Source organism: Streptomyces sp. SN-593, from assembly GCF_016756395.1.
Lineage (GTDB): Bacteria > Actinomycetota > Actinomycetes > Streptomycetales > Streptomycetaceae > Actinacidiphila > Actinacidiphila reveromycinica.
In genome coordinates, this window is record NZ_AP018365.1 from 7,753,170 (window position 1) to 7,808,125 (window position 54,956).

Annotated in this window: 52 protein-coding genes (2 of these 52 cut by a window edge); 29 read left to right on the forward strand and 23 right to left on the reverse strand. The window is 74.8% G+C overall.

Features of this window, described 5'->3' with window-relative positions; translation table 11 throughout:
* The 4 genes in view from RVR_RS32960 to RVR_RS32975 are tightly spaced (at most 59 nt apart) and all read left to right on the forward strand, a layout consistent with a single transcriptional unit that may run on beyond the window.
* On the forward strand, positions 1-699 hold the end of the coding sequence (locus tag RVR_RS32960; RefSeq protein WP_202237579.1) for a DUF6421 family protein. It extends 699 nt beyond the left edge of the window; only the last 699 of its 1,398 coding nucleotides appear in the window; the start codon falls outside the window, past its left edge; it ends in the stop codon at positions 697-699.
* A gap of 23 nt (positions 700-722) precedes the next feature.
* On the forward strand, positions 723-1,478 hold the full coding sequence (locus tag RVR_RS32965) for an SDR family oxidoreductase (RefSeq protein WP_202237580.1): 756 nt from the start codon (positions 723-725) through the stop codon (positions 1,476-1,478).
* Positions 1,475-2,596 (forward strand): threonine aldolase family protein, encoded by a 1,122-nt coding sequence (locus tag RVR_RS32970; protein ID WP_202237581.1) that lies wholly within the window; start codon positions 1,475-1,477, stop codon positions 2,594-2,596. Before RVR_RS32965 ends, RVR_RS32970 begins: the two co-directional genes overlap by 4 nt.
* 59 nt (positions 2,597-2,655) lie before the next feature.
* Positions 2,656-3,252: a transglutaminase-like domain-containing protein gene (locus RVR_RS32975; RefSeq protein WP_202237582.1), complete on the forward strand. Its 597-nt coding sequence runs from the start codon at positions 2,656-2,658 to the stop codon at positions 3,250-3,252.
* A 34-nt stretch (positions 3,253-3,286) separates the two neighbouring features.
* On the opposite strand, the gene RVR_RS32980 is transcribed toward RVR_RS32975, so the two are convergent.
* Positions 3,287-3,697 (reverse strand): DUF4395 domain-containing protein, encoded by a 411-nt coding sequence (locus tag RVR_RS32980; RefSeq protein WP_202237583.1) that lies wholly within the window; start codon positions 3,695-3,697, stop codon positions 3,287-3,289.
* 182 nt (positions 3,698-3,879) lie between these two features.
* Here RVR_RS32980 and RVR_RS32985 point away from each other — a divergent pair, with 182 nt between their 5' ends.
* From RVR_RS32985 to RVR_RS33005, 5 genes are all read left to right on the forward strand, one after another.
* Entirely contained in the window at positions 3,880-4,293 is a 414-nt protein-coding gene (locus RVR_RS32985) for a thioredoxin family protein (RefSeq protein WP_202237584.1), read from the forward strand.
* A gap of 438 nt (positions 4,294-4,731) precedes the next feature.
* Positions 4,732-5,265, forward strand: a complete 534-nt coding sequence (locus tag RVR_RS32990) for a flavin reductase family protein (protein WP_202237585.1) — start codon at positions 4,732-4,734, stop codon at positions 5,263-5,265.
* Between the two features lie 203 nt (positions 5,266-5,468).
* The gene (locus tag RVR_RS32995) at positions 5,469-6,254 is read left to right on the forward strand and encodes an electron transfer flavoprotein subunit beta/FixA family protein (RefSeq protein WP_202237586.1); all 786 of its coding nucleotides are present in this window, start codon (positions 5,469-5,471) and stop codon (positions 6,252-6,254) included.
* Positions 6,255-6,315: 61 nt separating this feature from the next.
* Positions 6,316-7,278, forward strand: coding sequence for an electron transfer flavoprotein subunit alpha/FixB family protein (locus tag RVR_RS33000; RefSeq protein WP_202237587.1), 963 nt, complete (start codon positions 6,316-6,318; stop codon positions 7,276-7,278).
* A 200-nt stretch (positions 7,279-7,478) separates the two neighbouring features.
* The gene (locus RVR_RS33005) at positions 7,479-8,729 is read left to right on the forward strand and encodes a DUF6986 family protein (RefSeq protein ID WP_202237588.1); all 1,251 of its coding nucleotides are present in this window, start codon (positions 7,479-7,481) and stop codon (positions 8,727-8,729) included.
* A gap of 102 nt (positions 8,730-8,831) precedes the next feature.
* Here the strand turns inward: RVR_RS33005 and RVR_RS33010 are convergent, their stop codons facing one another.
* Positions 8,832-9,821, reverse strand: coding sequence for a LacI family DNA-binding transcriptional regulator (locus RVR_RS33010; protein WP_202237589.1), 990 nt, complete (start codon positions 9,819-9,821; stop codon positions 8,832-8,834).
* 467 nt (positions 9,822-10,288) lie between these two features.
* Between RVR_RS33010 and RVR_RS33015 the strand changes: the two genes are divergently transcribed.
* On the forward strand, positions 10,289-11,254 hold the full coding sequence (locus RVR_RS33015; protein WP_202237590.1) for an ROK family protein: 966 nt from the start codon (positions 10,289-10,291) through the stop codon (positions 11,252-11,254).
* Between the two features lie 194 nt (positions 11,255-11,448).
* On the opposite strand, the gene RVR_RS33020 is transcribed toward RVR_RS33015, so the two are convergent.
* Positions 11,449-12,576 carry an FAD-dependent oxidoreductase gene (locus RVR_RS33020; protein WP_202237591.1) on the reverse strand — a complete coding sequence of 376 codons (1,128 nt, stop codon included), beginning with the start codon at positions 12,574-12,576 and terminating at the stop codon, positions 11,449-11,451.
* Positions 12,577-12,680: 104 nt separating this feature from the next.
* On the opposite strand from RVR_RS33020, the gene RVR_RS33025 reads away from it, so the two are divergent.
* Positions 12,681-13,400 carry a TetR/AcrR family transcriptional regulator gene (locus RVR_RS33025; RefSeq protein ID WP_202237592.1) on the forward strand — a complete coding sequence of 240 codons (720 nt, stop codon included), beginning with the start codon at positions 12,681-12,683 and terminating at the stop codon, positions 13,398-13,400.
* A gap of 73 nt (positions 13,401-13,473) precedes the next feature.
* Here RVR_RS33025 and RVR_RS33030 read toward each other — a convergent pair whose 3' ends face one another.
* Entirely contained in the window at positions 13,474-14,697 is a 1,224-nt protein-coding gene (locus RVR_RS33030) for an ROK family protein (protein ID WP_237405109.1), read from the reverse strand.
* Between the two features lie 17 nt (positions 14,698-14,714).
* Here RVR_RS33030 and RVR_RS33035 point away from each other — a divergent pair, with 17 nt between their 5' ends.
* Both RVR_RS33035 and RVR_RS33040 read left to right on the forward strand, forming a co-directional pair.
* Positions 14,715-16,091 (forward strand): MFS transporter, encoded by a 1,377-nt coding sequence (locus RVR_RS33035; RefSeq protein WP_202237594.1) that lies wholly within the window; start codon positions 14,715-14,717, stop codon positions 16,089-16,091.
* A gap of 560 nt (positions 16,092-16,651) precedes the next feature.
* Positions 16,652-17,182: a DUF3291 domain-containing protein gene (locus RVR_RS33040; protein WP_202237595.1), complete on the forward strand. Its 531-nt coding sequence runs from the start codon at positions 16,652-16,654 to the stop codon at positions 17,180-17,182.
* Here RVR_RS33040 and RVR_RS33045 read toward each other — a convergent pair.
* Positions 17,172-17,564: a MarR family winged helix-turn-helix transcriptional regulator gene (locus tag RVR_RS33045; RefSeq protein ID WP_202237596.1), complete on the reverse strand. Its 393-nt coding sequence runs from the start codon at positions 17,562-17,564 to the stop codon at positions 17,172-17,174. The genes RVR_RS33040 and RVR_RS33045 overlap by 11 nt on opposite strands.
* Positions 17,565-17,649: 85 nt before the next feature.
* On the opposite strand from RVR_RS33045, the gene RVR_RS33050 reads away from it, so the two are divergent.
* Complete coding sequence (locus RVR_RS33050) at positions 17,650-19,185, forward strand: MFS transporter (protein WP_202237597.1); 1,536 nt, start codon at positions 17,650-17,652, stop codon at positions 19,183-19,185.
* A gap of 110 nt (positions 19,186-19,295) precedes the next feature.
* Here RVR_RS33050 and RVR_RS33055 read toward each other — a convergent pair whose 3' ends face one another.
* Positions 19,296-20,609 (reverse strand): geranylgeranyl reductase family protein, encoded by a 1,314-nt coding sequence (locus tag RVR_RS33055; protein ID WP_202237598.1) that lies wholly within the window; start codon positions 20,607-20,609, stop codon positions 19,296-19,298.
* 191 nt (positions 20,610-20,800) lie between these two features.
* Between RVR_RS33055 and RVR_RS33060 the strand changes: the two genes are divergently transcribed.
* Positions 20,801-22,174: a dipeptidase gene (locus RVR_RS33060; RefSeq protein WP_202237599.1), complete on the forward strand. Its 1,374-nt coding sequence runs from the start codon at positions 20,801-20,803 to the stop codon at positions 22,172-22,174.
* 72 nt (positions 22,175-22,246) lie between these two features.
* On the opposite strand, the gene RVR_RS33065 is transcribed toward RVR_RS33060, so the two are convergent.
* The 4 genes from RVR_RS33065 to RVR_RS33080 form a co-directional block, all read right to left on the reverse strand.
* On the reverse strand, positions 22,247-23,281 hold the full coding sequence (locus RVR_RS33065) for an NUDIX hydrolase (RefSeq protein ID WP_202237600.1): 1,035 nt from the start codon (positions 23,279-23,281) through the stop codon (positions 22,247-22,249).
* 132 nt (positions 23,282-23,413) lie between these two features.
* A complete protein-coding gene (locus RVR_RS33070) occupies positions 23,414-24,325 on the reverse strand; it encodes a DUF2797 domain-containing protein (RefSeq protein WP_202237601.1) in 912 nt (303 codons plus the stop codon).
* Between the two features lie 414 nt (positions 24,326-24,739).
* Positions 24,740-25,246, reverse strand: coding sequence for an ATP-binding protein (locus RVR_RS33075; RefSeq protein WP_202239534.1), 507 nt, complete (start codon positions 25,244-25,246; stop codon positions 24,740-24,742).
* 164 nt (positions 25,247-25,410) lie between these two features.
* Complete coding sequence (locus RVR_RS33080; RefSeq protein WP_237405110.1) at positions 25,411-26,451, reverse strand: LysR family transcriptional regulator; 1,041 nt, start codon at positions 26,449-26,451, stop codon at positions 25,411-25,413.
* A gap of 134 nt (positions 26,452-26,585) precedes the next feature.
* Here RVR_RS33080 and RVR_RS33085 point away from each other — a divergent pair, with 134 nt between their 5' ends.
* From RVR_RS33085 to RVR_RS33115, 7 genes are all read left to right on the forward strand, one after another.
* Complete coding sequence (locus RVR_RS33085) at positions 26,586-27,281, forward strand: type 1 glutamine amidotransferase domain-containing protein (protein ID WP_202237602.1); 696 nt, start codon at positions 26,586-26,588, stop codon at positions 27,279-27,281.
* A gap of 39 nt (positions 27,282-27,320) precedes the next feature.
* Positions 27,321-27,833: an SRPBCC family protein gene (locus RVR_RS33090; protein WP_202237603.1), complete on the forward strand. Its 513-nt coding sequence runs from the start codon at positions 27,321-27,323 to the stop codon at positions 27,831-27,833.
* 165 nt (positions 27,834-27,998) lie between these two features.
* Positions 27,999-28,835, forward strand: a complete 837-nt coding sequence (locus RVR_RS33095) for an alpha/beta fold hydrolase (RefSeq protein ID WP_202237604.1) — start codon at positions 27,999-28,001, stop codon at positions 28,833-28,835.
* Between the two features lie 176 nt (positions 28,836-29,011).
* A complete protein-coding gene (locus tag RVR_RS33100; protein WP_202237605.1) occupies positions 29,012-29,758 on the forward strand; it encodes a molybdopterin-dependent oxidoreductase in 747 nt (248 codons plus the stop codon).
* Complete coding sequence (locus RVR_RS33105; protein ID WP_237405111.1) at positions 29,739-30,419, forward strand: cytochrome b/b6 domain-containing protein; 681 nt, start codon at positions 29,739-29,741, stop codon at positions 30,417-30,419. Before RVR_RS33100 ends, RVR_RS33105 begins: the two co-directional genes overlap by 20 nt.
* Positions 30,420-30,541: 122 nt before the next feature.
* Positions 30,542-31,951, forward strand: a complete 1,410-nt coding sequence (locus tag RVR_RS33110; RefSeq protein WP_202237607.1) for a hypothetical protein — start codon at positions 30,542-30,544, stop codon at positions 31,949-31,951.
* A 154-nt stretch (positions 31,952-32,105) separates the two neighbouring features.
* On the forward strand, positions 32,106-32,498 hold the full coding sequence (locus RVR_RS33115; protein ID WP_202237608.1) for a hypothetical protein: 393 nt from the start codon (positions 32,106-32,108) through the stop codon (positions 32,496-32,498).
* Between the two features lie 94 nt (positions 32,499-32,592).
* On the opposite strand, the gene RVR_RS33120 is transcribed toward RVR_RS33115, so the two are convergent.
* The 6 genes from RVR_RS33120 to RVR_RS33145 all read right to left on the reverse strand — a co-directional run bounded on the left by RVR_RS33120 (position 32,593) and on the right by RVR_RS33145 (position 39,702).
* Positions 32,593-33,429 (reverse strand): DeoR/GlpR family DNA-binding transcription regulator, encoded by an 837-nt coding sequence (locus RVR_RS33120; RefSeq protein WP_202237609.1) that lies wholly within the window; start codon positions 33,427-33,429, stop codon positions 32,593-32,595.
* A gap of 177 nt (positions 33,430-33,606) precedes the next feature.
* Positions 33,607-36,066: a right-handed parallel beta-helix repeat-containing protein gene (locus RVR_RS33125; RefSeq protein WP_202237610.1), complete on the reverse strand. Its 2,460-nt coding sequence runs from the start codon at positions 36,064-36,066 to the stop codon at positions 33,607-33,609.
* Positions 36,067-36,183: 117 nt separating this feature from the next.
* Positions 36,184-36,762, reverse strand: coding sequence for an Rv1733c family protein (locus RVR_RS33130; protein WP_202237611.1), 579 nt, complete (start codon positions 36,760-36,762; stop codon positions 36,184-36,186).
* A gap of 95 nt (positions 36,763-36,857) precedes the next feature.
* Positions 36,858-37,685 carry an MOSC domain-containing protein gene (locus RVR_RS33135; RefSeq protein ID WP_202237612.1) on the reverse strand — a complete coding sequence of 276 codons (828 nt, stop codon included), beginning with the start codon at positions 37,683-37,685 and terminating at the stop codon, positions 36,858-36,860.
* Positions 37,686-37,723: 38 nt separating this feature from the next.
* Entirely contained in the window at positions 37,724-38,299 is a 576-nt protein-coding gene (locus RVR_RS33140) for a DUF6643 family protein (RefSeq protein ID WP_202237613.1), read from the reverse strand.
* Positions 38,300-38,535: 236 nt separating this feature from the next.
* Complete coding sequence (locus RVR_RS33145) at positions 38,536-39,702, reverse strand: glycosyltransferase (protein WP_202237614.1); 1,167 nt, start codon at positions 39,700-39,702, stop codon at positions 38,536-38,538.
* 316 nt (positions 39,703-40,018) lie between these two features.
* On the opposite strand from RVR_RS33145, the gene RVR_RS33150 reads away from it, so the two are divergent.
* Positions 40,019-40,774, forward strand: a complete 756-nt coding sequence (locus RVR_RS33150) for a glutamate racemase (protein WP_237405112.1) — start codon at positions 40,019-40,021, stop codon at positions 40,772-40,774.
* Between the two features lie 45 nt (positions 40,775-40,819).
* Positions 40,820-41,383 (forward strand): hypothetical protein, encoded by a 564-nt coding sequence (locus tag RVR_RS33155; RefSeq protein WP_202237615.1) that lies wholly within the window; start codon positions 40,820-40,822, stop codon positions 41,381-41,383.
* Positions 41,384-41,684: 301 nt separating this feature from the next.
* Here the strand turns inward: RVR_RS33155 and RVR_RS33160 are convergent, their stop codons facing one another.
* Positions 41,685-43,301: an O-antigen ligase family protein gene (locus tag RVR_RS33160; protein ID WP_237405113.1), complete on the reverse strand. Its 1,617-nt coding sequence runs from the start codon at positions 43,299-43,301 to the stop codon at positions 41,685-41,687.
* Positions 43,302-43,491: 190 nt separating this feature from the next.
* Here RVR_RS33160 and RVR_RS33165 point away from each other — a divergent pair, with 190 nt between their 5' ends.
* Together RVR_RS33165 and RVR_RS33170 are read left to right on the forward strand one after the other, a co-directional pair.
* Positions 43,492-44,013, forward strand: coding sequence for an NUDIX hydrolase (locus RVR_RS33165; protein WP_202237616.1), 522 nt, complete (start codon positions 43,492-43,494; stop codon positions 44,011-44,013).
* Positions 44,014-44,108: 95 nt separating this feature from the next.
* The gene (locus RVR_RS33170) at positions 44,109-44,396 is read left to right on the forward strand and encodes a hypothetical protein (RefSeq protein ID WP_202237617.1); all 288 of its coding nucleotides are present in this window, start codon (positions 44,109-44,111) and stop codon (positions 44,394-44,396) included.
* Positions 44,397-44,456: 60 nt separating this feature from the next.
* On the opposite strand, the gene RVR_RS33175 is transcribed toward RVR_RS33170, so the two are convergent.
* From RVR_RS33175 to dhaK, 3 genes are all read right to left on the reverse strand, one after another.
* Positions 44,457-44,912 carry a PTS-dependent dihydroxyacetone kinase phosphotransferase subunit DhaM gene (locus RVR_RS33175; RefSeq protein WP_202237618.1) on the reverse strand — a complete coding sequence of 152 codons (456 nt, stop codon included), beginning with the start codon at positions 44,910-44,912 and terminating at the stop codon, positions 44,457-44,459.
* Positions 44,909-45,586 carry a dihydroxyacetone kinase subunit DhaL gene (dhaL, locus tag RVR_RS33180; protein ID WP_202237619.1) on the reverse strand — a complete coding sequence of 226 codons (678 nt, stop codon included), beginning with the start codon at positions 45,584-45,586 and terminating at the stop codon, positions 44,909-44,911. Before dhaL ends, RVR_RS33175 begins: the two co-directional genes overlap by 4 nt.
* Before the next feature lie 82 nt (positions 45,587-45,668).
* Positions 45,669-46,661, reverse strand: a complete 993-nt coding sequence (gene dhaK / locus RVR_RS33185; protein ID WP_202237620.1) for a dihydroxyacetone kinase subunit DhaK — start codon at positions 46,659-46,661, stop codon at positions 45,669-45,671.
* Positions 46,662-47,114: 453 nt separating this feature from the next.
* On the opposite strand from dhaK, the gene RVR_RS33190 reads away from it, so the two are divergent.
* From RVR_RS33190 to RVR_RS33200, 3 genes are all read left to right on the forward strand, one after another.
* A complete protein-coding gene (locus RVR_RS33190; protein ID WP_202237621.1) occupies positions 47,115-47,684 on the forward strand; it encodes a hypothetical protein in 570 nt (189 codons plus the stop codon).
* A gap of 333 nt (positions 47,685-48,017) precedes the next feature.
* Complete coding sequence (locus RVR_RS33195) at positions 48,018-49,172, forward strand: sensor histidine kinase (RefSeq protein ID WP_202237622.1); 1,155 nt, start codon at positions 48,018-48,020, stop codon at positions 49,170-49,172.
* Positions 49,169-49,924 (forward strand): response regulator, encoded by a 756-nt coding sequence (locus RVR_RS33200; RefSeq protein WP_202237623.1) that lies wholly within the window; start codon positions 49,169-49,171, stop codon positions 49,922-49,924. The genes RVR_RS33195 and RVR_RS33200 overlap by 4 nt, the downstream gene beginning before the upstream one ends.
* Positions 49,925-50,014: 90 nt before the next feature.
* On the opposite strand, the gene RVR_RS33205 is transcribed toward RVR_RS33200, so the two are convergent.
* The 3 genes from RVR_RS33205 to RVR_RS33215 form a co-directional block, all read right to left on the reverse strand.
* Positions 50,015-52,639, reverse strand: coding sequence for an ABC transporter permease/substrate binding protein (locus tag RVR_RS33205; RefSeq protein WP_202237624.1), 2,625 nt, complete (start codon positions 52,637-52,639; stop codon positions 50,015-50,017).
* On the reverse strand, positions 52,632-53,993 hold the full coding sequence (locus RVR_RS33210; RefSeq protein ID WP_237405114.1) for a quaternary amine ABC transporter ATP-binding protein: 1,362 nt from the start codon (positions 53,991-53,993) through the stop codon (positions 52,632-52,634). Before RVR_RS33210 ends, RVR_RS33205 begins: the two co-directional genes overlap by 8 nt.
* 336 nt (positions 53,994-54,329) lie before the next feature.
* Positions 54,330-54,956, reverse strand: the 3' portion of a protein-coding gene (locus RVR_RS33215) for a bifunctional helix-turn-helix transcriptional regulator/GNAT family N-acetyltransferase (RefSeq protein ID WP_202237625.1). 273 nt of this gene lie beyond the right edge of the window; the window shows 627 of its 900 coding nt (coding positions 274-900); the start codon falls outside the window, past its right edge; its stop codon occupies positions 54,330-54,332.

A 54,956-nucleotide genomic window follows, 5' to 3' on the forward strand; every position in this document is an offset into this window, starting at 1 on the left:
CGCCTGGTCGAGGACCAGGAACTCGCCCAGCAGACCTACGTGCTGTGGGACATGATCCACGACCGCACCCACAGCCACGGCGACCTGCCGTTCGACCCGTTCATGATCAAGCAGCGCGCGCCCTTCTGGATGTACGGCCTGGAGGAGCTGCGCTGCGACCTGACCACCTTCAAGGAGGCGGTCAGGCTCCAGGCCGAGGGCCACCCGATGGGCCTGGGCGTGCAGTACGCGATCCTCTTCGACCGGCTCTTCCGTTTCCCGGTCACCGGCGCGCGGGTGCGCAACTACGACGGCCTCGGCGGCCAGCTCCTGTTCGCCTACCTCCACAAGCACGACGCCGTACGCTGGACGGACAACACCCTGCACATCGACTGGGAGCGCGCACCCCAGGTCACCAACCAGCTCTGCGGCGAGATCGAGACGCTCTACCGCGACGGCATCGACCGGCCCAAGCTCGTGCACTGGCTGGCCGCGTACGACCTGGTCGCGACCTACCTCTCGCCCCACCCCGGGTCGGTCTGGGCCAAGGGCGCGGACGCCCTGGACCTGTCGCTCCCGCCGCGCAAGCTGGTGGACGACGTGCTGCCGGACGAGTTCCCGCTCAGCATGTTCTACGAGGCCCTTGCGAAGAAGCTCCGCGAGGTGATCGCCTCGACCAAGGGCATCACCGGCGACAGCGCGCTGCGAGGCGCCGCGTGACCGGCGCCGGCGAGGAGGCGGAGATGAGGACCGACAGGTACACGGGAGGACTCGACGGCGCGGTGATCGCGGTCGCGGGCGCGGCGGGACCGGCCGGCCGGGCGGTGCTCCAGCGGCTGGCCAGGGCCGGCGGCCACGTGATCGCCGCCGACGCGGACGCCGAGCGGCTGGCCCAGGCGGTCGACGCCGCGCGGTACGACGCGGGCGGCGCGGACATCACCGGCGAGGTGGTGGACCTGCTGGACCTGGACGGGGCGCGGGAGTGGGCCGGGCGGATCGAGAAGGACCACGGCCGGGTCGACGGCCTGGTGCACCTGGTCGGCGGGTGGCGCGGCTCCGCGTCCTTCGCCGAGACCGACCTCGCCGACTGGGACGTGCTGCACGACCTGCTGGTGCGCACCGTCCAGCGCACCACCCTGGCGTTCCACGACGGCCTGCTGCGCAGCCCCGGCGGGCGGTACGTCCTGATCAGCGCGGCCGGCGCCAGCGCGCCCACGGCCGGCAACGCCGCGTACGCGGCGGCGAAGGCGGCGGCCGAGGCGTGGACGCTGGCGATGGGCGACTCCTTCCGCAAACTCGGCGGCGAGGCCCTCAGCGCGGCGGCCACCGTACTGGTGATCAAGGCCCTGGTGCACGATGAGATGCGGGCCCAGCGCCCGAACGCCAAATTCGCCGGCTTCACCGACGTGCGCGACCTGGCCGAGGCCATCGCGGACGTGTGGAACGCAAGCCCCCAGCAAGTGAACGGGACCCGACAGTGGCTGACGCCCCGACCGTGACCGAGTCCACGGCCCCCCACCCCCTCGACCCCTCCTCCGCGCCCTACCCCGCCGGCCCCACCGACGCGGTGCGCCGCCACGACCCGAACACGCGGGGCTTCGCCAGCGACAACTACGCGGGGGTCCACCCCGAGGTGCTGGCCGCCCTCGCCCTGGCCAACGGCGGCCACCAGGTGTCCTACGGCGCCGACGCGTACACCGACCACCTCCAGGAGCTGTTCCGCGGCCACTTCGGCCCGACCGCCGAGGTCTTCCCGGTCTTCAACGGCACCGGCGCCAACGTCACCTCCCTCCAGGCGGTCACCGAACGCTGGGGAGCGGTGGTCTGCGCCGAGTCCGCGCACATCAACGTGGACGAGTGCGGGGCCCCCGAGCGGGTCGGCGGCCTGAAGCTGCTCACCGTGCCCACCCCGGACGGCAAGCTCACCCCCGAGCTGATCGACCGGCAGGCGTACGGCTTCGACGACGAGCACCGCGCGCAGCCGCAGGTCGTCTCGATCACCCAGAGCACCGAACTGGGCACCTGCTACACACCCGAGGAGATCCGGGCGATCTGCGACCACGCCCACGGGCTGGGCATGGCCGTGCACGTGGACGGCGCCCGCCTCGCCAACGCCGCCGCCAGCCTGGGCGAGCCGCTGTCCCGCTTCACCACCGAGGCGGGCGCGGACATCCTGTCCGTCGGCGGCACCAAGAACGGCCTGCTGCTCGGCGAGTGCGTGGTCGTGCTCAACCCCGACCGGGTGCGGGCGCTGAAGCACCTGCGCAAGCTGTCCATGCAGCTCGCCTCCAAGATGCGCTTCGTCTCGGTGCAGTTCGAGGCGCTGTTCGCCGGCGACCTGTGGCTGCGCAGCGCCCGGCACGCCAACGCGATGGCCGGCCGGCTGGAGCGCGCGGTCCGCGACGTCGAGGGGGTGACGGTCACCCAGCCGGTGCAGGCCAACGCGGTGTTCGCGCTGCTGCCCCGTGAGGTCAGCGAGCGGCTGCAGAAGCGTTACCGCTTCTACTTCTGGGACGAGGCGACCGGCGAGGTGCGCTGGATGTGCTCCTTCGACACCACCGAGGAGGACGTGGACGGCTTCGCCGCCGCGCTCGCGGAGGAGATGCAGTCCGCATGAATATGCGGAAGCCTGTAAAATAATTTGTTCGTGGGTCGGCGGCTCCGTAGGCTCCCGGTATGGAGCCCGTTCCGGAGACCGCCGACCTTTCCGCCTACCTGCGCGCCGATGACGTCATCGACCACGGCCATCCGCAGGTCCGGCGGACCGCCGCGCTGCTGCGTTCCGGCGCGTCGAACCCGTATGAGTATGCGAAGGCGGCCTTCGTCCACGTGCGCGACGAGGTGCCGCACTCCTTCGACAGCGGCGACGACCGGGTGAGCTGGCGCGCCTCCGACGTGCTCTCCACCCGCAACGGCATCTGCTACGCCAAGTCCCACGCGCTGGCGGCCCTGCTGCGCGCCGAGGGCATCCCGGCCGGGCTCTGCTACCAGCGGCTCGCGGACGGCGGCGGCACCGTGCTGCACGGGCTCGTCGCGCTGCTGCTGCCCGGCTCCGGCCGCTGGAGCCGGCAGGACCCGCGCGGCAACAAACCCGGCGTTGACGCCCGTTTCCGCCTCGACCGGGAACAACTGGCCTTCGCCGTACGGCCCGAGTGCGGTGAGCTGGACTACCCGGCGGTGTACGCGGCCCCGCCCGCGCAGGTGCTCGCCGCGCTGCGCGGCTCCGCGGACCGCGCGGAACTGGCCGCGCGGCTGCCGGCCGGACTGGAGTGAGCACGCCGGGCCGCGGACCGGGGCGGGCGGCCGCTCAGGCGGTCGTGGCCCGCCTCAGCAGCAGGTACATCTCGCAACCCAGGCAGTACGCGAACGCCGCGTTGAGGAAGGCGGCGGCGAGCGCGCACGCGGTCGCCGCCATCCCCAGCCACTGCGGCCCCACGAGGTAGCCGACGGTGCCCAGCGCCGCGAAGAACAGCCCGACGGCCTGCGCGAAGCGCGGCGGCGCCGCGTCCTCCGTCCCGGGCGGCGGGCCGAGGCGCGGCCGGACCAGGGTGCGGAACACCCAGCCGTAGGGCGACCGGGCCACCCCGGCCGCCGCGCCGACCGCGAAGACCACCGCCTGCGCCGCCAGCAGCCGGCCGCTGCCGGTCACCAGCACCACCGCCAGGACCACCGTGGTCACCGCGGCGCCGAAGCGGGGCCCGCGTATGTCGATCTCCATGGCGGACATCATCGCCCGGCTCCGGCGCGCCGGGGCCGCGGGAATCATTGCGGTCCTGTGAACGCTTGCCCTGGCGGGCTTGCCGGCGGGGCCGGCGGGCCCGTAGGCACGTGGTGCGAAGGGACGTCCGCGGCGCGGACGCCGGCAGCGACCGGGACACGACCGAGGGAGGCGCGACCGCCATGACCGGACTGATCGTCTGCCTGGCCGTGCTCGCGGTGGCCGGGGGCTACGGACTCGTGCACCGGCGCAGGGACGGGAGGATCAGGGTGCGGGCCAAGGACGGCGGGCAGCGGCTGACGGCCGGCGACCTCGGGGCGCACCTGGGGGAGCGGGCCACCCTGGTGCAGTTCTCCAGCGCCTTCTGCGCGCCCTGCCGCGCCACCCGCCGGGTGCTGGGCGAGGTGGCGGCCCTGGTGGAGGGCGTGCGGCACGTGGAGATCGACGCCGAGGCGCACCTCGACCTGGTGCGGCGGCTTGACGTGGTGAAGACCCCGACGGTCCTCGTGCTCGACGCGGACGGCGCGGTGGTGCGCCGGGCCACCGGGCAGCCGCGCAAGGCCGACGTGATCGCCGCGCTGGGCGCCGCGGTCTGAGGCCGTCACGGCGCTGCGCAGCCGTGCCCGCCGTGGTCGCGGGGGAGCGGCCGGGTCGGCGCGGCCCGGCGACCGCGTCCGCCGGCCGTGCGGGCGGCGGGCCGTGCGGGCCGCGGGCTGTGCGCGCGCCGTCGAGGAGGCCCGGGCGGCGGCCCTGCGGAGCCGGCATCGGCGGGGTCGGGCGGGGGAGTGCTGGTCGGCGGTGGCGGGAACACACCACCGCGCCTGCGTGATCGTCGTTCCACCTGCCCGTGCACCCTTGACGGCCGGCACCGTGAATCGTGACTCTGACGTCATGTCCCGGGTCCGTTCCGGGCATCGGGACCGCTGCCCGGATCGCGCGCCGCGGCCCGGCCGCCCGGCGCCGTCTCCCGGCTCCGGCAGCGACCCCGCGGGGCACCGCACCGCCCGCCCGCCACGGAAGGACGTGTCCATCCCGTGACCGCAACGCCCGACCTCGCCTCGCCCCGTCCGGACCCGCCGGACGTCGACCCGGACGTCTTCCGGTCGGTCTTCCGCCGCCACGCCGCGGGTGTCGCCGTCGTCACGGCGCAGGGGGCGCGCGGCCCGGTCGGGTTCACCGCGACCTCGCTCGCCTCGGTCGCCGTCGAACCCCCGCTGCTCTCCTTCGGCATCAGTGTCGGCGCCTCCTGCTGGCCGGCGGTGTCGGCCGCCGAGCACGTCGGGGTGCACGTCCTCGGCGACCACCAGGGCGAACTGGCCGCCCTCTTCGCGAGGTCCGGGGCCGACCGCTTCGCGCCGCCGACCCGGTGGTCGCGCGGCCCGTACGGAGTGCCGCTGCTCGACGGGGTCGCCGCCTGGCTGGTCGGACGGGTGGAGGGACGGGTACCGGCCGGAGACCACCGGATCGTGGTGGCCAGGGCGGTCGCCGGGGACCCGCGCGGGCCCGGTGGGCCGCTCGTTCACCACCAAGGGGGCTTCCACCGGCTGCCGGGTTACGCCGGGCGCTGACGCGGGCAGGCGGGAGAGCGGGGTCGGGCACGTCGGGCACGTCACAGTTCACGGGCCTTGCGAAGGCGCCGACGCCTCTGTGTACTGACGAGTAATATGTTCGGCGGGGGCAGTTGCCGCGCCCTGGCATGGCCCGCCCGCGCGGGAGCCTAACCTGGGCAGTTCACGAAGACGTGCAGGACGGAAGCAGTAGGAGAGCAGGCGTGAGCTTGAGGATCGTAGTCGCAGTGAAGTATGTGCCTGATGCCACGGGTGACCGTCATTTCGCCGAGGACCTGACCACCGACCGCGACGCGGTCGACGGCCTGCTATCGGAGTTGGACGAGTATGCCGTGGAGCAGGCGCTCCAGATCGCGGAGGCCGCCGACGACGCGGAGGTCACGGCGGTGACGATCGGTCCGGAGGACGCGCGGGGTGCGGTGCTGAAGGCGCTCCAGATGGGTGCGGCCAAGGGTGTGCACGTGGAGGACGACGCGCTGCACGGTACCGACGTGATCGGGACGTCGCTGGTGCTGGCCAAGGCCGTCGAGCACATCGGGTTCGATCTGGTGGTGACGGGGATGGCGTCGACGGACGGCACGGCGGGTGTGGTGCCGGCGTTGCTGGCGGAGCGGCTGGGTGTTCCGCAGGTGACGTTGCTGTCGGAGGTGTCGGTGGCCGGTGGGAAGGTGACCGGTCGTCGTGACGGTGATGTGGCCAGTGAGGAGTTGGAGGCGGCGCTGCCGGCGGTGGTGTCGGTGACCGACCAGTCGGGTGAGGCGCGGTACCCGTCGTTCAAGGGGATCATGGGGGCGAAGAAGAAGCCGTTGGAGACGTTGGACCTGTCGGATCTGGGGGTGGATCCGGCCGGCGTGGGTCTGGGCGGGTCCTGGACCGCGGTGCGGGATGCCACGGCGCGTCCGCCGCGGACGGCGGGCACGATCGTCAAGGACGAGGGCGAGGGCGGTAGGCAGCTCGCCGAGTTCCTGGCCGCGCAGAAGTTCATCTGAGCGGCCGCCTTCTGGTTGCCGCCCCGCTGTCTTTTTCCCTACGTGCAGGAGAACGATTTCCATGGCTGAAGTCCTCGTCTATGTCGATCATGTGGACGGTGCCGTCCGCAAGCCGACGCTTGAACTGCTCACTGTCGCCCGTCGGTTGGGTGAGCCCGTCGCGGTGTATCTGGGTGCGGGTGTCGAGGGGGCGGCGGAGGTGCTCGGTGCGCATGGTGCGGGTCGTGTGCTGGCTGCTGACGCGCCGGAGTTCGCGGAGTATCTGGTGGTGCCGAAGGTGGATGCGCTGGAGGCTGCGGTGAAGGCGGTGGGTCCGGTGGCGGTGTTGGTGCCGTCTTCGGCGGAGGGCAAGGAGGTGGCCGCGCGGTTGGCGTTGCGGTTGGGTTCGGGTGTGATCACCGATGCGGTGGATGTGGAGGCCGGTGCGGAGGGTCCGGTGGCCACGCAGTCGGTGTTCGCGGCGGCGTTCACCACGCGGTCGGTGGTGAGTCGGGGGGTCGCGGTGATCACGGTGAAGCCGAACGCGGCGCCGGTGGAGCCGGTGCAGGCGGCCGGGGCGGTGGAGGAACTGGCCGTGGTGTTCGGGGAGTTGGCTACGGGCACGAGGGTGGTCTCGCGTACGGCGCGTACGTCGTCGGGGCGTCCGGAGTTGACGGAGGCGGCGATCGTGGTTTCGGGTGGGCGGGGGGTGAACGGTGCGGAGAACTTCTCGGTGATCGAGGCGCTGGCTGATTCCCTGGGTGCCGCGGTGGGTGCCTCGCGGGCGGCGGTGGACGCGGGCTGGTATCCGCATTCCAACCAGGTCGGCCAGACCGGCAAGTCGGTCTCCCCGCAGTTGTATGTCGCCAACGGTATCTCCGGGGCGATCCAGCACCGGGCCGGGATGCAGACGTCCAAGACGATCGTCGCGGTGAACAAGGACGCCGAGGCGCCGATCTTCGACCTCGTCGACTACGGCGTCGTCGGCGACCTGTTCAACGTCGTCCCCCAACTCACCGAGGAGGTCAAGGCCCGCAAGGGCTGAACCCCCACCCGACACCCCGGCCCCCGCGTGCCCCCGGGTATGCGGGGGCCGCCGCGTGTCCGCGGCTCGGCGGTCCGACCGGCCGTCGCGGCCGACCGGCCTCCGCGCGGTCCGCCGCGCCCCGGCTGCCTGTTGACCGGGCGCGGGCGGCCCGGCTAGCTTGCGCTTCAACGGTCTGTTGAAATCCGGGGAGGGCGCAGATGCCGGCCGAGACGACACTCGCGGAGGCCGTACGCACACGGATCGGCGCCGCGCTGGCCGCCACCGACGCCGAGCTGGCCCGCCGCTACCCCGGCGACCGCGCCGCCCGCCAGCCCGTGCACACCGTGTACGTGCCCGCCGACGCCTTCGACGTCGGGACCGTGCGGGACTGGGGCGACCGGGCGCTGGCCGCACTCGACGCCCACGCGCCCGACGCCGCCGCGCTCGGCGCCGTCCTCGGCCTCACCGGCGACCTCGCCGCCGAGGTCCACGACAGGGTGCGCGCCAAGCTGCGCCGCGAACCCGTGGAGGACCTGCGGATCGACTTCGAGGACGGCTACGGCGCACGCCCCGGCGCCGAGGAGGACGCCGCGGCCGTGGCCGCCGCCCGGACCCTCGCCGCCGCGGTCGCCGACGGCACCGCGCCGCCGTACGCGGGCATCCGGATGAAGTGCATGGAGGCCGCCGTACGCGACCGCGGCATCCGCACCCTGGACCTGTTCCTCACCACCCTGCTCGACGGCGGTGCGCTTCCGGACGGGCTCGTCCTCACCCTGCCCAAGGTGACCTTCCCCGAGCAGGTCGCCGCGATGGCCGACCTGTGCGGGGAGTTCGAGCGGGCCGCCGGGCTGCCCGCGGGGCGGCTCGGCTTCGAGATCCAGATCGAGACCACCCAGGCCGTCCTGGGGCCCGACGGCACCGCCACCGTGCCCCGCCTCATCGACGCCGCCGGCGGCCGTGCGACGGCGCTGCACTACGGCACCTTCGACTACAGCGCCGCCTGCGGGGTCAGCGCCGCCCACCAGGCCATGGACCACCCGGCGGCCGACCATGCCAAGGCGGTCATGCAGGTCGCCGCAGCCGGCACCGGCGTCCGCCTCTCCGACGGCTCCACCAACGTGCTCCCCGTCGGTCCGACCGCCGACGTGCACTCCGCCTGGAGGCTCCACTACGGCCTGGTACGCCGCTCCCTGGCCCGTGCGTACTACCAGGGCTGGGACATGCACCCGGCGCATCTGCCGACCCGTTACGCGGCCACCTACGCCTTCTACCGGGAGGGCCTGGCCGCGGCTGCCGCCCGCCTCACCGCCTACACCTCCCGCACGGCCTCCGGTCCGGTCCTCGACGAGCCGGCGACCGCCCGCGCCCTGGCCGGCTACCTGCTCCGCGGCCTGCACTGCGGCGCCCTCGCCCCGGGCGAGGTCCCCGTGCCCCTCCCGGCCCTCACCGCGCTGGCCGGCGCCGCCTGAGGCGGTGGGCCGGTGTGCGGTCCCTCCCTGCTGTCCGCCGCCGCGCCCCGCGGTGCCGGAGGGCGTTCACGCGCCGGAACGGCTCCCGCGCCGCCCGGGCGCCTACTGCTGGGGAGGGAACTCGGCCGAGCCGCGCTCGATCAGGCGGACGGGCAGCTCGGTGCGGCTCGCGCCGTCCGTGACGATGCCGTCCAGCCGGCGGAAGAGCTGCTGCGCGGCCACCCGGCCGATCCCGGGCGCGTCCTGGGCGACCACGGTGATCGCCGGGTCCAGCACGTCCGCCAGTTCGAAGTCGTCGAAGCCGACGAGCGCGATCCGCTCCGGCCGCCCGGCCAGGACCCGCACCGCGGTCACCGTCACCCGGTTGTTCCCCGCGAACAGCGCCGTCACCGGCTCCGCCCCGCCCAGCATCGCGTCGAGCGCCGCCTCGACCCGCTCCGGCGTGGTGGGGCCCATCGCGTACCACTCCGGCCGCACCTTCAGCCCCGCCGACGCCATCGCCTCGCGGTACCCCCGCAGGCGCTCGCCCGCGGTGTGGATGCCGGGCTGGTCGCCGATGAACCCGATCCTGCGGTGGCCGTGCGCGATCAGGTGCGCGACGCCCTCCCGGGTGCCGCCCGCGTTGTCGGTGAGCACCACGTCCGCGTCCAGCCGCCCGGCCGGCCGGTCCACGAAGACCGTCGCGACCCCGGCCGCGATCTCCGGCAGGAGATAGCGGTGGTCGTCCCCCGCCGGCACCACGACCAGCCCGTCCACCCGCCGCGCGCAGAACGCCAGCACCAGTTCCTGCTCCCTGCGCGGGTCCTCGGCGCTCGACCCGGTGAACAGCAGCGCGCCGTGCGAGCGGGCCACGTCCTCCACCGCCCGGCTGAGCGCGGCGTAGAAGGGGTCCGCCAGGTCCTCCAGCACCAGGCCCACGCTGGCCGTGCGCCGGGTCCGCAGGAGGCGCGCGCTGTCGTTGCGCCGGAAGCCCAGCGCGTCGATCGCGGCCTGAACGCGGGCCGCGGTGTCAGGCGTCACACCGGGTTCCTCGTTCACCACCCGCGACACCGTCTTGAGGCCGACGCCCGCCCGCGCGGCGACATCCTTCATGGTGGGCCGGGGTGCACGTCCTGGTGTTTGGGTCACGGTCGTAGTATTCCCTGCGACAAGAGATGGACAACGTTGTCACGATCAGGTGAGACTACCCTCGTCCGCACCCTTGTCGTCAGCGACCCCGCAAGCAGCACAGGACGAACGCCCCGCGACCGAACACCCACGCTCCGCATCCATCCGACCGTCACCGAACGCCCACGGAACACACCCCCTCCGACCACCTGGCACCCCGCGCGACGCACCGCCCGACGCGCGCCGCGCCTCCCGACACGCCGCAGGTCACCGCGCGGCACGGCACCCGCAGTCCGGGGTCCGTGGTCCCGCGGTCCGCACGACGCACCCGCACCATCCGCACGACGCACTCACCACCCGCACTCCCCGCACCGCACCCGCACGACGCACGCACCACGACACGCCCACCGCGGGCACCACGTACGCACAACGCACAAGGAGACGCCGCAGCGATGCACCCTGACAGCGCGACCGGTCCACTCGTGGCCGCACTGGACATCGGCGGCACCAAGATCGCCGGAGCCCTCATCGACTCCGAGGGGCGGTTGCTGGCGCGCGCCCTGCGGCCCACGCCCGGCGGACCGGACGGTGAGCTGGTGATGGGCGCGGTCGACGAGGTGCTCGCCGAACTGCGGGCCGCCCCGCGGTGGGACGGGGTCGTGGCGGTCGGGATCGGCAGCGCCGGACCGGTGGACGCGGCGCAGGGGACCGTCAGCCCGGTCAACGTGCCCGGCTGGCGCGAGTTCCCGCTCGTGCCGCGCGTCTCGGCGGCCGTCGGGGGCCTGCCCGTGGTGCTGACGGGCGACGGCGTCGCGATGACCGCGGCCGAGCACTGGCAGGGTGCCGCCCGCGGCTACGACAACGCGCTGTGCATGGTGGTGTCCACCGGCGTCGGCGGCGGGCTGGTGCTCGGGGGCGCGCTGCTGCCCGGGCCGACCGGCAACGCCGGGCACATCGGGCACATCAGCGTCGACCTCGACGGCGACCGGTGCCCGTGCGGGTCGCGCGGCTGCGTGGAGCGGATCGCCAGCGGCCCCAACATCGCCCGCCGCGCCCTCGACGAGGGCTGGCAGCCGCTGCCCGGCGCGGCGCCGACGGCCGCGTCCGTCGCGGAGTCGGCCCGCCGGGGGGACGCCGTCGCGCTGGCGTCCTTCGACCGGGCCGCCCAGGCCCTCGCCGCCGCCATCGCGGCGACCGCCACGCTGGTGGAGATCCACGTCGCCGTGATCGGCGGCGGCGTCTCCGCGGCCGGCCCGCTGCTCTTCGACCCGCTGCGCGAGCACCTGGCCCGGTACGCCACGCTCTCCTTCGCCGCCGGGGTCGACGTGGTGCCGGCGAAGCTCGGTACGGACGCGGGCCTGGTCGGCGCCGCGGCGGCCGCGGCGCAGGCGCTCCAGCTCTTCCCGACCACGGCGTAGGGGCCGCGCCCCGGGCCGTCGACGTCCGGCCCGGGGCCACGCCCCGGGCGGTCGCCTCGCGGTGGGCTTCGGGCCGTCTGCGGGTTGCCGGGCTGCCCGCAGGGGGTGTCGGGGGCGGCGGTGGGTCCCCGCCCGGCGGGGCGCGGGGGTTCGGATGTCACGTTGCCGGCTGCACTTGCAGACGGCGTGCGGCTTCAGCGGGTCCGCGCGGCGGCGGTGAACAGGGCGATGACGCCCTCGGGGGTGTCGGGGCCGAAGAGGAGCTCGTGGAGTTCGTCGCCGTCGGCGGCCGCCGCGGCGCTGCGCGGGAAGAGCGCCTGCTCGTAGGCGGTGAGGGCCGCCTCGACGTCGCCGGGGTGCGCCGCGAGCGCGCCGGCGAGCTCGGCGCCGTCGTACATCGCGAGGTTGGCGCCGTCGCCGTTGGGGGCCGCGAGGTGGGCGGCGTCGCCCAGCAGGGTCACCCCGGAGACGCGGTCCCAGCGGTGGTCGACGGGTAGGGCGCTGAGGGTGCGCAGGACCGGCGGGGTCTCACCGTCGGTGATCAGCGCGGTCAACTCCGGCGCCCAGCCGTCGAACTCCCGGGCGATCCGCGCGGCCGCCGCCGTGGGGTCGGCGAAGTCGACCGCGGCGAACCACTCCTGGGACCGCGAGAGCGCCACGTAGGTGTGCAGGGTTCCACCGCTCTCCCGGTGCGCCTGGATGCCCTTGCCGGGGGCGGTCGCGAGCAGCGCACCGCCGCCGACGGCCTTCGCGGCCGCGGGGTGCCGGGTGTCGGCGTCGAAGAGGTAGGTCTCGACGAACGACCTGCCGATGTACGCGGGCCGGGCGCCGGAGACCAGCGGGCGCACCCGGGACCACGCTCCGTCCGCGCCGACCAGCAGGGACGTGGTGAGGCTGGTGCCGTCGGCGAAGGCCACCTCGTGGCGGCCGCCGCCGAGCGCGCGGACGCCGGTGGCCTTGTGCCCCCAGCGGACGGTGCCGGCCGGGAGGGAGTCCAGCAGGACCCGGCGCAGCTCGCCGCGCAGCACCTCGGGACGCCCCCGCGAGCTGTCGTCGTCGTACAGCACCGTGCCGTCCGGGGCGAGCACCCGGGTGGCCTCACGGCCTTCGAGGATGATCCCGCGGAACGCGTCGAACAGGTCCGCGGCCCTGAGCGCGGGTTGGCCGGTGTCGTCGTGGATGTCGAGCATCCCGCCCTGCGCGCGGGCGGCGGGGGAGGGCTCGGCCTCGTGGACGGTGGCGGGGATGCCGTGGACGTGCAGGACGCGGGCGAGGGTGAGGCCGCCGAGTCCGGCTCCGATGATCGTGACGTGGGGTGCCATGGCTGACTCCTCGGGGTCGGGGCCGCCCCGGAATGCCGGCCGGCCAGGTGTGGAACGTTGTTCCAATGGTGGAACGGCGCTCCAGTCATGTCAAAATGGCGGGCATGGCAACGCGGACGACCCGCCGCTCGCAGCGGCGCACGGAGGCGCTCTCCCGGGAGCGCATCGTCGGGGCGGCGGTCGAACTGCTCGACAGCGCGGGCGAGGGCGGACTGACCTTCCGGGCGCTGGCCGAGCGCCTCTCCACCGGGTCCGGCGCGATCTACTGGCACGTGGCGAACAAGGACGAGCTGCTCGGCGCGGCGACGGACGCCGTGATCGCCGGTGCGCTGCCCGCCGGTCCGGGCGACCCCGCTGCCGGGCCGCGGGAGGAGATCCGCGCGGTCGCCCTCGGCCTGTTCGTCGCGATCGAGGAGCATCCGTGGCTGGCCACGCAGCTCTCGGCGCAGATGGCGCGCAACCCGTGGGGGCCGGTCACACCGCGGATCTTCGAGCGGGTCGGGCGGCGGGTGCGCGCGCTGGACGTACCCGAGGAGAACTGGTTCACGGCCACCTCGGTGCTGGTGCACTACGTCCTCGGCGCCGCCGGCCAGAACGCCGCGAACACCGCGGGCGCCCGGGCGCTGGGTCCGGACGCGGACCGCGCCGCGTTCCTGGACTCCGTCGCCAAGGCGTGGGAGGACCTGGACCCGGAGGACTACCCGCTGACCCGGGCGGCCGCGGACCAGATCCGCGACCACGACGACCGCGAGCAGTTCCTGGCCGGTGTGGACCTCGTCCTCGCGGGCGTCATGACGCTGCGGCCCGCCGCTCCGCCGTCCTGAGTCAGGCCCCGCGCCCCGCGCCCCCGCCCGCCGGGCCGGGCGGCCTGGCGGCGGGACCGGCGGGGCGGGACGTTCACACGCCGAGCGAGCCCAGGGGGTCGTCCAGGACCGGCTGCCAGGCGAGTTCGGCGGCGCCGACCAGGCTGTTGTGCTTCAGCGCGCACGCCAGCAGCGGGACGCCTCCGCTGCGCCCCCACAGACTGCGGTCGGCGACGACCGCGCGCAGCCGGTCGGGATCGGCGTCGAGCAGGTGGCCGTGCAGGCCGCCGAGCAGGATGCGGTCGGGGTTGAGCACGTTGACCAGCCCGGCCAGGCCGGTGCCGAGGCGGTCAATGAGGGTGTGGGCGGCGCCGCGCACGGCCGGGTCGTCGTACTCCGCGCGCAGGAGGTCCCGGGACTGCTCCAGGAGCGAGACCTCCGGTCCGGCCGGGCGCCCGGCGGCCTCGATGAAGGCGAGCGGGTCGGCCTCCACGTCGAGGCAGCCGCGCGAGCCGCAGTGGCAGGGCCGTCCGTCCGGACGGACGGTCAGGTGGCCCACCTCCAGGGCGAGTCCGGCGCTGCCGGTGTGCAGGCGGCCGTCGAGCACCAGGGCGCCGCCGACCCCGCGGTGCCCGGAGGCGACCACCAGCAGGTGCTGGGCGTCACGGCCGGCGCCGTGGCGGTGCTCGGCGAGCGCCGCCACGTTGACGTCGTTGCCCACGAAGCAGGGCACCGGGCGGCCGCCGGGACCGGTGATGCCGGCCTTGGACACCTGCTCGGTGAAGACCCTCAGCACCGGCGCGCCGGCCGGCCAGGCCAGGTGCAGCGGGTTGAGCGCGGTGCCCTCCGGCTCGGCGACCGCGGACGGCACCGCGAGCCCCGCGCCGACGCACTCCCGCCCGTGGGCGCGCAGCAGTTCCGCGCCGGCCGCCACCACCTCGCCGAGGACGTGCGCCGGGTCGGCCGGGACCGTCATGGAGCCGGGCGAGGTCGCCACCGTCTCGCCGCCGAGGCCGACCAGCGCGGCGCGGAAGCCGTCGGCGTGCACCTGGGCGGCGAGCGCGACCGGTCCCTCGGGGGCCACTTCCAGCCGGTGCGAGGGGCGGCCCTGCGCGCCGGAGGGCCCGGTCGGCCTGGTGTCGACCCGGATCAGGCCGAGAGCCTCGAGTTCGGCCGCCACCGCTCCGGCCGTCGCCCTGGTCACACCCAGTTCGGCGGTGAGCAGGGCGCGGGTCGGCGCGCGGCCGGTGTGTACCAGGCCGAGCGCTGGACCGAGCGCGCCTCGGCCGCGCTCAAGCCTTGTCCGAATCTGTGTCACCACTCTATTCTCACTTTGTGCCGACGCTGAACAAAATAGGGACGGCGCTGTCCCGATCCCACCACACATTCGCCCCCGACCCCGCGCTGCGCGCCCTGCGCGTCGCGTTGACGGTCTTCTTCGCGGTGGACGGGTTCCTGTTCGCCGGGTGGGTGGTGCGCATCCCCGCGATCAAGGCGCAGGTCGGTGCGTCCGCCGGGCAGTTGGGGCTGGCGCTGCTGGGCGTCTCGGTCGGGGCCATCGCCACGATGATGCTCACCGGGCGGCTGTGCCGTGCCTTCGGCAACGAGCGGGTGACCGTCGCGACGGCCGCCCTGCTGGCGGTCAGCGTGGCGCTTCCGCCCCGTACCCACTCGGCCCTCGCCCTCGGCCTGGTGCTGCTGCTCTTCGGCACGTCCTACGGGGGGCTGAACGTCGCGATGAACAGTGTCGCCGTGGACCTGGTCGCGGCGCTGCGCCGTCCGGTGATGTCCAGCTTCCACGCGGCCTACAGCCTGGGCGGGCTGCTCGGTGCGGGCATCGGCGGGCTGCTGGCGTCCCACCTGTCGCCCGCCACCCATCTGATGCTGCTCACGCCGATCGGGCTGGTGACGGTGGTGTTCGCGGGGCGGGTGCTGGTGGCGCACCCGCTGAGTCGGGGGCGGGTGGAGGTGGGCGCCGCGGGTGGGTCGGCCGCGGGGCCGGTGGCCGGTGGTTCGGCGGCGGGCGGGGCGGCCGGTGCGGCGCCGGGTGCTGAGGTGGCCGGGCGAGGTGGGGTGGGTGGCCGCGGTCGGGGGAGCGGGCGTGGTGACGCGGCCGGGGCGGGGGCGCCCACCACCGGGCGCGCGTCCTCCGGGCACCGGACCGCCCTGCTCGTCGCCGTGTTCGGCCTGATCGCCGGGTGTTCGGCCTACGGTGAGGGCGCGCTCGCCGAGTGGGGCGCGCTCCACATCCAGCAGGACCTGCACAACGGGCCCGGGATCGCCGCCGCCGGCTACGCGTGCGTCACCTCGGCGATGACGCTCGGGCGGTTGACCGGAACCGCGCTGCTCACGCGGCTCGGGCAGAGCCGTGCGCTGGTGCTCGGCGGTCTGACCGCGTGCGTCGGGATGCTGGTGGGCGCGCTCGCGCCGTTCACGGCGCTGGTGATGGTCGGGTTCGCGTGCACCGGGCTCGGGCTGGCGAACCTCTTCCCCACGGCCATCGCGCGGGCCGGCGCGCTGACCGGTCCGAGCGGTGTCGCCGCGGCGTCCACCCTCGGGTACGGCGGGATGCTGCTCGGACCGCCCTCGATCGGGTTCCTGACGGACGCGGTGGGGCTGCCCATCGCGTTGACGACGGTCTCCGCGCTTGCCGCGGTCGCGGCGGTGATCGCCTGGTCGGTGCGGCATACTTCGGCGCCTCGGGCGGTCTGAGGGGGCGGGGGCCGGGCGGGTCGGCGGTGGCCCGGCTCGGGTGGGGGTGGGGCGCGTTGGCTGCGGCGGCGGGGTTCGGGACTGCATATTTACGGCGCCCGCGGGTCCCTCGTCAGCTTGCCGTTCTTTCCCGCGCCACAAATATACGAACGTCCCGAACCCCGCCCCCTCCGCCCCCGCTCACGTTCCCCGGGGTCCGGTGTCCCGGGGTGGGGTGGGTGGGATGTGGGTGGGTGGGTTCCCGGCTCGCGTTCCCCGGGGTCCGGTGTCCCGGGGTGGGGTGGGTGGGATGTGGGTGGGTGGGTTCCCCGCTCGCGTTGCCCGGGGTTCCGGTGTTCGGAGATGGGGGTGGGGGTCCCGCTCGCCTTCCCCGGGGGCCCGGTGTTCGGAGATGTGGGTGGGTGGGCCTCCTGGTTGCTTGTCGGACAAGGGGGGTGCGGGAGGGCATGTGGGGTGAAAGAGCGCAACTTCGACAGGAGTTGTCGGGGCGGCTAGCTTCTGCTGGTCCTCGGCGCTCGCCGGCGGACGTACACCAGGCACCCCCGAACAGGGAGATACGTATGCCCCGGCTTGCGCTGTACACGTTCGGCGTCCTCAAGGCGCCGCTCGCCGATCCCGCGCCCATCGTGCGCGAGTTCCACGAGCGGGGTGAGGCCGTCTACCGGGGGATCGGCGGGCATGCGGGGTACCTCGGCCGGGCCGAGCCGGCGGAGGGTGCGAGGGGCGACCTGTTCGAGCTGGACTGGGGTGCGTGGGGGGAGTTCGCCGTGCCGGGCTGGTACGGCAAGGGGCGTACGGCCGACACCACGGCCCTGGCCGCGACCCTGTCCCTCTGGACCGGCCTGGAGGCGGCCTTCGACGCCGTCTACGGGGGACCGCACCGGGAGGCGCTGAACCGGCGGTACGACTGGTTCGAGCGGACGGGGCACCCGGGGTACGTGTTCTGGTGGGTGCCGGACGGGGTGACGCCCACGTGGCGGGACGGGGTCTTGAGGCTGGAGCACCTTCACGGCCGCGGGCGCGCGCCGTACGCCTTCGACTTCCGCGGTTTCTTCACCCCGGAGGGGGACCCGGTCCGGGTCAGGACCTGACGAGCATCCGTTCCAGGACGGCGCGGTGGTGGGGGCGGGCCTGCTCGTAGCGGGTGCGGCCGGCATCGGTGATGGCGACCCGCACGCCGCGCCGGTCCTCGCTGCAGATGCCGCGGTCGACCAGGCCCTCCTTCTCCAGGCGGGCCACCAGCCGGGACAGCGCGCTCTGGCTGAGGTGGACGCGGTCGGCCAGTTCCTGCACGCGGAACGTGCAGCCGTCCTCCGCGTCGTCGCCGACCAGGACGTCCAGCACCTCGAAGTCGCTGGCGCCGAGTCCGTACTGGTGCAGCTCGCGGTCGATCTCACAAGCCGTACGGGCGTGAACAGCGAGGATGTCCCGCCATTCCTGCACGAGCGCGCGCTCACCCTTGTCGCCGGTCATGGCGCCACGGTAGCAGAAAACGGACCATTATGCGCGGTCATTTAATGCGCTTGCATTGGATGCGCGTGCATGTACTCTGTTCGGCATGACCTCTCCGTCAGTCCCGTCCCCCTCCGTCCCCCGCTCCGACGAGCGATGGAGCGCCCTGCAGTGGGGCACCCTCCTCGTGCTGTGCGCCGCGCTCTTCCTCGACGCCCTCGACGTCTCGATGGTCGGCGTCGCGCTGCCCTCGATCGGCAGCGACCTGCACCTGTCCACGTCCTCGCTGCAATGGGTCGTCAGCGGCTACATCCTCGGCTACGGCGGCCTGCTGCTCCTCGGCGGCCGGGCGGCCGACCTGCTCGGCCGGCGCCGCGTCTTCCTGACCGCGCTCGCGGTCTTCGCGGTGGCCTCGCTGCTCGGCGGCCTGGTCGACTCCGGCGACCTGCTGATCGCCACCCGGTTCGTCAAGGGCCTCAGCGCCGCGTTCACCGCGCCCGCGGGCCTGTCCATCATCACCACGACCTTCGCCGAGGGCCCGGTCCGCAACAAGGCGCTGACGATCTACTCCAGTTGCGGGGCGACCGGCTTCTCGATGGGCCTGGTGCTCTCCGGGTTCCTCACCGAGGCCGGCTGGCGCTGGACCATGCTGCTGCCCGCGCCCGTCGCGCTGGTCGCGCTCGTCGCCGGGCTGAAGCTGATCCCGAAGTCGCCGCGCGAGAAGGCCGACGGCCGCGGGTTCGACCTGCCGGGCGCGGTCACGGGCGCCGGCTCGATGCTGCTGCTGGTGTTCACCGTGGTCTCGGCCTCGACCGCCGGGTGGGCCTCCGCCCGCACGCTCGGCTCCTTCGCCGCGGTCGCGGTCCTGCTGGCCGCCTTCGTCGCCATCGAGCAGCGCTCGTCCCACCCGCTGGTCCGGCTCGGGGTGCTCCGCGACTCCCGGCAGGTGCGCGCCAACCTCGGTGCCGCCACCTTCTTCGGGTCCTACGTCGCCTTCCAGTTCCTCGTCACGCAGTACCTCCAGAACGTGCTGGGCTACAGCGCCATGCAGACCGCGCTCGCGTTCCTGCCCGCGGGCTCGCTCGTCGCGATCCTGTCCACCCGGATGGGGCCGGTCGTCGACCGGTTCGGCACCCCGCGGGTGATCGCGGCGGGCTTCACCTCACTGGTCGTCGGCTACGTCCTGTTCCTGCGGATCGGCCTGCACCCGAACTACGCGGCCGTCATCCTGCCCTCGATGCTGCTGCTCGGCGGCGCCTTCGCCGCTGCCTTCCCGTCGCTGAACATCCAGGCGACCAACGGCGTGCGCGACGAGGAGCAGGGCATGGTCTCCGGGCTGCTGAACACGTCCTTCCAGGTCGGCGGCGCGATCTTCCTCGCCGTCGTCACCGCGGTGGTCACCTCCGGCGCGAACGGGCACCCCGCGAGCCCGCAGGCCACCCTCGACAGCTACCGGCCCGGCCTGTGGGTCGTCACCGGGGTCGGCTTCGCCGGGCTGCTGCTCACCCTGAGCGGGCTGCGCCGCCGCCGTCCCTCGTACGGCATCCTCGTCGCCTCCTCGGAGACGGAGGCGGCCCGCGCCGACGGCGGGCAGGGTGCGGACGTGAGCGTCGACGACGGCCGCGTCGCCGCCCGCGACTAGGGCCTGAACGGCCGGCCCCGCGCGAGGAGGGAACGCGCGGGGCCGACCCGCGCCCTGACGGCGACGCCGTCCGTTGACCGCCTGCCGGCTCCGACCGGGCCCCGCCCGGGTCAGGGGCGGTCGACGGCGTCCAGGGCGCGGCGCGCGATCGAGTGGCTGCGGACCAAATCGGCCAGCGAGCGCTTCCCGCGGGTGATCCCGGCGAACGCCCGCCAGGCCGGCGGGAAACTGGTGAGCGCCGCGTGCAGCAGTCCGGGGCGCCGTTCGAACAGCGCCAGCATCCGCCGTCCCACGCCCATCTCGACGCCCAGTCCGGCCTTGACCGCGAAGGCGTAGTTCAGGGCCTGCCGGCGGGCGTCCACCGCGTCGTGGGCCTCGGCGATGCGCACCGCCCACTCCCCGGCCAGCCGGCCGGAGCGAAGCGCGTAGGAGATGCCCTCGCGGGTCCAGGGCTCCAGCAGCCCGGCGGCGTCGCCGCAGACCAGCACCCGGCCGCGGGAGAGCGGCGAGTCGTCGGCGCGGCAACGGGTCAGGTGCCCGGAGGAGACGCTCGGTTCGAAACCGGACAGGCCCAGCCTGGCCACGAAGTCGTCGAGGTAGCGCTTGGTGGCGCCGCCGTCGCCGCGCGCCGAGATGACCCCCACGGTCAGCGAGTCGCCCTTGGGGAAGACCCAGCCGTAACTGCCCGGCAGCGGGCCCCAGTCGATGTGCACCCGGCCGGCCCAGTCCTCCGCGACCGAGGCGGGCACCGGGATCTCGGACTCCAGCCCGAGGTCGACCTGGTCGAGCTTCACCCCGACGTGTGCTCCTATCCGGCTGGCACTGCCGTCGGCGCCGACCACGGCCCGGGCGTAGACGGTCTGCTCCTCGCCGCGCGGGACCCCCGGGCCGCCGGTCACCACGACCGCGACGGTGCGGCGGTCCGGCACGCCCGGGCCGTGCTGCTCGACCCGGGAGACGGTCACGCCGGTGCGCACCTCCGCGCCCGCCTCGCGGGCGGCGTCCACCAGCCCGGCGTCGAACTCGGGCCGGTTGATCAGGCCGAAGAGCATCTGGCGGGAGCGCTTGGTGCGGGTCAGCCGGCCGTTGAGGCTGAAGGTGACCGCGTGCACCCGGTCGCGCAACGGGAGTTCGTAGCCGGGCGGCAGCGCGTCACGGGACGGCCCGATGATGCCGCCGCCGCACGTCTTGTAGCGCGGCAACTCGGACTTCTCCAGCAGCAGGACCCGCCGACCGGTCACGGCCGCCGCGTGGGCGGCGGACGCGCCCGCCGGTCCCGCACCGACCACCACGACGTCCCAGACCGGCTCGGTCCCGTCGTTCTCCGCACCGCTGCCCTGGGCCGGCTGCTCACCGCTCACGTCGTTTTCGCTCCCGCTCGCCACGCTCGGCTGTCGTCGCTGTTCAGCGCTGTCCGCAAGCATCCTATTGCGCCCGTGGCCAAGGGCTCGCTGTGGCACCATCGGCAGTCGGCCCGCCGGTACCGGCGGGGGTGCCGGTCTGCCGGTGCCCGTCCTTCTTTGTCGGCCTTCGTCCCGCCGGTTCCGGCCGCCCCCGCGGCGGCGGTCCCCGGCCCTCCTCCCTCCGTCCGCCCGCCGCCCCACCAGGAGCATCCATGTCCTCAGTCCCGCTGTCCGAGACCGTCGCGTCGCTGATCCCCCGTGCCAGGACCGATCTGGCCGAGCTGGTGTCGTTCGCGTCGGTGGCCGACGAGCGGCAGTTCCCCCGCAGCGAGTCGCAGAAGGCGGCGGCCTGGATCGCGGAGGCGCTGCGCGCGGAGGGCTTCGAGGACGTCGCGCTGCTCGACACGCCGGACGGCACCCAGTCGGTCTACGGCCTGCTGCCCGGCCCGGCCGGCGCGCCCACGGTGCTGCTCTACGCGCACTACGACGTCCAGCCGCCGCTGGACGAGTCCCGGTGGCTGTCCCCGCCGTTCGAGCTGACCGAGCGGGACGGTCGCTGGTACGGGCGCGGCGCGGCGGACTGCAAGGGCGGCCTGGTGATGCACCTGACCGCGCTGCGGGCGCTGCGCGCGCACGGCGGCGTCCCGCTCAACGTCAAGGTGATCGTGGAGGGTTCGGAGGAGCAGGGCACCGCCGGCCTGGAGGTGTACGCGGAGGAGCACCCCGACCTGCTGACCGCCGACGCGATCGTGATCGGCGACACCGGCAACTTCCGGGTCGGCCTGCCGACGGTCACCGCCTCGCTGCGCGGCATGGTGGTGTCCGAGGTCCGGGTGGCCACCCTCGCGGGCAACCTGCACTCGGGGCAGTTCGGCGGTGCCGCCCCCGACGCGCTGGCCGCGCTGATCCAGATGCTGGCCACGCTGCGCGACCCGTCCGGCGCGACCACCGTGGACGGCCTCGACAACTCCGGCGAGTGGACCGGACTCGCCTACGACGAGGCCGACTTCCGCCGCGACGCCAAGGTGCTCGACGGTGTGGAGCTGATCGGCGACGGCACCGTCGCGGACCGGCTGTGGGCCCGGCCCGCCGTGACCGTGCTGGGCATCGACGCCCCCGCCGTGGTGGGCGCCACCCCCTCGGTGCAGGCCGAGGCGGGCGCCCTCGTGAGCGTCCGGGTGCCGCCGGGCGCCGACGCGGCCAAGGCCGCCGAGGCGCTGGAGAACCACCTGCGGGCGGCCGCGCCCTGGGGCGCCAGGGTGGAGGTGCGGCAGAGCGGCAGCGGCCAGCCGTTCGCCGCCGACACCGGCAGCCCGGCGTACGCCTCGATGGCCGAGGCGATGCGGGAGGCGTACGGCCAGGAGATGGCGATCGTGGGCCAGGGCGGGTCGATCCCGCTGTGCAACACCCTCGCCACGCTCTACCCGTCCGCCGAGATCCTGCTGATCGGACTGAGCGAGCCGGAGGCGCAGATCCACGCGGTCAACGAGAGCGTGTCTCCGCAGGAACTGGAGCGGCTGTCGCTGACCGAGGCGCTGTTCCTGCGCCGGTACGCCGCGGCGCACCCCGCCGGCCAGGAGTCCTGACCGGCGGCGGCCGCCGCCCGCGGGGACCGGGGCGCGGGGCACGGCGGGTGCGCCCGGCGCCCCGGCCCGCGGTCACCGCGCGGGGTGGCCGGCCTCCAGGCTCAGCGCGCGGCCCTGCTCCCGTGCCCGCAGCGCCCATCGCAGGCGGTCCAGCCGGACCGGTGGCAGCAGGCCGGCGGCCTCGTCCTCGGTGACGAAGCGCCAGCCGCGCAGTTCGTCCTCGGGCAGCAGCAGCCGGCCGATGTCCGCCGACGGCATCCGGCCGCCGTCGAAGAGCAGCCGCAGCCCGCCGTGTCCCGGCGGCTGCGGCGGTTCCCAGTCCACGACGAGCAGGTCGAGCCCGCCGGGCAGCTCGATGCCCAACTCCTCGGCCACCTCCCGGTGTCCGGCCCGGGACGGCGACTCGCCGCGCTCCACGATGCCGCCGGGGAACTCCCAGCCCGGCTTGTAGGTCGGGTCGACCAGCAGCACCCGGTCGGCGTCGTCGAAGAGCAGCACGCCCGCGGCGACCGTCTCGGCGCGCGGCTCGGGCGTCTGGACGATGCCGCACACGCCCTCGCCGCGGCCGATCGCCTCGGTCACGGCCACCGCGGTCTGCCGCGGGTCGAGCCCGGCGGTGTCGATCACGTGCGCGTCGGCGGCCAGCCAGGGCAGCGCCGCGGTGTAGTCCACGACGCGGTCGAGCGCCCAGCGGCGGGCGGTGTCGTCGGCGCCCGGGTCGTCGGGACCTGCCGTCCGGGCCGCGATACGGGCGCGGAGGATCGTTTCTCCCGGGTCGAGCAGGACGTGCCGCACCTCGATGCCCCGGGCCGCGAGCCCGCCGAAGATCTCGTCGCGGTGCTCCTGGCGCAGCAGCGTCATCGGTGTGATGAGCACGCCGCCGACCTCGGCGAGCAGCGAGGCGGCGGTCTCCACCACCAACCGCCGCCAGATCGCGAGGTCCTGGTAGTCGGTGACCTCCTGGAGCCGCTTCTCCGGCAGCAGTTGGCGCAGGCAGCCGCCGAGCACCTCGGGTTCGTACAGGGTGCTCTCCGGTACCAGGTCCAGCATCTCCCGCGCCGCGCCGGACTTGCCGGCGCCGAACGCCCCGTTCACCCAGATGATCACGGTGCCCCCTTCTCCGTTGACCCCTACGAATTGCCCGGATCATCGGCACCGGCAAACGCACCCGGTCACGTGGTGACACCCGGTGGTCCCGAGGTGCCCGAGCGGGGTCGCGCGCGGCGCCGCCGGCGGCGGTCAGAACAGGGCTTCCTGCGGCGGCGCGGGGGAGCGCAGCGGTGCGGTCGGGGCGGCGCGGGCGTCGGCGGGCTCCCGGCCCGGGCCCGGACGGCGCAGCGGCCACCCCGCCGCCAGGCGGGTGTCGAACAGCAGCGGGCCGCCGGGGGTGTCGAGGTACACGTCGTGTCCCGCGACCGCGCGGACCGTGCCAGCCAGCGCGCAGCCGGGCACCAGCGCGGTGACCTCGGCGGCCGGGGGAGGGGGCGGCGGGTCGGCGGCGAGCCCGAACACCTCGGCGTGGTCCACGCAGTGCGGCGGCGCGGGCGCGAGCGACTCCGGCAGCCGGTCGCGCAGGGACGCCGCCCGCGCGTGCAGCGCCGCCACCTCGGCGGCGCGGGCCGCCGCGTCCGGCAGGCGGTGCCGGGCCGCCCGCTTGGCCGGGTCCCGCACCCGGTCGGGCACGTCAAGGGCGCTGCCCAGCACCGATTCCGTCCGGCGCGCGGCCATCAGCGGCCCCTCGCCGAGGAAGGCGAAGCACACCGCCGCCTGCTCCAGCAGGCGCACGCGCCCCCGGGCCGCCGCGGTGATGCCGACCTTGAGCAGACCGGGCCCGAAGTACGCCAGGTACACGCGGTACGGCCGGCCGTCGTCCGGCACGGTGTCCGTGGCGACCGAGGACCTGCGGTCCAGCGCGGCGCAGGGCTCGCACTGGTCGCGCCGCGCGCCGGGCGGCAGGTCGGCGGCATCCGGGCACGGGATGGTGCGATCCGCGCGCCGCACCCCCGCGCACCGCCGCGCCGCGGAGCCGTCCACCGACAGGCGCAGGGCACTGCCGAGCGGGAGGGGGCTCGCACGCACGCCGTGCGAGGGGTGCCACCACGTCCAGTGGGCGCCCTCCTCCCGCCAGCGCGTGCCCGTGCTCCGCCACATGCCGTCCACGGTAGGGCCCACCACCGACAGTCGGCCGTGCACGCTCTGGCCGCGCGCCGGGCGCCCGCGCCGGTGGCCTGGCGCCGGCGGCCCTCGCCGCCCGGGGGCGCCGTCCGCCGGAAGCCGGCTGCCTGGTGCGCGGCGGCCTTCCGCGTGGCGGCGTGGACCAGGCCGCGGACCGGTGGGCGGGTGCGGGTGGCCGGCCCGGGTGCCGGTCCGCGCGGGCGGCGGTCGCCGGGCCGGCCGCCGCCTCCCGTCCGGCGGGAGGCGGCGGCAGGACCGGCGCTCACCTGCACGCTTCACGCTTCACGCTGTGTGCGCTCCGCGCGAGCCCGCGCGGTGCGGGACGTCGTCGCGTCGGGCGTCTCCGGCCCCTCCGGCCTCTCCGGCCTCTCCGGCGTGTCCGGCGTGTCCTCAGGCGACCGAGGCCGCGACGGCGACGCGGTCGGGGGCCGCGGTCTCCTCCAACGGCACCGTGGCGGTCCGCAGCGGGACGAGCGTCGCCTGCCGCGCGGGGGTGCGCAGCATGAACCACACCACCTTGCCGGTCTCGTCGGGCAGCAGGTCGGTGCCCCAGCCGTCGCACATCGCCTCGACCATCGCCAGCCCGCGGCCGGTGGTCGCGGTCGGCTCCATCGGCTGGAGATGCGGCAGCCGCGGGTCGTGGTCGGTGACGGCCACGGTTAGGCGGTCGGGTACCAGGGTCATCCGCACCGCGCACTGCTTGTCGGGCCGCGCGTGGCGGTGCACGTTCGCCAGCAGCTCGCTGATGCCGGTGGCGGCCGCGTCGACGAGCGACTCCACCCGCCAGTAGCGCAGTTGGGCCGACACGATGCGGCGGATCTGCTGGATGCGGTACGGATGCGCCTCGAGTTCGAGCGCGCACTCATGGCGTACCGGGTCGGTCTGGTCGGATTGCATGATCACGGCTGCGACTCCCTCCGCGGTGGGGCCGGCGTCCCGTGCGGGACCAAGCCTCACCGCTCCGATGGGAACACTTGAGCGGGGATGCGTAGAGTGACTGCGGCAGTACTCCGTGATGCGTCCTCAGGTTCACCCGTTGCGGGGGTGCGCGCAACTCGGAGCTACCAGCCGGATGCCGCCGTCCGCAACCGGTCGCGGACGCGGAGCACGTCGGGGTTGGCGTCCGCGCCCGGGCGCTGGACCAGGAAGAGGGTGTTGAGCGGCGGTTCCTGCGGGGCGTGCAGGAGGGCCAGCCTGCCGGAGTCCAGGTACTCCTGGCACAGCGAGCGCGGCAGCACGCTGAATCCGGCGCCCGCGTTCACCGCCGACAGCACCGCGTAGAGGTTCGGCACGGTGACCGCGGCCCGGGCGGTGAGCTGCCTGCCGAACACGCTGCGCCAGTAGCGCCGGACGATCGGCTGGTCCTCGGCGTACGCCACCATCGGGACCTCGCGCAGCGCCGCGCCCAGGTCGTCGCCGCCGGACGCCGCGGCCACGCGCTTCGCCCAGGCGGGGGCGGCGACCAGCAGGTACTCCTCGTCGGCGAGCGGCACGGACTCCAGGGCCCGGCCGCGCGGCCGCCGGGTGGCGATCACCAGGTCGTGCCGGCCCGCGCGCATCTCCTCCAGCAGCGGCTCGGGCAGGCCCTGGGAGACGCGCAACTGCACGCCGTCGGCGACCAGCGGCACCAGCGCGGGCAGCACCCGGACGCACAGCAGCTCCGACGGCCCGGCCAGGTGGACGGGCACCGCCGCGCTGCCGGTGTCCTCCAGCGTGGCCAGGGCGTCGATCGGTCCGGCGATCCGCCCGGCGAGTTCGTGGGCGTAGGGGGTCGGCTCGGCGCCGCGCGGCAGCCGGCTGAACAGGTCGCGACCGGTCTGCTGCTCCAGGGTGCGGATCTGCGCGGTGACGGTGGGCTGGGAGAGCCCGAGCAGCGGCGCCGCCGCGGTGAAGGACCCGGCCCGGTACACGGCCAGGAACGTCCGCAGCAGGTTCAGGTCCGCGTGCGGCGGCAGTTGGGAGCCCCCGGCCGCTGCCGGCCTCAGGTCGGCCGCGGCAGGCTTCGGGCCGGTCGCGGCGGGCCGGCGTGCGGCCGGCGCCCGCTCTTCCGCGGCGTCCGGTGTCCGGTGCTCCATGGCGTCCACCGTAGCAAGTGCCGCCATCGGGGTTCCTATGCCGGACATCGGCTTCCCTATTGGCAGGCGGATGGCTGCGCCGACTACCGTCGGGTGGGTCGCCGGGCGGCCGCACGCCGCTCCGACGGAGGCGACACAGCCAGCAGCACGGGAGAGAGCACATGGCGAGGATCCTGTTCGTGATGACCGGCGCCGACCACTGGACGCTGGCCGACGGCACCACCCACCCCACCGGGTTCTGGGCCGACGAGGCGGCCGTCCCGTACGAGGCGTTCCGGGCCGCCGGCCACGCGGTCACGGTCGCCACCCCGGGCGGCGTGGTGCCGCCGGTCGATCCCGCGAGCCTGGCCGCCGGTGCCAACGGCGGCGAGGACAACGCCCGTACGGTCCGGGCCGTGGTCGAGGGGGCACCGGAGTTCGCCTCCCCGGTCGCGCTGGCCGGGGTACGGCTCGACGACTTCGACGCGGTGTACGTGCCCGGCGGCCACGGGCCGATGGAGGACCTGGCGGTCGACGCCGACGCCGGGCGGCTGCTCACCTCGGCCCTGGACCGGGGCCTGCCGGTGGGCGTGGTCTGCCACGGCCCGGCCGCCCTGCTCGCCGCCGTGCGGGAGGACGGCGGCAACGCGTACGCCGGCTACCGGATCACCGCCTTCACCAACGCCGAGGAGCGGCTGGCCGGCAGCGCCGACGGGGCCAGGTGGCTGTTGCAGGACCGGCTCACCGAGGCCGGACTGGAGGTCGAGGCAGGCGAGCCGTGGGCGCCGCACGTCGAGGTGGACCGCAACGTCGTCACCGGCCAGAACCCCGCGTCCTCCGGTCCGCTCGCGGCCGAACTCCTCAAGAAGCTCGCCTGAGGCCGCCCGCGCCTCCGCTCCCTCGGAAGGAATCCCCCCATGACCACGCAGAACGCGATCAACTGGCCCGAGAAGTACCTCCCCGGCACCTGCGACAACTTCGTCTCCAACGAGGTGATCGCCAGGGGCGTGACCGCCGACCGGGTCTGGCGCCACCTCACGGACACCTCCACCTGGGAGTCCTTCTACGACAACGTCTCCGACATCTCCTTCCCGCACGGCGGCGGCCCGCGGCTGGAGGACGGCCGGGAGTTCTCCTTCAGCACCTTCGGTTTCCCGCCGCTGGCCGCCCGCGTCGTGGAGTTCCGGGCCCCGGCCGGGGGCGAGCCCGGCCGACTGTCCTGGACCGCCCTGCAGGACGGTCCGCCCGAGGAACGGCTCGACGTGCTGCACGCGTGGCTGGTCGAGGACCTCGCGGGCGGGCGGGTCCGCGTCCTGACGCAGGAGAGCCAGATCGGGCGCCCGGCCGCGGAGTTGGCCGGACAGGTGCCCAACCCCATGCTCAACGGCCACCAGGCGTGGCTCGACGGCCTGCTGGCCGCCTCCCGCTGACCGCGACCGGGACCGCGGGTTCCCGCCGCGCCGCCCCACCCCGCGCACCGGCACCGTAGGCTGCCGGTGCGGGGGACAGGGGAGGCGGCGGCGCACGGCGCCGGGGCGCGGATCGCCCGGCGCGGTCACGGAATCGGGCGCCGCGGGAACGGAGGGGGAGCCCGGATGGGCAGTGTTCACGTCAACGGGATCACGATCGGCCACGACGACACCGGCGGGGGAGGGGGACCGGAGGCGGGCGGCGGCCCGGCGGTGCCGCTGCTCCTGGTCCACGGCCACCCCTTCGACCGCACCATGTGGGGCCCGCAGGTCGCCGTCTTCGGCGCCGGGCGCCGGGTGATCGCCCCCGACCTGCGCGGCTACGGAAAAAGCACGGTGCGGTCCGGCAGTACCGGACTCGACGTGTTCGCCCGCGACCTCGCCGCCCTGCTCGACGCCCTGGAGGTGGAGCGGGCGGTGCTGTGCGGGCTGTCCATGGGCGGCCAGGTGGTGCTGGAGTTCCACCGGCTGTTCGCCGCGCGCGTCGCCGGACTCGTGCTCGCCGACACCTTCGCGCAGGGCGAGACCCCCGCGGGCCGCAAGGAGCGGTACGACCGGGCCGAGGTGCTGGAGCGCGACGGCATGGCGGCGTACGCGCACGGCGTGCTCGACTCGATGGTGGACCCCGGGACCGTCCGCGATCAGCCGGAGGTGGCCGCGCACGTCCTGCGGATGATGCTCGGCGCGCCGCCGCAGGGCGCCGCCGCCGCGCTGCGCGGCCGCGCCGAACGCCCGGACTACACCGGCACGCTGGCGCGGATCGCGGTGCCGACCCTGGTGGTCGTCGGGCGCCGGGACGTCTTCACGCCCGTGTCCGACGCGGAGTTCCTGCACGAGCGCATCGCCGGCTCCCGGCTCGCGGTCGTCGAGGGCGCGGGCCACATGCCGAACCTGGAGCGGCCCGGCGCGTTCGACGCCGCGCTGGCGGGCCTGCTCGCGGCCGTGGACGCGCGGGAGCGGTAGGCGGACGCGCGCGGCCGGGGTGGACGCGTGAGGTCGGGGTGGACGCGCGCGGTCGGGGTGGGCGTGTGCGGCCGGAACGGGCCACCCGGGGTGGGCCCCGCCCCGGAGATGTGACGAAACACTGACATCGGCCGCCGTCCCTGGCCCTCAGGGTCCCCGCGTGGTCGAATCGTTGCATGGACAACCACACGGCCGGCGCCGAACCCGGCCCCGAGGAGGGGCGCGGCACGCCGGTCGGACGGCGGTTGGTGCTGGGCATGCTCGGCCTGGGCGCGGCGGGTGTCGGGGTCGGCGGCGCGGTGCAGGGCCGGCTCGACTCGATCCTCGCCTCGGTCAGCGCCAAGGACCCGACGGGGGTGACCGGACTGCTGCCGGGCGGCGGCGGTTTCCGGTTCTACTCCGTCTCCGACTCCATCCCGCACCGCGGTGAGAGCGACTACCGGCTCACGGTCGGCGGCCTCGTGGACCGGCCCGCCTCCTACCGGCTCGCCGACCTGCGTGCCCTGCCCCAGACCCGGCTGGTGCGCGACGTGCAGTGCGTCACCGGCTGGCGGGTGCCGGGGACCGCGTTCTCCGGGGTGCGGCTGTCCACCCTGCTGGACGCCGCGGGCGTCAAGTCGCCCGGCGCGGCGGTGCACTTCACCTGCTTCGACGGCGTCTACACCGAGAGCCTCACCCTCGCGCAGGCGCGCCGCAGCGACATGCTGGTCGCCCTCACCATGAACGACAAGCCGGTCACCGCCGCCCACGGCGGACCGGTCCGCCTCTACGCGGCCCCGATGTACTTCTACAAGTCCGCCAAGTGGCTGTCGGGCATCACCGTCACCGAGAAGGTGGAACGCGGCTACTGGGAGCAGTACGGATATGACGTCGACGGATGGGTCGGAAAGTCCAACGGACGCCATGACGCGCCCACGTCGTGACCGCCCGGCGCCCGCCGGGACCGTACGGCGCTTCACTCGCGCCGAGACCTGGGTGCACCGCACCCTCAACACCCTCATGGCGGTCTGCGTGTTCACCGCCGCCTGCCTGTACTTCCCGCCGCTCGCCGAGATCGTGGGCCGCCGCCGGCTGGTGGTGACCGTCCACGAGTGGTCCGGTGTCCTGCTGCCGGTGCCGCTCGTCCTCGGACTCGCCTCCCGCGCCTACCGCGCCGACACCCGGCGGCTGGGCCGGTTCTTCCCGCACGACTGGACGTGGCTGCGCACCGCCGTGCGCGAGCGCCGCCGCGACGCCCGGCACGCGGGCAAGTTCAACGCCGGGCAGAAGCTCTACGCCGCCTTCGCCGTCGGCGCGGTCCTGATCATGATCGGCACCGGCCTGATCATGTGGTTCCCCCGACTGAGCCCGCTGCTGTGGCGGACCGGCGCCACCTTCGTCCACGACTGGCTCGCGCTGCTCGTCGCCGCCGTCATCACCGGGCACGTGTGGTTCGCCGCCTCCGACCCCGAGGCACGGCGCGGCCTGCGCACCGGCCGGGTGCCCGGCTGGTGGGCCCGCCGGGAGCACCCGCTGTGGCGCGCCGAACCGCCCGCCCCGGGCGCCGGCGACACTCCCGACGGCCCCGGCGGACAGGCGCGCTGACCGCGGCCGCCGCGGGCCGCAGGGCCCCGCCGCCGCGGCCGGTTCGGTTCCGTTACAGCCAGGACACCGCCCGGCCGCCCGCGCGCCACCGGGGTTTCGCCGCCGGCACCTAGCGTCACCGCATGACCACGTCGCAGGTGACGAGCCGCAGGGCCGCCGATCCGGCCGAAGCCGAGACGCGGTCCGCGCCGCCCGCAGCCCCGCGCGAGCCCCATCGCGCGGGGAGGCGGGTCCGGTTGAGGCTGACCGGTCCGCGCCGGCTGGGTGCCCGCGCCGCGGTGGCCCTGCTGCTGCTCGCCGCGCTGTGCACCACCGCCGTCGTCGGCGCCGTCACCGTCCGCGCCGACACCTCGCGGCTGCGGACCACCGTCTCCGAACGGGCCGCCGTCGCCGCGCAGTTGCGCTCCGCGCTGGCCGATCTCGACGCCCAGCACGCCGACACCCTCGCGCCCGGCATGTCCGCCGACGGCAGCGGCACCTACGTCGGCAACCAGCTCCAGGCGCTGATCACCGCCCAGCAGCGGCGCGCCCAGGTCAGCGACGCGCTGCGGCGGTTGAGCGGCGACAGCGCGCACGGCGCCCTGGTGCGCGCGCTCCTCGACGGGCTGGGCCGCTACGACGACCTGAGCGGCCGCGCCGCCTTCGTGGACGAGCAGGCGCCCGACCGCCTCGCGGGCCACCCGCCGGCCGTCACCGTGGCCATGAACGCCCAGGCCGGCGCGGTCATGACGCAGACGCTGCTGCCCGACGCCGACGCGCTCGCGGCGGACTACCAGCGCCAGGCCGGCCTCGACGCCTCCCGGGTGCGCGCGGACACCCGGCACCGGATCGCGGCGGTCGGCCTGCTCGGCGCCGCCACCCTGCTGTTCCTGCTCTGGTGGCAGCGCGAACTCGCCCGCGACTACCGCCGGTTGCTCAGCCCTCCGCTGGTCGCCGGCACCGCGGCGGTGCTCGCGGTCTGCCTGGCCGGCGTGGTCGCCCTCGGCTCCTGCGCGAGCGCCGCGGACACCGCCGACGGCCAGGGGCTGCGACCCTGGTCCCGGCTGGCCGAGGCGAGCGCCGTGGCCGCCCAGGCGGCGGCCGCCGAGAGCCGCTGGTTCGTGCAGGGCGACGACCTCGGCAGGAGCGACGCGGCCCTGTACGCCACGCTGACCGGGCGCCTCGACACCCTCCTGGCACCCGACGGCCAGGCCACCGCCGCCGAGCGCCCCGCCTACGAGGACGTGCTCACCCGCTACCGCCGCTTCCGCGCCGACGACGCCGCCCTGCGCCGGCTGAAGGGCGAGGGCAGGACCGACCAGGCGGCGGTCCTGCTGACCACGGTCGGCCGCGGCGACATCGCCTTCGACTTCTGGGACTTCGCGACCACGCTGGACGCCCTCGCCGCCCGCCAGCTCGACGACTTCGCCGCGCACGCAGCCGACGCCCGCGACGCCCTCGACGGCTGGCCCGCGGTGCCCGCCGGCGCACTCGGCGCCTCCGCGCTGCTGTCCCTGCTGGCGGTCCGGCCGCGGCTGGCGGAGTACCGCTGACCGCCCTGCCGGGGCGTGTTCTCCCCCACCGTCGGGCGGAGCCCGCGCCACCGGACGCCGCCCGACCGTATATTGGATCCAAGCCGTACCGCCTGGGGGGACCGAGCGAGGCTCCTCACCCACGGCCGTCCTGGACGAGATGAGAGCACGCCCGATGACCACAGACTCCGCGCCCACCCCGGAAGGGGAGTCGTCCATCCCGGACGAGGTGTGGGAACAGTTCCTCTCCGACAACGAGCGCGACATCCGCGCGTCCGCCCCCAAGGAACCGTCCGCACGCGCCCGGATCGTGGCCCGGCGGCTGCGGGAGCAGGAGGAGCGCGCCGCCGCGGAGGGCGGCCGGCGGCGGCGCGGCAGGCGTAGCGGCGTCGCTGCGCCTGCCGCGGCCGACACCTCCTGGCGCACCGGCCGCACCGACGAGGGCGACCGCCGGACGCTGCGCCGGGGACGGTTGCGCGGGGTGGCCGCGGTGGTCCTGCTCGTGGTGGTCCTGCTGGTCGTGCTCTCGCCCGGCCACGCCTGGTCGCTGGTCACCGGCAACGGCTGAACCCGCCCGCGCGGCCCCCGGCCACCGCCCCGCCGGGGAACCCGGCCGGTCGGCGGCGGTGTCCGCGCCGGCGGCGCCCGGTCGAGGAGGCCGCTCAGTCGAGGGCGGCCGGGGCCGGCTCGCCCGCCACGATCAGGTCCGACAGGTGCTCGGCGATCTCCTCGCGCACCACCTCGGGGATGCCCGCGTCCGTGACCAGCGTGTCGACGTCCTCCAGGGCGGCGAACGAACTCAGGCCCACCGTGCCCCACTTGGTGTGGTCGGCGATCACCACCACCCGCCGCGCCGAGCGGACGAACTGGCGGTTGGTCTCGGCCTCCGCGAGGTTCGGCGTGGACAGGCCCGCCTCCACCGAGATGCCGTGCACGCCCAGGAAGAGCAGGTCGAAGTGGAGCGACTGGATCGCCCGGTCCGCGACCGGCCCGACCAGCGTCTCGGACGGCGTCCGCATCCCGCCGGTGATCACCACGGTCGCCGCGGCCGTGCCGTGGGCGCCGCCCACCGGGCGCTGCCCGGACTGGAAGACGTCCGCGACCCGCACCGAGTTGGTCACCACGGTCAGGTCCGGCACGTCGAGAAGCTGCTGCGCCAGCGCGTAGGCGGTGGTGCCGCCGGCCAGCGCGATGGCGGCACCCGGCGGGACCAGGGTGGCGGCCGCCCGCGCGATCGCCTCCTTCGCGCCCAGTTCCAGGCCGGACTTGGCCTCGAACCCCGGCTCGTGGCTGCTGGGTTCGACCACCGGCACGGCGCCGCCGTGCACCTTCTCCACGACGCCCTGCCGGGCGAGCGCGTCCAGGTCGCGGCGGACCGTCATGTCGGACACGTTCAGGCGGCGGGTCAGCTCGTTGACCCGCACACCGCCGCGCCGCCGGACCTCGTCCAGGATCAGGGCCCGACGCTGCTCCGCGAGGAGGTTCTGGTTGTCGCTCACCCGTGACCCCGTCCCGTCCGTGATGTTGTCCTATCGGCAGACCGCTCATCTTAGGGCCTGTCCGGCGGATCCGGCCGGGCCCGCGACGCCCGGTACCGCACCCCCGGCGCTGCCGGACCCTGCGCGGACGACCCGGTCCTTGCGGGTACCGGACCCGCGGCCGGGCCGGTCCCGTCGCTACGTGAGGTTGGGGAGGTCCTCGGGGTAGAGGAGCTGCAACTCGTCGTGGGTGGGCTCCTCGACGTGGGCCATGCGGACCGCGTGCCGTTCGATCATGCCCTCGAAGGTCTGGCGCGCGGTGCGGCCGTTGCCGAAGGCGGGGCCCTTGGGGATCGCGGTGAAGTACTTCAGCAGCGCGTCGGCGGCGTCGTCGCCGAGCCGGTACTCGTGCTCGGCGGCCTGCGCCTCGACGATCCGGAGCAACTCCTCCGCGCTGTAGTCGCCGAAGGTGATGGTGCGCGAGAAGCGCGACGCCACCCCGGGGTTGGAGGCGAGGAACCGCTCCATCTCGGCGGTGTAGCCGGCCACGATCACCACGACCGCCTCGCGGTGGTCCTCCATGAGCTTCACCAGGGTGTCGATCGCCTCGCGCCCGAAGTCGCGGCCGGCGTCCTCCGGCGCGAGCGCGTACGCCTCGTCGATGAACAGCACCCCGCCGCGCGCCCGGTCGAACGCCTCCTGGGTGCGGATCGCGGTCGATCCGATGTGCTCGCCGACCAGGTCCACGCGGGCGACCTCGACCAGGTGCCCGCGCTCCAGGACGCCGAGCGACGCCAGGATCTCCCCGTACAGCCGCGCCACCGTGGTCTTGCCGGTGCCGGGGGAGCCGGTGAAGACCAGGTGGCGGCGCGGGGAGGGGGCCTTCAGCCCGGCCTGCTCGCGGCGCCGCCCGACCGAGATCAGGTCGATCAGGGTGCGCACCTCGCGCTTGACGCCGTCCAGACCGACCAGCGCGTCGAGGTCGCCGAGCACCGCGTCGCTCTCCCGCGCGGTCACCCGGACCTGCGCCTCCTGCTCCGCTTCGGCCGGCCGCTGCGCCGGGACACCGCCCAGCAGGCCGTACGACTGGGCGCCGGTGCTCCGCAGCCGGGCGGAGGGGCCGGAGTCGGCGGGCGCGGGCCCGGCGTCGGCGGTGCCCGCCGCGGTGGGCACCGGCGCGGGCACGTCGTCGGTGGCGGCGCGGTCGCTGGTGCAGTCCTCGGTGACCGGGCCGGGCTCGGAGAACTCGTAGCCGCCGCGGGCGCAGCGCTCGGTGCGGCAGCGGGTCAGGTGGGACCGGCAGCCGTCGATGACGTGGAAGCCGAAGCCCTTGCTGCCGACCACCCGGCAGCCGTTGAAGGCGCCCCGGCCGCCGGCCGAGACGTAGACGCCCGCCTCGGTGGGGTTGGTGATGGTGCAGCGCTCCAGCGCCGGGTCGGCGCCCTTGGTGACGATCACCCCGGTCGCGGTGTCGTCGACGGTGACCTGCGCGAGGGTGCCGCCGCTGCCGTGGTCGCGGAACCACGCGCCGGTGGCCGCCTCCTTGATCCGGCAGTCGTCCAACTGCACGCTGGCGCCGTCGCTCACCGACACCGCGGTGTTGCGGATCTGCGTGAAGTCGCTGTCCACGACGTCCGCGCGCGAGCCGCGGTCCAGCACGAACAGCGCGTCCGGCACGTCGTGCACGCGGCAGGAGTCGAGTATGGCCACCGCGCCGTCGCTCACCCACACTGCCGGGTAGTCGCCGGTGCTGTCGTGGATCTCGCACTGGTTGGCGTCCGCGCGGGTGCCCGGGTCCCAGACCGACAGGCCGTTGCGGCCGAAGCCGCGGACCGAGCTGCGGGTGAGGGTGAGCACCGAACGGGCCCGCAGGTCCACCGCGTTCTCGGGGATGTCGTGGATGTCGCAGTCGGCCATCGCCAGCACCGCGTCGGTGTCCAGGGTGATGCCGTCGCCGGTGGTCCGGTGCACCTGGCAGTCGGTGAACTGCCCGCTGCCCTGCGCCGACACCTGCACGCCGGTGCCGCGCACCTCGTAGACCTCGCAGCTCACCGCCTCCAGCGAGCTGCCCTCGCCGGTGATCGACACCCCGGCGCCCGAGGCGTGGTGGATGCGGCAGCGCTCCAGCCGGGGGCCCGCGCCGCCGCGGACCGCGAAGCCGTTCTGCCCGGCGGCGACGACCTCGCACTCCTCGAACAGGCCGCCCGCGCCCTCCAGCACGCTCACCCCGACGCCGGCCGGGTTGTCCACGGTGCAGCGGCGCACCGTCGGCCGGGCGCCGTCGCGGACCTCCAGGCCGACCGCCGAGCGGGTGCTGATCCGCACCCCCGACAGCTCCGGGGCGCCCGCCTCGACCAGCACCGCGGCCGACGTGACGTCCTGGCACTCGACCACCAGGTCCTGCACCACCGCGGGCCCGCGCAGGGTCAGCGCCACACCGGAGGCGGGCGCGAGCCGCACGGTGCCGGGGCCGTCCGCGCAGCGCAGCGTGACCGCGCGGTCCACCAGCAGGTTCTCCCGGTAGGTGCCGGGACCCATCGAGAGCACGTCACCGTCACTCGCCGCCTCCAGCGCGGCGGCGAGGGTCTCGTACTCACCTGTGCGGCGGCGCCACCGAGAACTGCTCGGATTGGTCACCTGCACCACGCCATGTGCCATCGGGCTGCTCAGCCCCCACCCTCTTGCGTCGGCCGACCGGGGATCAACCGTAGCGCGAGCGGAGGCATGCTGGTGACGCGCGGCGGACTGGTGGACACCCAGGGGCCCGCGCGGGCGTCAGCCGCCGGCGCCCGCGCGGCCCCAGTCCTGGCCGACCCGGGCCCATTCGCGCGCCCAGGACTCCAGCCGGCGCAGCATCAGACGCCACATCAGCAACTGGCGCCCCATCACCAGCAGTCCGGCCGCGGCCGATCCGGCGGCCACGCCGGCCAGCACCGCGTGGGTGGAGGCGGTGGCGGAGTCCAGCGGCGGCGCCGCCGGGGCGCCCTTGCGGTCGGTCCAGATCCTGATCCGGCCCTGCTGCAGCACCTCCAGGTCGGAGGAGACCGTGGCGGTGTGCGAGGCGCCGTCGGGCCCGGTCCAGCGCAACTGCTCGGTGGGGTGCGTCTCGGAGCCGGACGGCTTGGACCGGGCGAGGGTCGCGGTCACCAGGGTGCGCTCGGCGTGCTCGGTGGCGACCTCGTGGCGCAGGACGCGGCCCACCGATCTGTCCGCCCACCAGCCCAGCAGCGGCGAAGCGCACAGCAGGGCGACGAACAGCACCCCGAGCCACGTCTCCACCACGTCCGTGCGCCGGCGCAGCGGATTGCGCCGCCAGCGCCATCCGCGCACGGTGCCTGTCGTGCGACCCCTCATCGGCGGTCACCCCCTTCACACCCATCAACTACCGCAACCGGCGCGGTTCAATGCACGGCCAGCCCGCGGGGGCGCGGAAAGGGCGCGTCGAATCGTCACTCCACCACGGTCAACGCGTCGCCGACGTGCAGGGTTCCTGACGACTCGGGTACGAGGTTCTGGCCGAAAACCAGCTTGGAGTCGATGTTGCGGTGCCGGCCCAGGGTGCGCAGCGGCTCCCGGCCCCTGGCCCCGGTGCGCTGGTCGGTGGTGGTGATCACGCAGCGCCCGCAGGGCTTGGGCACCCGGAAGAGGACCTCGCCGATCCGCACCCGCCGCCAGCCGTCCTCGGCCCACGCCTCGGTGCCGTCCACGACGGCGTTGGGTCGGAACCGGTCCATCGGCAGCGGGCCCTCGTGGGCCTGGTCGCCCGCCGCGATCAGCGCGTTGAGCGCGTCGAGCGACGCGCTGGTGGTGACCAGCAGCGGGAAGCCGTCGGCGAGGCTGACGGTCTCGCCCGGTTCGGCGTACTCGGGCGCGATGGGCCGCCGCAGGTCGGGGCGGTCGAGGTGGACCAGCCGCACAGCGGTGCCCAGGTGGGCGGAGAAGTAGGTGTCGGCCGCCTGGCCGGCGGTCCGTACATCCAGCTCGCCGGCGAAGATCCGCACCGTCTCCAGCGGGCCGGGCGCCGGCATGGCGACGTCCAGCGGTTCCCGGCCGGGCGCGGTCACGCGCAGCCCGCCACGGCCGTCGAGCGCGGTGTGCACCAGCGCCAGCCGGGGGTCCTCGCGTTGCGTGACGGCCTTGCCGGTGGCGGCGTCGACCAGCATCCAGCGGCGGTCCCCCGCGAGCCCCCACGGCTCCACGACCGCTGCCGGCGTGCTCGTCGCCCGCATGGACTTGACCGGATACAGGTGCAGCGCGCTGACGGTGGGCATGGTCATAGGACCATCGTGCCATCGCCCTCGGGTGCCGCTCCGGGTCAGCCCTGGTAGTACCCGCCTCCGGGCTGCGCCGGCGGGACCCCGAGCCCCAGGTTGCGGCGCTGGTAGGTGTCCTCGGGGTGCCCGGCGGGACCCTGCCGGGGCGCCATCGGCCGCGGCGGCGCCGGACGGGCCGTCTGGTACCCGGAGGGCGACGGCTGCTGCGGTTGCGCAGGGTAGCCGCCGTAGCCGTTGGTCTGCGGCTGGCGCGGCATCCCGGCCTGCTGCGGGGCGTAGGACGCGGGCTGCTGCGGGTAGCCCCCGCCCTGGTACCCGTTCTGCGCCGGCTGGTACTGCGGCTGGTGCTGCTGGCCCATCTGCTGCACCGGGGCCGAGGGGCCGGCCGGCAGGGCCGGGAGCGCGGCCGGCAGCGCGGGCAGATTCCCGCCCCCGCCAAAGGAGTTGTAGCCGCCGGACTCGTACGAGGGGTACGGCGCGGGCACACGGATGGGGGCGATCTGCGGGGTGCCGCGCTCGGCCACGAGGCTGTCGTAGATCGGGGTGTCCGGGAAGGACGCAGACGAAGGGTAGTAGCTGCCGGAGCCGCCACCGTACGAACCGCGGGGGGTGGTCATGGGCCATAAGTTAAGCCCACGATGTGGTTGTTGGGGAGACCGATTGGTTGGTTGTTTTGCGTGCAGTGAGTGACCTCAGGCCACCAATACGAGCGAATCCCCGGAAAACGGTCACCATCTCAGGATGTGATCAGGTAAAAGGCTCGTGTCGCGGGCGTGACCCCCGGGGTCGGCGCACCCTCCGGCGGGCCGTCTGACGGGGCGTCAATGAGGCCGCACGCAGGGGCGGGGCGCGATCACGCGGTCGCGTCGGGCTTGGCGTAGGTGCGGCCCTTCCACGCCGCGCCCCGGCCGCGGTAGTGCTCCACCGCCGAGTCGACCGTCATCAACAGGTAGAGCGCCGCGGTGTACGGCAGCAGCGGGGCGAGGGCCCACGGCTGGCCGTAGTACCGCAGCATCGGCAGGTACGTCCCCGCCATCACCGCCCACGCCGCCGCGCCCAGCACGCACAGCGGCCACGCTCCCGCGACCGCGCCGCCGACCGCCGCGACCGGCGGCACCAGGTAGATCAGCGCCAGCCCCAGCACGGTGCCGGCCAGCACCAGCGGGTTGTGCCGCAACTGTGCGTAGGCGCTGCGCGCCACCATCCGCCACAGCTCGGCCAGATCGGGATACGGGCGCACGCTGTCGACCCGCTCGGCCAGGCCCAGCCAGATCCGGCCGCCCGAGCGCTTCACCGCGCGCGCCAGCGCCACGTCGTCGATCACCGACTGCCGGATCGCGTCCGGCACGTCGGCGGCCTTCGCGGCGGACGCGCGCAGCAGCACGCACCCGCCGGCCGCCGCCGCGGTGCGGCCCCCGGGGCGGTTGATCCAGCGGAAGGGGTAAAGCTGCGCGAAGAAGTACACGAACGCCGGAACGATCAACCGCTCCCAGCCGGTCTCCACCCGCAGCCGGGCCATCTGGGAGACCATGTCCAGGTCGTTGCCGACGGCGGCCTCCACCAGGGCCCGCAGGCTGCCCTCGCGGTGCGCGATGTCCGCGTCGGTGAGCAGGAAGAACTCCGCGCCGGTGCGCTCGCGGGCCAGTGCCATGCCGTGCCGGACCGCCCACAGTTTGCCCGTCCACCCCCGGGGCGGCTCGCCCGGGGAGGTCACGGTCAGCGGCAGCGCGCCGGGCCGCTCGCCCAGCTCCCGCGCCAGGTCGCCCGTGCCGTCGGTGCTGCCGTCGTCCACCAGGAAGACCTCCGCGCGGCCCGGGTACTCCTGCGCCAGCAGCGAGGCCAGACTCCGCCCGATCACCTCGGCCTCGTCCCGCGCGGGCACCACCACCGCGACGTCCGGCCACTCCCGCACGGACCCGGCGCCGCCGCGCGGCAGCCGCACGTCGGTACGCCAGAACCCCCCCTGCCCCGCCAGCAACCACAGCCACGCCACCAACGACACCCCTGCGACCCCAGTCATCACGCTCACCCCCGCAGTCTGCCCGAGGTCCGGCGCCGCGACGGCGCCAGGACCCCGCACGGCGTGCCCGGCGGCGGTCCGCGGGCGGCGGTCGGCGGCGGGCGGCGGTCGGCGGCGGTCCGCGGGGGACCGCTTGGCCGAGGGCTGTCCCGCGATTCCCGACGGGCGTGCGACGACAGCCACGGCGTCTCCCTTCGTTGTCTCGCTCGTCCTTGTATGCGACGGTATGGGAGCGCGCGTCCGCCTTGCGATCCACCGCATCCGACGCCGCCCGCTGATCCGCCGGGGACTACGGGACAGCCCGTAGAGTGGGGCCGTGAAGATCGGGTTGGTGGATTCGGGGATCGGGCTGCTGGCCGCCGCCGCGGCCGTACGGCGGATGCGGGCGGACGCGGACCTGGTCCTCGCCTCGGACCCGGAGGGCATGCCCTGGGGCCCGCGAACCCCTGGCGACGTGGCCGCGCGGGCCCTGGACTGCGCGCGGGCCGCGGCGGCCCACGGGCCGGACGTCCTCGTCGTGGCGTGCAACACCGCGTCCGTGCACGCGCTGCCCGCGCTCCGGGCGGCCTTCGAACCCGGGCTGCCCGTCGTGGGCACCGTGCCGGCGATCAAGCCCGCGGCGGCCCGCCACCGGGACGTGGCGATCTGGGCCACCCCGGCGACGACCGGCAGCGGCTACCAGCGCGGGTTGATCGCCGAGTTCGGCAACGGCGCGCGGATCACCGAAGTCCCCTGCCCGGGGTTGGCCGACGCGGTGCAGCACGCCGACGCGGACGCCGTCGCCGCGGCGGTCGCCGCGGCGGCGGCCCTCACCCCGTCGGGCGTAGGCGCCGTCGTCCTGGGGTGCACCCATTACGAGCTCGTCGCGGACCGGATCGCCGCGGCCCTGCCCGGCGCCGTCCTGTACGGCTCGGCGGACGCCGTGGCGGCCCAGGCCCTGCGCAGGGTCGCCCCCACCCCGGGCGGCGGCACCGTCGAGGTCGTCCTCAGCGGCCGCCCCGCTCCCCTGCCCGCCGCCGCGCTGGCCTATCCGCAGGGTGCCGGGCTCGCCGTGACGGCCGCCACGGCCTGACCCGGAACGGTGCCGGACGCCCCGCGGATAGGTACGCTTCGGGGCATGACGCACGCTCCCCGGCCGGAGACCGGCGCGTCCCGTGTGTGGACGGGTCGGGCCAGGAACCGCTTGCAGTGGGTGCCCGCCGCGGTGGGCGCCGCCTGCGTGGCGCTCGGCATCTCGCTCGCGGTGGAGGGCCCCGGCCCCACCGCCAGCCTCGCCCCGCTCGTGATGTCGGTGGTCGGCTGCCTCGCCGTGGGGCTGCTCGTCCTGTTCGGCACCGTCGCCTTCACCCACGTCCATGTGCGCGTCGACCGCGAGGCGGTCCAGGTGCGCTGCGGGCACATCGGAGTGCCGCGCCGCCGCATCCCGATGGGCGAGGTCAGCGGCGCCCGGCTGGACCCGGTGATCAGCCCGCGTTCGTGGGGCGGCTGGGGCTACCGCTGGCGGCCCGAGAAGGGCACCGCGGTCGTGGTGCGGCGGGGGCCCGGCATCGTGATCGACCTCGGCGGCGGCCGGTGGTTCACCGTCACCGTCGACGACGCCGAGGGCGCGGTGCGCGCCATCCGCGAGATGCTCGGGATGACCGCCCACCCGCGCGACCAGCAGGGCCCCGGCATCCGCTGAGGCGGCGCGTCCCGACCGGGCGACCGGGCGGGTCCGGGGCGCGGTCGTCGGGCGGTAGGTGGCGGGCGGTGGGCGTACGGGCCCGTACGGGCGGGGCCCGATCAGGCGTCGGCGAGGGTGCCGGGCGCGGCGCCCTCACCGTTCGCGCCGGCCGTCCGGCGACGGGAGCGGCGCCCGCGGGGGAGCGGGTGTGCGGGCCGGGGCCCGACCAGTCCCGCGCGGGGATGCCGTGAGCCGGCACCCCGGGGTCGGCGAGGGCGCGTCCGGCGACGGGAGCGGCGCCGGAACCGCGTCGGGCCGGCTACCGCTCGGAGGCTTCCCGCTCGGAGGCCGCTCGGCCGGAAGCCCCTCGCTCCGGAGCCTCTCGGTCGGGAGCCGGTGCCTGCGCCGGGAGCGGCCGCGAGGTCGCCACGCCGGCCAGCAGCCCGGCCGCGGCCGTCACCGGGGCGTAGCTGAGGACGTGGTCCACGGCCGCGAGCAGCCCCAGGCCGGTGAGCGCCGCCGCGGCGGTCAGCACCGCCGGCGTCGACCGCGGGGAGCGCCACAGCGCGCACAGCGTCCACAGGTAGGCGCCCCCGAGCAGCGCCACGCCGGGCACCCCCTGCTCCGCGGCCAGTTGGAACGGCGCGGACTGCGGAGTCTCCGCGGTGGGGGTGTCCGAGGGCAGCGGCGTGCTCTCCTCGGCGAAGCGCCCCGGTCCGACCCCGCGCAACGGGTGCCGCCCGGCCAGGTCCACCGCCTCGTGCCACAGCGCCACGCGCGGCTGGGTGAGCTGCCCGGTCAGCGACTCCGACAGTCCGCCGGGCAGCGCGCCCACGGCGACCGCGCAGCTCCCGCCGACCGCCAGCGCCGCGGCCAGCGCGAGCCCGGCCAGGCCGACCAGCCGGTGGTGCCGCATCCTGGCCGCCGCCAGCGAGCACAGTACGACCGTCACCCCCGCCGCGAAGGCCGCGGACGACCCGAGCACCAGCGCCGCGACCGCGGCCGTCAGCGCCAGCAGCCGCAGCAGCACCCGCCACACCACCGCGGGCACCCCCCGGACCGGCTCCGTGACGCCCCAGGCGGCGCAGCACGCCGCCCCGGCGGCCAGCACGAGCAGCGCGGCGTCGGCGTTGGGGTAGCCCAGCGGCGGAGCGCTCGCGCCCGACAGCCGGTGCGCCGGGCCCAGCGCCAGCGCGAGGACCGTCACCGCGCCCGCGACGAGGGTCAGCTTCGGCAGCATCGCGCCCAGCACCCGGCCCGCCGCGTATCCGGCGGTGACCGCGAGCAGCGCCAGCAGCGTGCCCTCGGGCCTGGCCTCGCGGCCGCCGGCGCAGACCACCACCCACACCGCGCAGCAGGCCAGCACGACCATCCCCGCCGCGTCCACCCCGCCGGCGGTCGGGCTCCGCGGCACCCGGAGCGGCGGGAGCGGCCGCCCGCGGGCGCCGGACCCGGCCGCGGTGCCCTGCGTGGCCCCGGAGCGGGGCGTGTACCCGGGCACGGCCGCGGACCCGGCCCCGGGCACCGACGCGGAGAGGGTCCCGGCCCCAGCCCCGGCCCCGGAGGCGACGGCAGTGACCCTGGCTGCGGACGCGGACCCGGGCGTGCTGCCGGACGCGACCCCGACTCCGGACGCGGACCCGACCCCGGAGGAGGGCCCGGAGATCACGGGCGTGCGGGGGCCGCCGTCCCCGCCGGTGTCCGTACGTGACGACGCGGGCGCGAGGTCGGTCGTGCCCCCGCCCGCGACCCCTGCCGCGCCGATCCGCGCCCCGCCGTTCAGATCGCCCTCCGGTCCGCCCTCGTCCGCCCGGTCGCCGCCGTGGTCGCCGGTGGTGCCCGCGCCGCCCGTATCCGCGGCCCGGCGCGGACGCGCCTTTGCCCCCGCGCGGACCCCGCGCGCCGCTCCGGGCGCGCCGCCGGCCGTCGTGTCCATCCCCGACCCCCTGCCGCCACCCGGGCGCGACGGGGTACCGCCGAGCCCGCGTTCCCCGCGTGGGCGCTGCTGTCCGGATCACCGTAACGGGTGACCACCCGCCCTGTGGATATGTCGCACAGGAAGCTCTTCGAGCTTGTGAAACCTGGTGCTGATGTGGCGTTCACCTTCCATCTCGTAGGCTCGGGGCATGGCGACTCCCCAATTCATCCTGGACATCCGCGGCAGGGCGGGGGACGTCCTCCTCCTGCTGCCCGGCGTGGTCATGGTGGTCTTCGACGACCGCGGCAGGGTCCTGCTCAACCGCCGCACGGACACCGGACGCTGGGCGCTCATCAGCGGCATCCCCGACCCCGGCGAGCAGCCGGCCGAGAGCGCGGTGCGGGAGATCCAGGAGGAGACGGGCGTCTCCGCGGTGGTCGACCGGGTGCTCAGCGTCTTCACCACCGAACCGGTGACCTACGGCAACGGCGACCGGGCGCAGTACATCGAGACGGTGCTGCGCTGCCGGGCGGTCGGCGGCGAGGCGCGGGTCAACGACGACGAGTCGCTGGACGTGCGCTGGTTCGCGCTCGACGAGCTGCCGCCGCTCGGGCCGCTCGCCCGCGACCGCATCGACTCGGCGCTGAGCGACCGGCCGACCTGGTTCGCGCCCGCGCCCGCGCCGGACGCCGCCCTCGCGGCGGAGGGTGCCGGGCAGCGGCTTCCGTAGCCCCCGACTCCGCTCCGGCCAGGGGGCTTTGTCAGTGCTTGGCGGTAAAATCGACAGTGTTCGAAAGGGTTGGCCGACGCCTCAGGAGGAAGCCGATGGCCGCTGCCGCACCGCCCCTGGATACCCGCCGACACGCATCCGCACCCTTGCCCGCACTGCCGAAGAAGCCGCTGCCCGCGGGCCTGCCCCGCGAGTGGTACGTCGCCCACAACCGCCGCCTGAAGACCATGCGCCTGACCATCGCCCTGCTCGACTCGGGGGTCTACGAGCCGGCCCAGGCGGGGAACGGGCGGATCCGCCGCACCGCCGAGCGGATAGGCGTCCACCCGCCGTCCGACATCACCTGCCGCATGGTGCGGAACCTGCTCGGGTACGGGCGCTGACGGTCACGGCGGCCCGCGGGAGACGCCTCCCGCGGGCCGCCGTGACCCGCGCGCGAACCGCTACGCCTTGCGGTAGGTGTACGCCTCCGCCGCTGCCGCCGCCACCGCGTCGATGTCCGCGCCCGTGGACGCGGTGACGACGGCGGCGACCGCCCCTTCGAGGAAGGGGGCGTCCACCAGCCGTGCGCCGGAGGGGAGTTCGTCGTCGGCCAGCAGCGCCTTCACCGTGAGCACCGCGCTGCCGAGGTCGGCGAGCACCGCCACGCCCGCGCCCCGGTCCACGGTGCGTGCCGCCGAGGCGATCAGGTCGGAGCTGGTGCCGAGTCCGCCGTCGGGCCCGCCGCCGGCCGGGGCGAGGGGAACCTCGCCGGCGCCGCCGCTGAGCGAGGCCGCCAGATCGGCGACCGCGTTCGCGGCCGCCGCGCTGTGCGAGACCAGCACGATCCCGACCAGCGCGGGTGCGGAGCCTTCGGTGCTGCTGCCGGTGCTGCCGTTGCTGCCGGTGGTCGCGGTCATGAGGAGGACGCCTCCCTGGCGGTGTCGGCGAGCGCGGTGAGCAGGAGGGCCGCCGAGGTCGCGCCCGGGTCCTGGTGGCCGATGCTGCGGTCGCCCAGGTAACTCGCCCGGCCCTTGCGGGCGCGCAGCGGAGTGGTCGCCACGGCGCCCTCCTCCGCGGCCCGCGCCGCGGCCGTCAGCGCCACCGCGGTGCCGTCGCCCGCGTCGAGCGCCGCGGTGAACGCGTCGAGCGCGGGCACCAGCGCGTCCACCATCGTCTTGTCCTCCGGCACCGCGCCGCCGAGCTGGCACAGGCCCTCCACCCCCGCCTTCAAGCCGTCGCGCAACTGCGCCGCGGTCACCGCGGGCGCGTCGCCGAGCGCCTTGCCGGTCCGCCGCAGCAGGGTGCCGTACAGCGGCCCGGAGGCGCCGCCGACGGTGCTGATGAGCTGGCGGCCCACCGCGACCAGCACCCCGCCGGGCGTGTCCGGCGGTTCCTGCCCGATCGCCGTGCGCGCGGCGAGGAAGCCGCGGCGCATGTTGCTGCCGTGGTCGGCGTCGCCGATCGGTGAGTCGAGCTCGGTGAGGCGGGCGGCCTCCCGCTCGATCACGGACGTCGCCGTGTCGAGCCATCGGCGCAGCAGGTCCGCGTCTATGTCGGCCGGCAGTTCGGGCTGTTCGGGGGCGGCGTTCATACGGTGTGCCTTTCCACGGGTGGTCGAACCGGCACGGCGCGCGGTGCGCGCCCGCGGACCCGGCACCGGCCGGGCGCCGCGGTCAGCAGCCCCAGCGCAGCGCCGGGGTCGAGACGGGCGCGTCCCACAGCCGCAGCAGCTCCTCGTCGGCCTGACAGATCGTCACGGAGGCGCCCGCCATGTCGAGCGAGGTCACGTAGTTGCCGACGAGCGTACGGGCCACCGCGACCTTGCGGGCGGCCAGGACCCGGTGCACCTCGGCCGCGAAACCGTACAGTTCCAGCAGCGGCGTGGCGCCCATGCCGTTGACCAGCAGCAGGACCGGCGCGTCGGGGCGCAGGTCCTCGACGACCGCGTCCACGGCCACGTCGGCGATCTCGCCGGAGGTCATCATGGCGCGGCGCTCGCGGCCCGGCTCGCCGTGGATGCCGACGCCCAACTCCAGTTCGCCCTCGGGTAGGTCGAACGTCGGACCGCCCTTCGACGGGGTGCTGCACGCGCTGAGCGCCACCCCGAAGCTGCGGGACACCTCGTTGACCTGGTGGGCGATGGCCGCGACCCGGTCCAGCGGAGCGCCCTCGTCGGCCGCCGCGCCCGCGAGCTTCTCGACGAACAGCGTCGCCCCGGTGCCGCGCCGGCCGGCCGTGTAGAGGCTGTCGGTCACCGCCACGTCGTCGTTGACCAGCACCTTCGCCACCTGGACGCCCTCGTCCTCGGCGAGTTCGGCGGCCATGTCGAAGTTGAGCACGTCGCCGGTGTAGTTCTTCACGATGAACAGCACCCCCGCGCCGCTGTCCACCGCCGCCGCGGCCCGGACCATCTGGTCCGGCACCGGAGAGGTGAAGACCTCGCCCGGACACGCGGCGGTGAGCATGCCCCGCCCAACGAAGCCGCCGTGCAGCGGCTCGTGTCCCGACCCGCCCCCCGACACCAGCCCGACCTGCCCGTCGTACGGGGCCCCGCGGCGGACGATCACCCGGCGCTCGACGTCGACGGTCAGGTCGGTGTGCACCGCAGCGAAGCCCCGCAGCGCGTCCGGGACGACGGTCTCCGGTACGTTGATCAGCATCTTCACGGGAATCTCCTCGCCAGGCCGGCAGCCAGGGCAACCGCCTGTGTCGTAGCAGGTCAGAGGATGGGTCCAGGGTGATCGATGGCGGCGTCCCGCGGGTGTGCGCCGCGGCACGGCGCGGCCGGTCCGCCGGCCGGTGGCCGGCCGGCGCGGGCCGCCGCCGGTACGCCGGGGCCCGGTACCGACATCACTCGTCCGGGCGTGCGATTCATACCCCCCAGTATCCGCCGGTGATCCGGAAACGTCACGACGTGGACGGCCCCGCGCCCCGGGCCCGTGCTTCCGGCGCTGCCGGGCCCCTCGTGCCCCCGCGGGGCCGGTCCGGCCCGCTCGGGCCGCTCTCCACCCCGAGTCCACCCGGATCTCCACCCGTGGGTGGATCGTTCCGGCGGGAGCGGCGCCTAGCGTGCGGGTGTCGGCGGCAGGCCGGCGGAAACGCGCGTGGGAAGGGCCGGGATGAACCCCCTGGACATCGTCCTCCTCGTGTCCGGCGTGGGCTACGTCCTCGCCCGCCGGACGATCGGCGAGGCGCTGCGGGCCGGACCCGTGCTGGCGGTACCGCTGGCGCTCGCCGCGCTGGGGCTGGTGGCCGTCAGCGGCGCCCGCCCCGCGGGCCCGGCCACCGTCGCCCTGGTGGCGGCGGGCTGCGGGCTCGGTGCCGCCCTCGGGCTGGCCCGGGGCGCGACCGTGCGCCTGACCGAGCGGGACGGGACGCCCTGGATGCGGTACGGCGCCGGCACGCTGCTGCTGTGGGCGGCGGGCGCGGTCCTCCAGGCCGGAGCGGCGCTGCTCGGGCGTGCGGCGGCGCCCGCGGCCGCGCACGCCGCCGCACACGGCCTGGTGCTCGCCGTCGGGATCGGCGTGCTGGCCGAGACGCTGGTGGCGCTCTTCCGGGCCTCGCGTGCCGGCCGGCCGGGCAGGGACCCGGTCGACCACGGCGGGCCCTGGCCGCGCAGGCCGGGCGGCGGCACCCGGGAGCGGGACACCGGGCACGCGGGACACGCGGAAACGACACGACAGGGGTAGGCGGGGGTGCCGGTGTGGGTGCGGGTGCCGGTGTCCGTGCCCGTGCGGGTGCCGGTGCGGGTGGGGGCGCGGATGCCGCCGGTCGGCGGCCGGCCCGGCGGCGCTGGTAGTTTCGCAGCGGCGGCCCGACCGGCTGACCGGCCGTCCGCCGGGCGGACCCGGATGCCGGACCTGTCAGCCGCCGACCCGGCCGTCCGACCCGGCCGTCCGACCCGGCCGTCCGACCCGGCCGTCCGGCCACCGGACCGGTGCCGTCCGGGCGGAGGGCCGCGCCGACCGACCGCCGGACCTGATGCCCGGCCGACCGCGGGAAGAGAGCCTGAGTTGCACCGGATGCGAGCCGTGACCGCCTGGCTCACGGCGGAGAACCACCTCCTCCAGCTCTTCAGCACCGCCACCGGGATCGCGGTCTGCGCGGTGCTGGTCCACCCTCGCGGGGCCTCCGGCACCGGCCTCGCGGTGCTGTGCCTGCTCGTCCTGAACTCGCTGCTGTTGTGCACCCGGCTGATCCCCGAGGGGACGCTGTCCCCCCGGTCGCAGACCGCCGTGCTGGGTGCGGGATCGGTCGCGGCGGCCGCGCTGATGAGCATGGACCGCTCCGGTTCCGCGTCGCTCTTCGCGTTCTTCGTCGCCGGCCACGCCGGGTACCGCCTCGGACAACGCGCCGCGGTGATCCTCGCGGCGGCCACCAGCCTCCTGTGCGCGACCGTGCTGCTCTTCCCGGTCGGCAGCGGCTACGGCCACGTCTCCTGGTACCTGGGCGCGTTGACCGGGGTCAGCGTGCTGGTCGGCATCTCCAACCGCTCGCACGCCGACGCGCTGCGCTCGGCGCGGGACGCCGCGCGGCAGGCCGAGTTGGCCTCGCGCTCCGAGGCACGCGCCGAGGCCCTGGCCGAGCGCGCCCGGATCGCCCGGGACGTGCACGACGTGCTCGCCCACTCGCTGGCCGGGGTGAACATGCAACTGGAGGTCACCGACGCGCTGCTGGAGTCCGGTGCGGTGGACGAAGCCCGGCAGGCCGCGCAGCGCGCGCAGAGCCTGGTGCGCGCCGGCCTGACCGAGGTCCAGCGCACCGTCCGCGACCTGCGCGAGGACGCCCTGCCGCTGCTCGACACGCTGCGCGCCATGCTCGGCTCGATCCCCGGCACCGGTACGCTGAGCGTCGACGGATCGCCGCGCGAACTGCCGGTCCGGCCCGCCCAGGTGATCGTGCGCTGCGCCCAGGAGGGGCTGACCAACGCGCACAAGTACGCACCCGGCGCACCGGTCCGGCTGCATCTGGCGTACGGCCCGGACGAGACCGCCTTCGAGGTGGTGAACTCCGCGCCGCCGGCGGGTTCCCGGCCGCTGGCCGGTGCCGGCGGCGGCATGGGACTCGTCGGGATGCGCGAGCGCGTCGAACTGGTGGGGGGCACGGTGACGGCCGGTCCGGTGGTGGACGGCGACGACGCGGGAGGATGGCGGGTGCGCGTGGTGATACCGGTATGAGCGGGTACGCCCCGGAGGGGCCAGGACCGGGATCGGAGCGCCGTGCCGGGGAGCGGCCGGGCGGCGACGCGGCGGGGACCGACGGGGACCGGCCGGTGCGGGTGGTCGTCGCCGACGACCAGACCGCGATCCGCGAGGCGCTGGCGGTGGTCCTCGACCTCCAGCCGGGCCTGGACGTGGTGGCCACGGCACGCGACGGCGCCGAGGCGGTGGCCGCCGCGGCGGAGCACGCCCCCGACGTGATCCTGATGGACCTCAACATGCCGCGGACGGACGGCGTGGAGGCGACCCGGCAGGTCACCGAGCGCTTCCCGGACGTCGCCGTGGTGGTGCTGACCACGCTCTCCGACGAGCAGGACATCCTCGCGGCGCTGGGCGCCGGCGCGCGCGGCTACCTGACCAAGGAGTCCGGCCGGCAGGACATCGCCCGCGCGGTGCGGGCCGCCGCGGCCGGCCAGGCCGTGCTCGACCCGGCGGTCCAGGAGCGGCTGCTGGCGGCGGCCGTCAAGAGCGCGGCCCCGGTGGAGCGTCCGGGCGCCGGGCTCGCCCCCGACCTGACACCCCGGGAGACGGAGGTGCTCACCCTCATCGGCGAGGGCCTGACCAACCGGGGGATCGCCGAGCGGCTGGTGGTCAGCGAGGCCACCGTGAAGACCCACATCAACAACCTCTTCGCCAAGGCGCAACTGCGCGACCGCGCGCACGCGGTGAAGTACGCGTTCCTCCACGGGCTGGTGCGGGCCCGTGGATGACGTGGTGGGCTGAGCCCGGACGAGCGCGGGCCGGGGACACGCGGTGCGTGTCCCCGGCCCTCCGGCCTCGCGCCTGCGCGCGGTGGTGTGTCAGCTACTGACCGGTGCCATCTGGTCCACGATGTCGGGGTTGTCCTTCATCCATTTCTTGACGCCGTCGGTGGTCTTGCCCTGTCCGGCGGCTTGGATGTCGGCTTCGAGGGAGCTGAGTTGCTTCTCGCTCATCTTGAAGTTCTTCATCCAGTCGGTGACCTGGGGGATTTTCGTGGCGCTGTTCTTGTTGGCGATGTTGTGGATGGAGTCGCTTGCGCCCCAGAGGCCCTTGGGGTCGCTGAGTTTGGTCATCTGGTAGGTGCTGTAGGCCCAGTGGGGGGACCAGAGGACGACGGCGACGGGTTTCTTCTGGTCGTAGTCGCGCTTGAGTTCGGCGAGCATGCCGGCGGTGGAGCTGGCGACGAGTTTGTATTCCTTGTCGAGTCCGTAGCCGGGGAGGACCTTGCTGCTGAGGAGTTTCATCTCGCCGGCGCCGGGTTCGATGCCGATGATCTTGCCGCCGAACTCGGCGGACTTGCCCTTGAGGTCGGCCATCGACGTGATGCCCTTGACGTAGGACGGCACCGCGATCTCCAGGGAGGTCTGGTCGTACCACTTGCCGAGATCGGACAGTTGGCTGCCGTACTGCTTCATGTACGACGCGTGGGTCGTCGGAAGCCAACTGTCGGTGAGGTAGTCGAAGTTGCCGTTGGCGAGTCCGGTGTAGGCGGCGCCGGGGTCGTAGGTGTTGACCTGGGTCTTGTAGCCGCGCTCGTCGAGGACCTCCTTCCAGAGGTTCGCCGAGGCGATCGACTCGTCCCAGTTGAAGTCACCGATCTTCACCGTCTTGCCCTTGCCCACGTCGGTGGCGCTGGATCCGGCGACCGGTGCCATCTTGTCGACGATGCCCGGGTTGTCCTTCATCCATTTCTTTACGCCGTCGGTGGTCTTGCCCTGTCCGGCGGCTTGGATGTCGGCTTCGAGGGAGCTGAGTTGCTTCTCGCTCATCTTGAAGTTCTTCATCCAGTCGGTGACCTGGGGGAGCTTGGTGGCGCTGTTCTTGTTGGCGATGTTGTGGATGGAGTCGCTTGCGCCCCAGAGGCCCTTGGGGTCGCTGAGTTTGGTCATCTGGTAGGTGCTGTAGGCCCAGTGGGGGGACCAGAGGACGACGGCGACGGGTTTCTTCTGGTCGTAGTCGCGCTTGAGTTCGGCGAGCATGCCGGCGGTGGAGCTGGCGACGAGTTTGTATTCCTTGTCGAGTCCGTAGCCGGGGAGGACCTTGCTGCTGAGGAGTTTCATCTCGCCGGCGCCGGGTTCGATGCCGATGATCTTGCCGCCGAACTCGGCGGACTTGCCCTTGAGGTCGGCCATGGACGTGATGCCCTTGACGTACGACGGCACGGAGACCTCCAGGGAGGTCTGGTCGTACCACTTGCCCAGGTCCGTGTAGCTGCTGCCGTACTGCTTCATGTACGACGCGTGGGTCGTCGGCAGCCAGGCGTCCGTGAGGTAGTCGAAGTTGCCGCTGGCGAGTCCGGTGAAGGCCGCGCCGGGGTCGTAGGTGTTGACCTGGGCCTTGTAGCCGCGCTCGTCGAGGACCTCCTTCCAGAGGTTCGACGAGGCGATCGACTCGTCCCAGTTGAACGAGCCGAGCTTCACCGTCTGGCCCTTGCCCACGTTGGTGGACGCGGCCGTCGGCGACGAGCTGTCGCCGTTGCCCGAGAAGGCCCCGATGCCGCCCGCGACCAGTGCGAGGACGACCACGGCGGACAGCCCGACCGCCGGACGCGGCCGGTAGCGCAGCACCGACAGGCCCTGGGTGGAGGTGCGTGCGCGGGCCAGCGCGCGGCGGCCCAGCGGCGAGACCTGGTCGCCGAGCGCGCCGGTGATCCGGTCGAGGTAGATGGCGAGCACCACCACGGAGATGCCGCCCTCGAAGCCCAGGCCGATGTCCACCTGGCTGATCGCGCCGAAGACGGTCGAGCCGAGGCCCTCCGCGCCGACCATGCCGCCGATGACGACCATGGACAGCGCGAGCATGATGACCTGGTTGACGCCGGCCATGATGGTCGGCAGCGCCAGCGGCAACTGGACCCGCAGCAGCGTGCGCGACGGCGGAGTGCCGAACGCCTCGGCCGCCTCGACCAGTTCGGCGTCGACCTGCCGGATGCCCAGCTCGGTCATGCGTACGCCGACCGGCATCGCGAAGACGATGGTGGCGATGACCGCGGGCACCGTGCCCAGGCTGAAGAAGATGATCGCGGGGATCAGGTACACGAACGCCGGCAGCGTCTGCATGACGTCCAGCACCGGCCGGATCAGCACGCTCGCCGTGCGGCGCCGTGCGGCCCAGACGCCCAGGGGCACCGCGAGTACCAGCGCGACCACGGCGGAGACGACCACCAGGGACAGCGACTCCATCGCCTCGTCCCACTGCGCGACGGAGTCGATGAGCGCGAAGCCCACGAAGGCCAGCACGCCGGCGGTCAGTCCGCGCATCCACAGTGCGAGCACCGCGAGGATCGCCGCCATCAGCAGCGGCGACGGGCCGCCGAGCGCCCACTCCACGCCGTTGTACATGCCGTTGACGATGTGGCTGATGAAGTCGAAGAGCCAGGACAGGTGGCGGGTGAGCCAGTGGACGACGTCCTCGGCCCAGTTGCCGAAGTGGAGCCTAGGCACGGGTCGCCTCCTTGCCCTCGTCGTCGCCGTTGCCGTTGCCGCCGCCAGGAGCGGCGCCGGAGTCGCCCGGGCCGCCAGGACCGTCCGGTCCGCCGGTGCGGCCGGGGTCGCCGCCGGCGGGCGCGTCGGCCTCGACGAGGGCGGGGAAGTCGGGCAGCCGGTGGCTTCCGGTGTCCTCCTGGCCCTCGCCGAGCGCGGCGAGCAGCGTCACCCGCGGTATGACGCCGGTCAGCCGGCCGTTGTCGTCGAGCACCGCGAGCGGCAGCTTCGACTGCGAGGCGGGGGTGAGCAGCTCGGACAGCGGCGCGTCGGCGTGCGTGGTGACGCAGTCGGTGTCCATCAGGTCGCGCACGGTGCCCTCGGCCTTGCGCAGCGCCTCGGTGACGCGGCCCTCGGTGACGGTGCCGACCAGCCTGCGCCCGCGCTCGACCACGAAGGCGGCGGACGCCTGGTCGGTGCGCAGCGCGCGCATCGCGGCGCGCGGTCCGTCGTTGGGGCTCACCATCACCCGCGGCTCCTCCATGATCGAGGCCGCGGTGAGCACCCGGGAGCGGTCGACGTCCTGCACGAAGCTGGCCACGTAGTCGTTGGCCGGGTCGGTGAGGATGTCCTCCGCGGTGCCGATCTGGACGATCCGCCCGTCGCGCATCACGGCGATCCGGTCGCCGAGCCGCATCGCCTCGTTGAGGTCGTGGGTGATGAAGACGATGGTCTTGTGCAGCCGCTGCTGGAGTTCGAGGAGCTGGTCCTGCATGTCGCGGCGGATCAGCGGGTCGAGCGCCGAGAACGACTCGTCCATCAGCAGCAGGTCGGCGTCGGTGGCCAGCGCACGCGCCAGGCCGACGCGCTGCTGCATGCCGCCGGACAGCTCGTCGGGCCAGGAGTTCTCCCAGCCCTCCAGGCCGACCAGGGACAGTGCCTCGGTCGCCTTCTCCGCGCGCTCCTTCGGCGGTCGGCCCTGGACCTCCAGGCCGTAGGCGGCGTTCTCCAGCACGCTGCGGTGCGGGAACAGCGCGAAGTGCTGGAAGACCATGCTGATCTTGCGGGAGCGCAGGTCGCGCAGGGCCTTCGCGGACAGGCCGGTGAGGTCCTGGCCGTCGAACAGCACCCTGCCCGAGGTGGGCTCCAGCAGGCCGTTCAGCATGCGCAGCAGTGTGGACTTGCCCGAGCCGGACAGGCCCATGACGACGAAGATCTCGCCCTGCTCCACTGCGAAGGAGGCGTCGATCACCGCCGCGGTCGTTCCCTCCTCTCTCAGTTCAGCCCGGTCGGCCCCTTCCTGGAGCCGTCGGATGCCTTCCTTCGGCCGTCGGCCGAAGACCTTGAATACGTGCTCGATGACGAGCTGTGACACGTTTGCCTTTCGGGGCAGGGGACAGGGCGGAACCGAAGGCCGTCGGCAGCACGGCCGGTGAGTTTCGTCGGTGCACAACGAAACTAACCGGCGGCGAACCGGCTGTCCTGGCGGCGGAGACCGCCCCCGGATCCGGACCCTCGGGTCCGCGTCGCCGCCTACCCCGTGGTGTGCACAGTGCAAACAAGTTCGTGGAAGGCCGCCTTGTTTGTCCTGTTGTGTGATGTTTTAAGGGCCGGTTGATCGTGACCGGATCGTGCCTCTTATGACATCGATCCGCAGGGTGGCAACTGTTGACCCGGCCTTGACCAAGTGTTAACGAATCGCGGGGTCTTTCTATGGCTTTGCTGTGAGCGCCTTCTCGAACCAGTGGTGGGCGTAGGGCTCGTCGTTGAAGGGGGGTACCTCGCGGAAGCCGAAGGAGTGGTAGAGCCCGATCGCCGCCTCCAGGGCCCGGTTGGTGTCCAGGCGCAGGGTGGTCCGTCCCGCGACGGCGGCGCGTGCCTCCAGTTCGGCGAGGAACCTGCGGCCGAGGCCGAGCCTGCGCGCCCGCGGCGCCACCCACATGCGCTTGATCTCGGCCGGTGCGCCGGCCGGCAGCTTCAGTCCGGCGCATCCGACGGGTTCGCCGTACAGCCGGGCGACCAGGAACACCCCGTGCGGCGGGCGCAGGCCGCCCGCGTCGGGCAGCAGGCTCGCGGCGGGGTCGAAGCCGCTGTCGAAGTGCCCGTCCAGCTCCGCGAAGTACGCCCGCAGGCAGTGCTCGGCGTCCGGGTGCGCGGGGTCCGTGGCCTCCAGCGTGACGGTCGAGGCGGTCAGCAGCCGCTCGACGTCGGCCATGGCCGCGGTCAGCCGGGCCCGCTGGGCGGGGTTGAGAGGGGCCAGCAGCGTGCCGGCCAGCTCGTCGCTGCGGTCGTCCAGCGCCGCGCGCTCCGCCCGGCCCGCGTCGGTGAGCCGGACCGT

What these genes read in the sequence shown, in the direction of transcription:
- RVR_RS32965 (WP_202237580.1), top strand. Translation starts at nt 723, where the DNA reads ATGAGGACCGACAGGTACACGGGAGGACTCGACGGCGCGGTGATCGCG.
- RVR_RS32975 (WP_202237582.1), top strand. Translation starts at nt 2,656, where the DNA reads ATGGAGCCCGTTCCGGAGACCGCCGACCTTTCCGCCTACCTGCGCGCC.
- RVR_RS32980 (WP_202237583.1), bottom strand. Translation starts at nt 3,697, where the DNA reads ATGGAGATCGACATACGCGGGCCCCGCTTCGGCGCCGCGGTGACCACG.
- RVR_RS32985 (WP_202237584.1), top strand. Translation starts at nt 3,880, where the DNA reads ATGACCGGACTGATCGTCTGCCTGGCCGTGCTCGCGGTGGCCGGGGGC.
- RVR_RS33000 (WP_202237587.1), top strand. Translation starts at nt 6,316, where the DNA reads ATGGCTGAAGTCCTCGTCTATGTCGATCATGTGGACGGTGCCGTCCGC.
- RVR_RS33005 (WP_202237588.1), top strand. Translation starts at nt 7,479, where the DNA reads ATGCCGGCCGAGACGACACTCGCGGAGGCCGTACGCACACGGATCGGC.
- RVR_RS33010 (WP_202237589.1), bottom strand. Translation starts at nt 9,821, where the DNA reads ATGAAGGATGTCGCCGCGCGGGCGGGCGTCGGCCTCAAGACGGTGTCG.
- RVR_RS33015 (WP_202237590.1), top strand. Translation starts at nt 10,289, where the DNA reads ATGCACCCTGACAGCGCGACCGGTCCACTCGTGGCCGCACTGGACATC.
- RVR_RS33020 (WP_202237591.1), bottom strand. Translation starts at nt 12,576, where the DNA reads ATGGCACCCCACGTCACGATCATCGGAGCCGGACTCGGCGGCCTCACC.
- RVR_RS33025 (WP_202237592.1), top strand. Translation starts at nt 12,681, where the DNA reads ATGGCAACGCGGACGACCCGCCGCTCGCAGCGGCGCACGGAGGCGCTC.
- RVR_RS33040 (WP_202237595.1), top strand. Translation starts at nt 16,652, where the DNA reads ATGCCCCGGCTTGCGCTGTACACGTTCGGCGTCCTCAAGGCGCCGCTC.
- RVR_RS33045 (WP_202237596.1), bottom strand. Translation starts at nt 17,564, where the DNA reads ATGACCGGCGACAAGGGTGAGCGCGCGCTCGTGCAGGAATGGCGGGAC.
- RVR_RS33050 (WP_202237597.1), top strand. Translation starts at nt 17,650, where the DNA reads ATGACCTCTCCGTCAGTCCCGTCCCCCTCCGTCCCCCGCTCCGACGAG.
- RVR_RS33055 (WP_202237598.1), bottom strand. Translation starts at nt 20,609, where the DNA reads ATGCTTGCGGACAGCGCTGAACAGCGACGACAGCCGAGCGTGGCGAGC.
- RVR_RS33060 (WP_202237599.1), top strand. Translation starts at nt 20,801, where the DNA reads ATGTCCTCAGTCCCGCTGTCCGAGACCGTCGCGTCGCTGATCCCCCGT.
- RVR_RS33070 (WP_202237601.1), bottom strand. Translation starts at nt 24,325, where the DNA reads ATGTGGCGGAGCACGGGCACGCGCTGGCGGGAGGAGGGCGCCCACTGG.
- RVR_RS33075 (WP_202239534.1), bottom strand. Translation starts at nt 25,246, where the DNA reads ATGCAATCCGACCAGACCGACCCGGTACGCCATGAGTGCGCGCTCGAA.
- RVR_RS33080 (WP_237405110.1), bottom strand. Translation starts at nt 26,451, where the DNA reads ATGGCGGCACTTGCTACGGTGGACGCCATGGAGCACCGGACACCGGAC.
- RVR_RS33085 (WP_202237602.1), top strand. Translation starts at nt 26,586, where the DNA reads ATGGCGAGGATCCTGTTCGTGATGACCGGCGCCGACCACTGGACGCTG.
- RVR_RS33090 (WP_202237603.1), top strand. Translation starts at nt 27,321, where the DNA reads ATGACCACGCAGAACGCGATCAACTGGCCCGAGAAGTACCTCCCCGGC.
- RVR_RS33095 (WP_202237604.1), top strand. Translation starts at nt 27,999, where the DNA reads ATGGGCAGTGTTCACGTCAACGGGATCACGATCGGCCACGACGACACC.
- RVR_RS33100 (WP_202237605.1), top strand. Translation starts at nt 29,012, where the DNA reads ATGGACAACCACACGGCCGGCGCCGAACCCGGCCCCGAGGAGGGGCGC.
- RVR_RS33105 (WP_237405111.1), top strand. Translation starts at nt 29,739, where the DNA reads ATGACGCGCCCACGTCGTGACCGCCCGGCGCCCGCCGGGACCGTACGG.
- RVR_RS33110 (WP_202237607.1), top strand. Translation starts at nt 30,542, where the DNA reads ATGACCACGTCGCAGGTGACGAGCCGCAGGGCCGCCGATCCGGCCGAA.
- RVR_RS33115 (WP_202237608.1), top strand. Translation starts at nt 32,106, where the DNA reads ATGACCACAGACTCCGCGCCCACCCCGGAAGGGGAGTCGTCCATCCCG.
- RVR_RS33125 (WP_202237610.1), bottom strand. Translation starts at nt 36,066, where the DNA reads ATGGCACATGGCGTGGTGCAGGTGACCAATCCGAGCAGTTCTCGGTGG.
- RVR_RS33130 (WP_202237611.1), bottom strand. Translation starts at nt 36,762, where the DNA reads ATGAGGGGTCGCACGACAGGCACCGTGCGCGGATGGCGCTGGCGGCGC.
- RVR_RS33135 (WP_202237612.1), bottom strand. Translation starts at nt 37,685, where the DNA reads ATGACCATGCCCACCGTCAGCGCGCTGCACCTGTATCCGGTCAAGTCC.
- RVR_RS33140 (WP_202237613.1), bottom strand. Translation starts at nt 38,299, where the DNA reads ATGACCACCCCCCGCGGTTCGTACGGTGGCGGCTCCGGCAGCTACTAC.
- RVR_RS33145 (WP_202237614.1), bottom strand. Translation starts at nt 39,702, where the DNA reads ATGACTGGGGTCGCAGGGGTGTCGTTGGTGGCGTGGCTGTGGTTGCTG.
- RVR_RS33155 (WP_202237615.1), top strand. Translation starts at nt 40,820, where the DNA reads ATGACGCACGCTCCCCGGCCGGAGACCGGCGCGTCCCGTGTGTGGACG.
- RVR_RS33160 (WP_237405113.1), bottom strand. Translation starts at nt 43,301, where the DNA reads ATGGACACGACGGCCGGCGGCGCGCCCGGAGCGGCGCGCGGGGTCCGC.
- RVR_RS33165 (WP_202237616.1), top strand. Translation starts at nt 43,492, where the DNA reads ATGGCGACTCCCCAATTCATCCTGGACATCCGCGGCAGGGCGGGGGAC.
- RVR_RS33170 (WP_202237617.1), top strand. Translation starts at nt 44,109, where the DNA reads ATGGCCGCTGCCGCACCGCCCCTGGATACCCGCCGACACGCATCCGCA.
- RVR_RS33175 (WP_202237618.1), bottom strand. Translation starts at nt 44,912, where the DNA reads ATGACCGCGACCACCGGCAGCAACGGCAGCACCGGCAGCAGCACCGAA.
- dhaL (WP_202237619.1), bottom strand. Translation starts at nt 45,586, where the DNA reads ATGAACGCCGCCCCCGAACAGCCCGAACTGCCGGCCGACATAGACGCG.
- RVR_RS33190 (WP_202237621.1), top strand. Translation starts at nt 47,115, where the DNA reads ATGAACCCCCTGGACATCGTCCTCCTCGTGTCCGGCGTGGGCTACGTC.
- RVR_RS33195 (WP_202237622.1), top strand. Translation starts at nt 48,018, where the DNA reads ATGCGAGCCGTGACCGCCTGGCTCACGGCGGAGAACCACCTCCTCCAG.
- RVR_RS33200 (WP_202237623.1), top strand. Translation starts at nt 49,169, where the DNA reads ATGAGCGGGTACGCCCCGGAGGGGCCAGGACCGGGATCGGAGCGCCGT.